Annotated in this window: 62 protein-coding genes and 2 tRNA genes; 22 read left to right on the top strand and 42 right to left on the bottom strand. The window is 31.5% G+C overall.

The window, feature by feature from the left end; translation table 11 throughout:
- Positions 1-73 precede the first annotated feature (73 nt).
- From ACI5KZ_RS09940 to ACI5KZ_RS09925, 4 genes are read left to right on the top strand one after another with little or no spacing between them, the layout of a single operon-like run.
- Entirely contained in the window at positions 74-1,417 is a 1,344-nt protein-coding gene (locus ACI5KZ_RS09940; protein ID WP_109308496.1) for an NAD(P)/FAD-dependent oxidoreductase, read from the top strand.
- 7 nt (positions 1,418-1,424) lie between these two features.
- Positions 1,425-3,005 (top strand): 4Fe-4S binding protein, encoded by a 1,581-nt coding sequence (locus ACI5KZ_RS09935; protein ID WP_406847554.1) that lies wholly within the window; start codon positions 1,425-1,427, stop codon positions 3,003-3,005.
- Between the two features lie 42 nt (positions 3,006-3,047).
- Positions 3,048-3,740 carry a glycosyltransferase family 2 protein gene (locus tag ACI5KZ_RS09930; RefSeq protein ID WP_109308494.1) on the top strand — a complete coding sequence of 231 codons (693 nt, stop codon included), beginning with the start codon at positions 3,048-3,050 and terminating at the stop codon, positions 3,738-3,740.
- Positions 3,737-5,227: a cellulose synthase family protein gene (locus tag ACI5KZ_RS09925; protein WP_406847553.1), complete on the top strand. Its 1,491-nt coding sequence runs from the start codon at positions 3,737-3,739 to the stop codon at positions 5,225-5,227. Before ACI5KZ_RS09930 ends, ACI5KZ_RS09925 begins: the two co-directional genes overlap by 4 nt.
- Here the strand turns inward: ACI5KZ_RS09925 and ACI5KZ_RS09920 are convergent.
- Together ACI5KZ_RS09920 and ACI5KZ_RS09915 are read right to left on the bottom strand one after the other, a co-directional pair.
- Positions 5,224-6,033 carry an amidohydrolase family protein gene (locus ACI5KZ_RS09920; RefSeq protein WP_109308492.1) on the bottom strand — a complete coding sequence of 270 codons (810 nt, stop codon included), beginning with the start codon at positions 6,031-6,033 and terminating at the stop codon, positions 5,224-5,226. The two genes, ACI5KZ_RS09925 and ACI5KZ_RS09920, sit on opposite strands and share 4 nt — an antisense overlap.
- Before the next feature lie 16 nt (positions 6,034-6,049).
- Positions 6,050-7,279: a serine hydrolase domain-containing protein gene (locus tag ACI5KZ_RS09915; protein ID WP_406847552.1), complete on the bottom strand. Its 1,230-nt coding sequence runs from the start codon at positions 7,277-7,279 to the stop codon at positions 6,050-6,052.
- 139 nt (positions 7,280-7,418) lie between these two features.
- Here ACI5KZ_RS09915 and ACI5KZ_RS09910 point away from each other — a divergent pair, with 139 nt between their 5' ends.
- Both ACI5KZ_RS09910 and ACI5KZ_RS09905 read left to right on the top strand, forming a co-directional pair.
- Entirely contained in the window at positions 7,419-8,765 is a 1,347-nt protein-coding gene (locus ACI5KZ_RS09910; RefSeq protein WP_109308490.1) for a mannosyltransferase, read from the top strand.
- Entirely contained in the window at positions 8,746-9,567 is an 822-nt protein-coding gene (locus ACI5KZ_RS09905) for an alpha/beta hydrolase (protein WP_109308489.1), read from the top strand. The genes ACI5KZ_RS09910 and ACI5KZ_RS09905 overlap by 20 nt, the downstream gene beginning before the upstream one ends.
- Here ACI5KZ_RS09905 and ACI5KZ_RS09900 read toward each other — a convergent pair.
- The 7 genes from ACI5KZ_RS09900 to ACI5KZ_RS09870 all read right to left on the bottom strand — a co-directional run bounded on the left by ACI5KZ_RS09900 (position 9,564) and on the right by ACI5KZ_RS09870 (position 14,191).
- Positions 9,564-9,776, bottom strand: coding sequence for a lipopolysaccharide assembly protein LapA domain-containing protein (locus ACI5KZ_RS09900; protein WP_109308488.1), 213 nt, complete (start codon positions 9,774-9,776; stop codon positions 9,564-9,566). The genes ACI5KZ_RS09905 and ACI5KZ_RS09900 overlap by 4 nt on opposite strands.
- A gap of 89 nt (positions 9,777-9,865) precedes the next feature.
- Complete coding sequence (locus tag ACI5KZ_RS09895) at positions 9,866-10,279, bottom strand: VOC family protein (RefSeq protein WP_109308487.1); 414 nt, start codon at positions 10,277-10,279, stop codon at positions 9,866-9,868.
- An 11-nt stretch (positions 10,280-10,290) separates the two neighbouring features.
- Positions 10,291-10,521, bottom strand: coding sequence for a hypothetical protein (locus tag ACI5KZ_RS09890; protein WP_109308486.1), 231 nt, complete (start codon positions 10,519-10,521; stop codon positions 10,291-10,293).
- Between the two features lie 12 nt (positions 10,522-10,533).
- On the bottom strand, positions 10,534-10,884 hold the full coding sequence (locus ACI5KZ_RS09885; protein WP_109308485.1) for a hypothetical protein: 351 nt from the start codon (positions 10,882-10,884) through the stop codon (positions 10,534-10,536).
- 11 nt (positions 10,885-10,895) lie between these two features.
- On the bottom strand, positions 10,896-11,870 hold the full coding sequence (locus tag ACI5KZ_RS09880; RefSeq protein WP_109308484.1) for a deoxyhypusine synthase family protein: 975 nt from the start codon (positions 11,868-11,870) through the stop codon (positions 10,896-10,898).
- Positions 11,860-12,801 carry an agmatinase gene (gene speB / locus ACI5KZ_RS09875; protein ID WP_109308483.1) on the bottom strand — a complete coding sequence of 314 codons (942 nt, stop codon included), beginning with the start codon at positions 12,799-12,801 and terminating at the stop codon, positions 11,860-11,862. Before speB ends, ACI5KZ_RS09880 begins: the two co-directional genes overlap by 11 nt.
- Positions 12,791-14,191: an arginine decarboxylase gene (locus ACI5KZ_RS09870; protein WP_109308482.1), complete on the bottom strand. Its 1,401-nt coding sequence runs from the start codon at positions 14,189-14,191 to the stop codon at positions 12,791-12,793. The genes speB and ACI5KZ_RS09870 overlap by 11 nt, the downstream gene beginning before the upstream one ends.
- Positions 14,192-14,811: 620 nt before the next feature.
- Between ACI5KZ_RS09870 and ACI5KZ_RS09865 the strand changes: the two genes are divergently transcribed.
- Positions 14,812-16,359 (top strand): ArnT family glycosyltransferase, encoded by a 1,548-nt coding sequence (locus tag ACI5KZ_RS09865; protein ID WP_406847551.1) that lies wholly within the window; start codon positions 14,812-14,814, stop codon positions 16,357-16,359.
- A 23-nt stretch (positions 16,360-16,382) separates the two neighbouring features.
- On the opposite strand, the gene ACI5KZ_RS09860 is transcribed toward ACI5KZ_RS09865, so the two are convergent.
- The 8 genes from ACI5KZ_RS09860 to ACI5KZ_RS09825 form a co-directional block, all read right to left on the bottom strand.
- Positions 16,383-17,258: a pseudouridine synthase gene (locus ACI5KZ_RS09860; protein ID WP_109308480.1), complete on the bottom strand. Its 876-nt coding sequence runs from the start codon at positions 17,256-17,258 to the stop codon at positions 16,383-16,385.
- A 65-nt stretch (positions 17,259-17,323) separates the two neighbouring features.
- Positions 17,324-18,226: a geranylgeranylglycerol-phosphate geranylgeranyltransferase gene (locus ACI5KZ_RS09855; RefSeq protein WP_109308479.1), complete on the bottom strand. Its 903-nt coding sequence runs from the start codon at positions 18,224-18,226 to the stop codon at positions 17,324-17,326.
- Between the two features lie 11 nt (positions 18,227-18,237).
- Positions 18,238-19,167, bottom strand: a complete 930-nt coding sequence (locus tag ACI5KZ_RS09850) for a mevalonate kinase (protein WP_406847550.1) — start codon at positions 19,165-19,167, stop codon at positions 18,238-18,240.
- 35 nt (positions 19,168-19,202) lie between these two features.
- Positions 19,203-20,288 carry a diphosphomevalonate/mevalonate 3,5-bisphosphate decarboxylase family protein gene (locus tag ACI5KZ_RS09845; protein ID WP_406847549.1) on the bottom strand — a complete coding sequence of 362 codons (1,086 nt, stop codon included), beginning with the start codon at positions 20,286-20,288 and terminating at the stop codon, positions 19,203-19,205.
- Between the two features lie 5 nt (positions 20,289-20,293).
- Positions 20,294-20,824: a DUF1697 domain-containing protein gene (locus ACI5KZ_RS09840; RefSeq protein WP_406847548.1), complete on the bottom strand. Its 531-nt coding sequence runs from the start codon at positions 20,822-20,824 to the stop codon at positions 20,294-20,296.
- Positions 20,821-22,050, bottom strand: a complete 1,230-nt coding sequence (locus ACI5KZ_RS09835; protein ID WP_406847547.1) for an NAD(P)/FAD-dependent oxidoreductase — start codon at positions 22,048-22,050, stop codon at positions 20,821-20,823. Before ACI5KZ_RS09835 ends, ACI5KZ_RS09840 begins: the two co-directional genes overlap by 4 nt.
- Positions 22,047-22,733 (bottom strand): glycerophosphodiester phosphodiesterase family protein, encoded by a 687-nt coding sequence (locus tag ACI5KZ_RS09830; RefSeq protein ID WP_109308475.1) that lies wholly within the window; start codon positions 22,731-22,733, stop codon positions 22,047-22,049. The genes ACI5KZ_RS09835 and ACI5KZ_RS09830 overlap by 4 nt, the downstream gene beginning before the upstream one ends.
- Entirely contained in the window at positions 22,730-23,596 is an 867-nt protein-coding gene (locus tag ACI5KZ_RS09825) for an acyl-CoA thioesterase II (protein ID WP_109308474.1), read from the bottom strand. Before ACI5KZ_RS09825 ends, ACI5KZ_RS09830 begins: the two co-directional genes overlap by 4 nt.
- A gap of 104 nt (positions 23,597-23,700) precedes the next feature.
- Between ACI5KZ_RS09825 and ACI5KZ_RS09820 the strand changes: the two genes are divergently transcribed.
- On the top strand, positions 23,701-24,510 hold the full coding sequence (locus ACI5KZ_RS09820; RefSeq protein ID WP_109308730.1) for a hypothetical protein: 810 nt from the start codon (positions 23,701-23,703) through the stop codon (positions 24,508-24,510).
- Between the two features lie 77 nt (positions 24,511-24,587).
- Here ACI5KZ_RS09820 and ACI5KZ_RS09815 read toward each other — a convergent pair whose 3' ends face one another.
- The 4 genes from ACI5KZ_RS09815 to msrB form a co-directional block, all read right to left on the bottom strand.
- The gene (locus ACI5KZ_RS09815; protein ID WP_109308473.1) at positions 24,588-25,805 is read right to left on the bottom strand and encodes a bifunctional alpha/beta hydrolase/OsmC family protein; all 1,218 of its coding nucleotides are present in this window, start codon (positions 25,803-25,805) and stop codon (positions 24,588-24,590) included.
- Positions 25,774-26,325, bottom strand: coding sequence for a peptide-methionine (S)-S-oxide reductase (locus ACI5KZ_RS09810; RefSeq protein WP_109308472.1), 552 nt, complete (start codon positions 26,323-26,325; stop codon positions 25,774-25,776). The genes ACI5KZ_RS09815 and ACI5KZ_RS09810 overlap by 32 nt, the downstream gene beginning before the upstream one ends.
- A 157-nt stretch (positions 26,326-26,482) precedes the next feature.
- A complete protein-coding gene (gene msrA / locus ACI5KZ_RS09805; protein ID WP_406847546.1) occupies positions 26,483-27,028 on the bottom strand; it encodes a peptide-methionine (S)-S-oxide reductase MsrA in 546 nt (181 codons plus the stop codon).
- Positions 27,018-27,476 carry a peptide-methionine (R)-S-oxide reductase MsrB gene (gene msrB / locus ACI5KZ_RS09800; protein WP_406847545.1) on the bottom strand — a complete coding sequence of 153 codons (459 nt, stop codon included), beginning with the start codon at positions 27,474-27,476 and terminating at the stop codon, positions 27,018-27,020. Before msrB ends, msrA begins: the two co-directional genes overlap by 11 nt.
- A 274-nt stretch (positions 27,477-27,750) precedes the next feature.
- On the opposite strand from msrB, the gene ACI5KZ_RS09795 reads away from it, so the two are divergent.
- Positions 27,751-29,334: a kelch repeat-containing protein gene (locus tag ACI5KZ_RS09795; RefSeq protein ID WP_406847544.1), complete on the top strand. Its 1,584-nt coding sequence runs from the start codon at positions 27,751-27,753 to the stop codon at positions 29,332-29,334.
- A 55-nt stretch (positions 29,335-29,389) separates the two neighbouring features.
- Here ACI5KZ_RS09795 and ACI5KZ_RS09790 read toward each other — a convergent pair.
- Positions 29,390-29,471, bottom strand: a tRNA-Leu gene (locus tag ACI5KZ_RS09790).
- 103 nt (positions 29,472-29,574) lie between these two features.
- Between ACI5KZ_RS09790 and ACI5KZ_RS09785 the strand changes: the two genes are divergently transcribed.
- Entirely contained in the window at positions 29,575-30,963 is a 1,389-nt protein-coding gene (locus ACI5KZ_RS09785; RefSeq protein ID WP_406847543.1) for a dipeptidase, read from the top strand.
- Between the two features lie 59 nt (positions 30,964-31,022).
- Here the strand turns inward: ACI5KZ_RS09785 and ACI5KZ_RS09780 are convergent, their stop codons facing one another.
- Complete coding sequence (locus tag ACI5KZ_RS09780) at positions 31,023-32,396, bottom strand: M28 family peptidase (protein ID WP_406847542.1); 1,374 nt, start codon at positions 32,394-32,396, stop codon at positions 31,023-31,025.
- Between the two features lie 122 nt (positions 32,397-32,518).
- On the opposite strand from ACI5KZ_RS09780, the gene ACI5KZ_RS09775 reads away from it, so the two are divergent.
- The 4 genes from ACI5KZ_RS09775 to ACI5KZ_RS09760 all read left to right on the top strand — a co-directional run bounded on the left by ACI5KZ_RS09775 (position 32,519) and on the right by ACI5KZ_RS09760 (position 36,057).
- On the top strand, positions 32,519-32,887 hold the full coding sequence (locus ACI5KZ_RS09775) for a BlaI/MecI/CopY family transcriptional regulator (RefSeq protein ID WP_109308466.1): 369 nt from the start codon (positions 32,519-32,521) through the stop codon (positions 32,885-32,887).
- Between the two features lie 2 nt (positions 32,888-32,889).
- Positions 32,890-34,338, top strand: coding sequence for a M56 family metallopeptidase (locus tag ACI5KZ_RS09770; protein ID WP_406847541.1), 1,449 nt, complete (start codon positions 32,890-32,892; stop codon positions 34,336-34,338).
- 111 nt (positions 34,339-34,449) lie between these two features.
- A complete protein-coding gene (locus ACI5KZ_RS09765) occupies positions 34,450-35,553 on the top strand; it encodes a DUF4407 domain-containing protein (protein WP_406847540.1) in 1,104 nt (367 codons plus the stop codon).
- Positions 35,554-35,616: 63 nt separating this feature from the next.
- Positions 35,617-36,057: a YybH family protein gene (locus tag ACI5KZ_RS09760; RefSeq protein WP_406847539.1), complete on the top strand. Its 441-nt coding sequence runs from the start codon at positions 35,617-35,619 to the stop codon at positions 36,055-36,057.
- On the opposite strand, the gene ACI5KZ_RS09755 is transcribed toward ACI5KZ_RS09760, so the two are convergent.
- The 9 genes from ACI5KZ_RS09755 to ACI5KZ_RS09715 form a co-directional block, all read right to left on the bottom strand.
- A complete protein-coding gene (locus tag ACI5KZ_RS09755; RefSeq protein WP_109308729.1) occupies positions 36,058-36,336 on the bottom strand; it encodes a hypothetical protein in 279 nt (92 codons plus the stop codon).
- 207 nt (positions 36,337-36,543) lie between these two features.
- Positions 36,544-37,122 (bottom strand): alkylphosphonate utilization protein, encoded by a 579-nt coding sequence (locus ACI5KZ_RS09750; RefSeq protein ID WP_109308463.1) that lies wholly within the window; start codon positions 37,120-37,122, stop codon positions 36,544-36,546.
- Positions 37,123-37,166: 44 nt separating this feature from the next.
- On the bottom strand, positions 37,167-37,529 hold the full coding sequence (locus ACI5KZ_RS09745) for an MmcQ/YjbR family DNA-binding protein (RefSeq protein ID WP_109308462.1): 363 nt from the start codon (positions 37,527-37,529) through the stop codon (positions 37,167-37,169).
- Positions 37,526-37,927 carry a GNAT family N-acetyltransferase gene (locus tag ACI5KZ_RS09740; protein ID WP_406847538.1) on the bottom strand — a complete coding sequence of 134 codons (402 nt, stop codon included), beginning with the start codon at positions 37,925-37,927 and terminating at the stop codon, positions 37,526-37,528. The genes ACI5KZ_RS09745 and ACI5KZ_RS09740 overlap by 4 nt, the downstream gene beginning before the upstream one ends.
- A gap of 4 nt (positions 37,928-37,931) precedes the next feature.
- Entirely contained in the window at positions 37,932-38,276 is a 345-nt protein-coding gene (locus ACI5KZ_RS09735; protein ID WP_406847537.1) for a DUF4260 domain-containing protein, read from the bottom strand.
- A complete protein-coding gene (locus ACI5KZ_RS09730; RefSeq protein WP_109308459.1) occupies positions 38,273-39,028 on the bottom strand; it encodes a cyclase family protein in 756 nt (251 codons plus the stop codon). The genes ACI5KZ_RS09735 and ACI5KZ_RS09730 overlap by 4 nt, the downstream gene beginning before the upstream one ends.
- 12 nt (positions 39,029-39,040) lie before the next feature.
- Positions 39,041-40,165 carry a radical SAM family heme chaperone HemW gene (gene hemW / locus ACI5KZ_RS09725; RefSeq protein ID WP_406847536.1) on the bottom strand — a complete coding sequence of 375 codons (1,125 nt, stop codon included), beginning with the start codon at positions 40,163-40,165 and terminating at the stop codon, positions 39,041-39,043.
- A gap of 27 nt (positions 40,166-40,192) precedes the next feature.
- Complete coding sequence (gene ruvC / locus ACI5KZ_RS09720) at positions 40,193-40,744, bottom strand: crossover junction endodeoxyribonuclease RuvC (protein WP_109308457.1); 552 nt, start codon at positions 40,742-40,744, stop codon at positions 40,193-40,195.
- On the bottom strand, positions 40,744-41,382 hold the full coding sequence (locus ACI5KZ_RS09715) for an outer membrane protein (RefSeq protein WP_406847535.1): 639 nt from the start codon (positions 41,380-41,382) through the stop codon (positions 40,744-40,746). Before ACI5KZ_RS09715 ends, ruvC begins: the two co-directional genes overlap by 1 nt.
- 47 nt (positions 41,383-41,429) lie before the next feature.
- Between ACI5KZ_RS09715 and ACI5KZ_RS09710 the strand changes: the two genes are divergently transcribed.
- The 4 genes from ACI5KZ_RS09710 to ACI5KZ_RS09695 are packed head-to-tail and all read left to right on the top strand — an operon-like array spanning position 41,430 to position 45,199.
- Positions 41,430-42,401, top strand: coding sequence for a lysylphosphatidylglycerol synthase domain-containing protein (locus ACI5KZ_RS09710; RefSeq protein WP_406847534.1), 972 nt, complete (start codon positions 41,430-41,432; stop codon positions 42,399-42,401).
- On the top strand, positions 42,398-43,522 hold the full coding sequence (locus ACI5KZ_RS09705) for a glycosyltransferase (protein ID WP_406847533.1): 1,125 nt from the start codon (positions 42,398-42,400) through the stop codon (positions 43,520-43,522). Before ACI5KZ_RS09710 ends, ACI5KZ_RS09705 begins: the two co-directional genes overlap by 4 nt.
- Positions 43,523-43,576: 54 nt before the next feature.
- Complete coding sequence (locus ACI5KZ_RS09700; protein WP_406847532.1) at positions 43,577-44,464, top strand: hypothetical protein; 888 nt, start codon at positions 43,577-43,579, stop codon at positions 44,462-44,464.
- Positions 44,465-44,467: 3 nt separating this feature from the next.
- Positions 44,468-45,199: a Bax inhibitor-1/YccA family protein gene (locus tag ACI5KZ_RS09695; protein WP_406847531.1), complete on the top strand. Its 732-nt coding sequence runs from the start codon at positions 44,468-44,470 to the stop codon at positions 45,197-45,199.
- Here the strand turns inward: ACI5KZ_RS09695 and ACI5KZ_RS09690 are convergent.
- The 4 genes from ACI5KZ_RS09690 to ACI5KZ_RS09675 form a co-directional block, all read right to left on the bottom strand.
- Positions 45,196-45,612 carry a hypothetical protein gene (locus ACI5KZ_RS09690; RefSeq protein ID WP_406847530.1) on the bottom strand — a complete coding sequence of 139 codons (417 nt, stop codon included), beginning with the start codon at positions 45,610-45,612 and terminating at the stop codon, positions 45,196-45,198. The two genes, ACI5KZ_RS09695 and ACI5KZ_RS09690, sit on opposite strands and share 4 nt — an antisense overlap.
- A 99-nt stretch (positions 45,613-45,711) precedes the next feature.
- Entirely contained in the window at positions 45,712-46,845 is a 1,134-nt protein-coding gene (locus tag ACI5KZ_RS09685) for a tetratricopeptide repeat protein (RefSeq protein ID WP_406847529.1), read from the bottom strand.
- A complete protein-coding gene (locus ACI5KZ_RS09680) occupies positions 46,838-48,259 on the bottom strand; it encodes a M56 family metallopeptidase (RefSeq protein ID WP_109308450.1) in 1,422 nt (473 codons plus the stop codon). The genes ACI5KZ_RS09685 and ACI5KZ_RS09680 overlap by 8 nt, the downstream gene beginning before the upstream one ends.
- Before the next feature lie 2 nt (positions 48,260-48,261).
- Positions 48,262-48,621: a BlaI/MecI/CopY family transcriptional regulator gene (locus tag ACI5KZ_RS09675; protein WP_109308449.1), complete on the bottom strand. Its 360-nt coding sequence runs from the start codon at positions 48,619-48,621 to the stop codon at positions 48,262-48,264.
- A gap of 191 nt (positions 48,622-48,812) precedes the next feature.
- On the opposite strand from ACI5KZ_RS09675, the gene ACI5KZ_RS09670 reads away from it, so the two are divergent.
- Positions 48,813-49,322, top strand: a complete 510-nt coding sequence (locus tag ACI5KZ_RS09670; RefSeq protein WP_109308448.1) for a DUF456 domain-containing protein — start codon at positions 48,813-48,815, stop codon at positions 49,320-49,322.
- Positions 49,323-49,580: 258 nt separating this feature from the next.
- Here the strand turns inward: ACI5KZ_RS09670 and ACI5KZ_RS09665 are convergent, their stop codons facing one another.
- From ACI5KZ_RS09665 to trxA, 6 genes are all read right to left on the bottom strand, one after another.
- Positions 49,581-50,255 carry a response regulator transcription factor gene (locus ACI5KZ_RS09665; protein ID WP_109308447.1) on the bottom strand — a complete coding sequence of 225 codons (675 nt, stop codon included), beginning with the start codon at positions 50,253-50,255 and terminating at the stop codon, positions 49,581-49,583.
- A 16-nt stretch (positions 50,256-50,271) separates the two neighbouring features.
- The gene (locus ACI5KZ_RS09660; protein WP_406847528.1) at positions 50,272-52,290 is read right to left on the bottom strand and encodes an ATP-binding protein; all 2,019 of its coding nucleotides are present in this window, start codon (positions 52,288-52,290) and stop codon (positions 50,272-50,274) included.
- A gap of 153 nt (positions 52,291-52,443) precedes the next feature.
- Positions 52,444-52,632, bottom strand: coding sequence for a hypothetical protein (locus ACI5KZ_RS09655; RefSeq protein ID WP_109308446.1), 189 nt, complete (start codon positions 52,630-52,632; stop codon positions 52,444-52,446).
- A gap of 587 nt (positions 52,633-53,219) precedes the next feature.
- A tRNA-Asp gene (locus tag ACI5KZ_RS09650) sits at positions 53,220-53,293 on the bottom strand.
- A gap of 84 nt (positions 53,294-53,377) precedes the next feature.
- Positions 53,378-54,304, bottom strand: coding sequence for a DUF58 domain-containing protein (locus ACI5KZ_RS09645; protein ID WP_406847527.1), 927 nt, complete (start codon positions 54,302-54,304; stop codon positions 53,378-53,380).
- A gap of 153 nt (positions 54,305-54,457) precedes the next feature.
- Positions 54,458-54,775 carry a thioredoxin gene (gene trxA / locus ACI5KZ_RS09640; RefSeq protein ID WP_109308444.1) on the bottom strand — a complete coding sequence of 106 codons (318 nt, stop codon included), beginning with the start codon at positions 54,773-54,775 and terminating at the stop codon, positions 54,458-54,460.
- A 266-nt stretch (positions 54,776-55,041) separates the two neighbouring features.
- On the opposite strand from trxA, the gene ACI5KZ_RS09635 reads away from it, so the two are divergent.
- The 3 genes from ACI5KZ_RS09635 to ACI5KZ_RS09625 all read left to right on the top strand — a co-directional run bounded on the left by ACI5KZ_RS09635 (position 55,042) and on the right by ACI5KZ_RS09625 (position 56,766).
- On the top strand, positions 55,042-55,473 hold the full coding sequence (locus ACI5KZ_RS09635; protein WP_406847526.1) for an SRPBCC domain-containing protein: 432 nt from the start codon (positions 55,042-55,044) through the stop codon (positions 55,471-55,473).
- Complete coding sequence (locus ACI5KZ_RS09630; RefSeq protein ID WP_406847525.1) at positions 55,463-55,789, top strand: ArsR/SmtB family transcription factor; 327 nt, start codon at positions 55,463-55,465, stop codon at positions 55,787-55,789. Before ACI5KZ_RS09635 ends, ACI5KZ_RS09630 begins: the two co-directional genes overlap by 11 nt.
- Before the next feature lie 143 nt (positions 55,790-55,932).
- Complete coding sequence (locus ACI5KZ_RS09625) at positions 55,933-56,766, top strand: sialate O-acetylesterase (RefSeq protein WP_406847524.1); 834 nt, start codon at positions 55,933-55,935, stop codon at positions 56,764-56,766.
- Positions 56,767-56,886: the final 120 nt, after the last annotated feature.

The raw sequence follows: 56,886 nt of genomic DNA, 5'->3' as shown, positions 1-56,886 counted from the left end.
TTTAAACAAACTGAAATTATTCGGTTAAGGTTTTAACATACCTTTCGACAAAACAAACAATTAAACCAAATTCATGGAGCATATTGTAATAATTGGAAACGGAATTTCTGGTGTGACTGCTGCCAGACATATTAGAAAACTTTCCGATAAAAAAATTACCATCGTTTCTGCAGAATCTGACTATTTCTTTTCTCGTACAGCATTAATGTATGTGTACATGGGACATATGAAATTTAAGCATACTCAACCTTATGAAAATTGGTTTTGGAAAAAAAATCGTATTGAACTAAAAAAAGGTTTTGTTAAAAAAATAGACTCTGAGAATAAGTTACTTCTTTTTGCTGAAGACGACTCTCTTTCTTACGACAAACTTATTATTGCTACAGGAAGCAAGCCTAACAAATTTGGATGGCCTGGGCAAGACTTAAAAGGCGTTCAAGGATTATACAGCAAACAAGATCTAGAAAATCTTGAGGTGTACGCTCCAAACAATCAAGTTTGTAAACATGCTGTTATTGTTGGTGGTGGTTTAATAGGCATTGAATTAGCAGAAATGCTTCATTCTCGACATATTCCAGTAACGTTTTTAGTACGCGAAACTAGTTTCTGGGATGGCGTTTTACCCAAAGAAGAAAGCGACATGATAAACAAAGAAATATTAAGAAATGGTATTGATTTGCGTTTATCTTCCAATTTAAAAGAAATTATTTCTGATGAAAACGGACAGGCTAAATCTATAATTATTGAAGAAACTGGAGAAGAAATTCCTTGTAATCTTGTTGGCTTAACTGCAGGTGTATCACCAAATATCGATATTACAAAAACTTCGACTATCGAAACTGGTAGAGGTATTAAAGTCAATCGTTTTTTAGAGACTAATATTCCTGATATTTATGCCATTGGCGATTGCGCCGAACAACATGAGGCCATTGGAAACCGGAATCCTATTGAAGCTGTCTGGTACACAGGACGCATGATGGGAGAAACTGTTGCTCAAACTATTTGTGGTAATAAAATGGCATATAATCCAGGTCACTGGTTTAATTCGGCAAAGTTTTTTGATATCGAATATCAAACCTATGGATGGGTTTGGGCCCAACCCAAAGAAAATGAAGCACGTTTTTATTGGGAACATAAAAGTGGTAAAAAATGCATCCATTTGAATTACGATAAAAACACCAAAGAGTTAATTGGGATCAATAATTTCGGAATACGCATGCGTCATGAATTTTTTGATAAAATGCTCAACGAAAAACAAACTGTCACTTATGTCTTAGAACACTTGGCAGATGCTAATTTTGATCCTGAATTTTACAAACTTCATGAAAAAGAGATTGTAGCAAAATTCAACCTAGAAAACAATACAAACATCCAATTAAGAAAGAAAAGTTGGAAGCGCATTTTCCAAACGTCATAATAGTCAAATGAAAAATATACAAAATTTAGGTCTCGGTTTATTTTTAATTGGTCTTACCATATTTACATCATTAATTTTTTTGGGAAAATACGAAGTAACACCTCAAGTTCTAGATGAAATTATTTCCAACAAAAGCATCAAAAGCGAACATTTAATTAATGATTTAAAGACAAATGTTGTTGGCAAGGAGTTTTCTAATCCGTTTTTATTTTCTTCAGAAATCACCTCAGCATTAGAAATTGCAAACGAAACTCACAAACAAAATAGTGAATGGGGAAAAGTGATTTGGGACAAACCTCATAGTTTTTCATACGAAATAGCCAAGAAATCAGGAACAGGCATTATTAAAGAACATAAAGGGCTTTTTTGGTGGCTAACCTTTGGGCTTGGTATCCTTGGAGCATTACTTTATATTATTCCAAATGTCATTACTTTAGGTCCTCCAGGTATAAAAAATAATGGAATTTGGCTTCATGCAGCCACCAACAGAGGTTGGATTGGCTGGTTTGCCTTTGTCTTTTTAGTTGGGTTTTATATATTGCTTTATTTTAGGCCAGATTACATTGTCAATTGGACATACATTGTAGATCCAATAAGTGAAAGTTTAAGTGGTAATTTGGCTAGCCAGTGGTTTTTATATGGCTTTCTATACTGTACAGTTATGACTGTGATGGCAGTGAGAATGTATATTAAATATCGTCATAATAAATATCAAATACTACGAACCACTTCTGTATTGTTTTTTCAAATAGTTTTCGCCTTTTTAATTCCTGAAATATTAGTGCGTTTTGAAAAGCCTTGGTACGATTTTAAAAATGCCTTTCCACTTGATTACGATTTCTTTTTTAGTTGGAATTTAGATCAACTTATAGCTAGTGGTGGTTTAGGCATATTTATTTTAGTTTGGGGAATTGTACTCACACTCGTTATTGTACCGGTTATGGTTTATTTCTTTGGGAAACGCTGGTATTGTTCTTGGGTTTGTGGTTGTGGAGGTTTGGCTGAAACATTAGGAGACCCTTACAGACAACTCTCAGACAAATCATTAATTGCTTGGAAGTTTGAACGTTGGATCGTTCATGGTGTTTTAGTCTTTGCATTGGTAATGACAGGTTTTACACTATACACCTATTTTCAAGGTGCCGAAGCTGTATTAGGTATAAAAACACAAACCATTCAAGACATATATGGCTTTTTAATTGGTGCTATTTTCGCTGGTGTTATTGGCACAGGCTTTTACCCTATTTTCGGAAATCGTGTTTGGTGCAGGTTTGGCTGCCCTTTAGCTGCATACTTAGGTATTGTGCAACGTTTCAAGTCACGTTTTAGAATTACTACCAATGGCGGACAATGTATTTCTTGTGGAAACTGCTCCACCTACTGTGAAATGGGAATTGATGTAAGAGCTTATGCGCAAAAAGGTGAAAACATTATTCGTTCTAGTTGTGTTGGTTGTGGTATTTGTGCAGCTGTTTGCCCTAGAGGGGTTCTAAAACTAGAAAATGGCCCAGAAGACGGGAGAATCAATCCTACTGAAATCCTTTTAGGTAATGATGTTGATTTATTGGATTTTTTAAAACAGAAATAACAATAAAACAATTGTATTTTTGCAAAGTCTTTTAAACACTCTATGAACCTAATAAAAGTTATTATTCCTGCTTTTAACGAAGCCGATTCCATTGCAAATGTTATAAATGACATTCCAGAAGTTGTTGATGAAATTATTGTTGTTAGCAATAATTCCACAGACAAAACAGAAGCAAATGCCAAACAAGCTGGAGCAACCGTATTAACAGAAACCAATAAAGGTTATGGTTATGCCTGCTTAAAAGGGATGGATTATGTTTCTAGGCAAGAAATAAAACCAGATATTATTGTGTTTCTTGATGGCGATTACAGCGATTATCCAGAAGAATTAACCAAAATTATTCAACCCATTGTAGAATACGATAATGATTTTGTAATTGGTGCACGTGTAAAACGACTTAGAGAAAGTGGCTCTATGACCAAACCTCAAATTTTTGGAAATTGGTTAGCTACATTTTTAATGAAACTCTTTTTTAAATCAACCTTTACAGATTTAGGCCCTTTTAGAGCAATTAAATATGAAAAGCTACTGGCTCTTAATATGGAAGACAAAACTTATGGATGGACAGTAGAAATGCAATTAAAAGTATTAAAACAAAAAATGACATATATTGAAATTCCTGTCAATTACAGAAACCGAATAGGAGTATCTAAAGTATCAGGTACTATAAATGGCGCTATTATGGCAGGTGTTAAGATATTAGGATGGATTTTTAAATACAGTTTTAAATCATGATTTTAATATATAGTATTATAGTTGTTTACTCGATAGCACTTGTGTTTATTTTTTTTTATGCTTTGTCACAACTTAACTTACTTTCAAACTACTTATCTGTTCAGAAAAACACCTCCAAAGAAGCTAAATATAACTTTTCAAATCCAGATGAAATTCCTTTAGTTACAATACAACTCCCGGTTTATAACGAAATGTATGTTATGGATCGTTTGCTGGAAAATATCTCGAAAATTGAGTACCCAAAAAGTAAATTGGAGATACAAGTTCTGGATGATTCTACAGATGAAAGCTTAGAAACAACCACAATACTCATAGATAAACTAAAAAAAACAGGCCTGGATATTGTTCATATTTGCAGAACAGATAGAACTGGTTTTAAAGCTGGAGCTCTCAAAGAAGGTTTAAAAGTTGCAAAAGGGGAATTTATAGCTATTTTTGATGCCGATTTCCTTCCGAAGAAAAACTGGTTAAAAAAAACCATCCCTTACTTTAAAAATGAAAAAATTGGTGTCGTGCAAACACGTTGGAGTCATTTAAACAGAGAGTATTCCATTTTAACAAGAATCCAAGCTTTTGCACTTGATGCGCATTTTACTTTAGAACAAGTAGGCAGGAATAGCAAAGGACATTTTATTAACTTTAATGGAACAGCTGGCGTATGGCGAAAAGCCTGTATCCTTGATGCTGGGAATTGGGAAGGAGATACACTTACAGAGGACTTAGATTTAAGCTATAGAGCACAACTAAAAAATTGGGAATTTAAATATCTTGAAGATGTAGAAACACCTGCCGAACTCCCTATGGTTATTAGTGCAGCAAGATCGCAACAGTTTAGATGGAATAAAGGTGGTGCCGAAAATTTCAAAAAAATGGCATGGAAAGTAATTTCCAATAAAGATATTTCAGCTAAAACAAAAGTTCATGGACTCTTACATTTATTAAACTCAACCATGTTTTTAAACGTTTTAATTGTAGCCATATTAAGTATTCCAATGTTGTATATTAAAAATGAATATGCGCATTTAAAACCGTATTTCTATGTGATGAGTTTCTTTGTAATCAGCTCCCTTATTTTCTTTGTTTGTTACTGGTTTATGTATAAGAAAATATATGGAAGCAGTCTTAAAGATTTTATACAATATATCGTTATGTTTTTTACATTTTTCTCCATTGCAATGGGTTTTTCATTACACAATTCTATGGCAGTTATAGAAGGACATATGGGAAAACGTAGCGACTTTGTAAGAACACCCAAATTTAATATTGGGGCTTTTAACGACCACTGGAAAAACAACAAATACCTCAATAAAAACATATCTATATATGTATATTTTGAAGGCTTACTAACCCTCTATTTTGGATTTGGAATGTATTTGGCTTTTGTAGTTGGAAATCAAGGGGGCGATTTTGGACTCTTCCCTTTTCACCTGATGTTGTTTCTTGGTTTTGGTTTTGTGTTCTTTAAATCTATTACTTCTAGAGTTTAAAATTTGGTAACATCAATTTTAAAAAGTTCTGCAGCATTTTTCCAAAGAATTAATTCCTTCTTTTCATCTGCGAGCTCTAATTGATCCATAAATTTTAAATAAGATTTCATATTAGAAATAGGCCAATCTGTGCCATATAATAAGTAGTTTGGATCTCCAGCATAAGTAATCATTTCTTCAATTTCTTTTTTCATATAACGTTCAAACTTTTCTGAAAAATCTCCCAGAACCAATCCTGAAATGTCGGCATAAACGTTTTTATTTTTATACACGACTTCCATACAATCTTTAATCCAAGGATTCCCTACGTGACAAATGACAATTTTTAAATTGGGATAATCCACTGCTAAATCGTCTATATGAAGTGGGTGCGAATATTTCACTTTCCCAGTTGGAGCATACGTGTCTCCTGAATGAAACATGACAGGCACATCATATTCGATAGCCATTTCATACCATACTTTTAATCTTATATCGTTTGGATAAAAAGGCTCATATCCAGGGTAAAATTTTAAACCTTTTATCAGGCCTTTCTCCAAATATTCGCTAATTTCAATAATGTCTCTATAATTATAATTAAGATAGCTAATACCTGAAACCACGCCTAGATTATCTCTCCCTTTAATAGCTTCAACCACTTGTTTTGTACTTGGTCTATGTTTGTTAACTTTATAAGAGGACAAGACTAAAGAATAATCTACCTTGTTTTCTAACATGGTATCTGTGAGCTGGTTTAAACAATCGTTAAGAGAGACTACGCGATCTTCGTGGTAATTGTTTATGTGTGTGTGCACATCAATAATCATATCTACTTTTTTTTATTTAATCAATAGTATTTTCTATATCTACCGATTGCTCAGCCGGTTTTAATGATGAAGCTATAGCTCTAAATAATTCAACATTCAGTAGATCGTTACTAGGCAAATAATCGTCGTCGTTATATTTAGGATTGGCAGACAGTTTAACAATCACTGTTTTGGTGGCAGGATTGATATAAATATACTGTCCGTAAACTCCCATGGCCATATATTCACCTTGTTCACTTTTAGGAATCCACCATTGATACCCATAACCAAAGCTTTCACCTGGCTGTACATGTGGAGCATCTGGTGTTGTAGACGCTTGAACCCAATTTTTAGGCACGATTTGTTCTCCTTTAAAAGCACCTTCATTTAAAAATAATGATCCTACTTTGGCATAATCTCTTAAAGTTAAGTTTAAACCACCAAGCACCATTTCCATTTTATCACCATCTAAAAGCCAATAACCATCAAATTCCATTCCTAACGGATTATATAATTTTTCTTGCATATAGTCTGTGATAGTTTTACCCGTAGCTCTTTTAAGAACCATTCCTAAAACATGGGTATTTATACTCACATAATGATTGACGGTTCCTGGTTCCAATTCGCGTTCTAGGGTTGTAGCAAATACATCTTGAGAAGTTCCCATGGCAAAACCTCTTCCCCAACGGTTAATATCGCTAAAAAAATCGCCATAATCTTCGTTAAATTCAACTCCTGTAGACATTTGAAGTACATCCTTTATTCTTACACCTTCATAGGCAGAGCCTTTTAATTCTGGTGTATATGTTTCAACAGGCTCCTCAATGCTTTTTATATGACCTTCTTCAACAGCAACTCCAATTAATGCAGATATAACCGATTTGGCCATAGACCAAGAAATATTTCTTGTAGTTTCGGTATTTCCTAAATAATAGTTTTCGTAAACCAAGCTATCGTTTTGAATCACAAGAAACCCTGTGGTCCATGAGTCTTCAAGAAATTTTTTGGTATTAAATTCTTTGTCTTCATATTGAAATTTTTCAGGTAATTTCATTGTATTTCCTTTTGGATAAGGGTGCTTGTTTAATGGTGCTTCTAAAATTGAAACTGGCCATACAGCATCAAACGATCTAAAATTATGCACAATTTGATCTTCATCAAATAGATGCATTGCTAGGTTTAGCCTTTTGTATTTTGGATAAAACCATATACTAATTATGACAAGTATACCTAAAAGTATTAATCCAATTTTTTTCCAAGTTTTCATAAGATAGAATAAGTCATTTTAAAACAGCTTGTAAGATAGTACCAAAAAAGGATTTCACTATAAAAAAACATCTATTTTATTTAATAAATAGGTTTCTACTTTTATAAATCTAAAATTTAAATATATCTATCTTTGGATGATGTTTATTAATACCACATTTTTAAAACTTTATAAAATCCCCATACTATTTTCAATATCTAGTATGCTATTCTATTTTAGTTTTGCTTATAATTTACAAAGAACAGACTCCATTAAGCTTATAACTTTGTATGTGGCGTTATTTTATTTGTTTTATAAACTGGTACAAACCAACAAAAGCAATTTAAAATTTCTAACAGCCATAGCTTTTATCTTTCGAGCTGTTTTTATTTTTGCTATCCCCAATCTGTCGCAAGATTTTTATCGTTTTATTTGGGATGGACGCATGATTCTTGAAGGCATGAATCCGTATCTATTTACTCCGGAATCTTTTATTTTAAAAGGAGAAATTCCAATAAATCAAGCTCAAGAATTATATAAAGGCATGGGTAGTTTGAGTGCAGGACACTATACCAATTACCCACCATTAAATCAATTGTGTTTTGTTCTTGCCAATCTATTTCCATGGCAATCTATTTTAAGTTCCGTAATTGGTCTCCGGCTTATAATTATTGCAGCCGATTTTGGAACTCTTTACTTTGGAAAAAAATTGCTTGAAAAATTACAGCTTCCTACTTATCATATTTTTTGGTATCTTTTAAATCCGTTTATTATTATAGAACTTACAGGCAATCTTCATTTTGAAGGTGTCATGATTTTCTTTCTAGTTTGGAGCATGTATTTGTTGTTCCTAAATAAATGGAAATTAGCAGCTGTTGCATTTGCCTGTTCTGTTTCCATTAAACTAATACCACTTATATTCCTACCGCTACTTTTCAATAAATTAGGTTGGAAAAAAAGTTTGTTATTTTATGTCCTTGTTGGAATGGTTACGGTGTTGTTTTTCATCCCTTTTTACTCGCAACAATTTATTACTAACTACTCTGAAACAGTCGGTTTATGGTTTCAAAATTTTGAATTTAATGCCAGTTTATATTATATAGCTAGAGAAATTGGATTTGTAATTTCTGGTTATAATCAAATTGCCATAATTGGAACATTTTCTGCCATCATGGTCTTTGTTTTTGTGATTTTACTTAGTTTTTTCAGAAAAAACAACACATTGCTACAGCTCATAACAGCTATGATTTTCGTTTTATCCTTTTATTATTTTACGGCAACAACTGTTCATCCATGGTACATTGCGACACTTTTAATTTTAAGCATTTTTACCAACTATAAATTCCCTATGGTTTGGAGCTTAGTAATCATTTTAAGCTATTTGGCATATAACAATGTAAACAACTCCGAAAATTTATGGATTATTGGTTTAGAATATATCATAGTTTATAGTGTATTTTTGTATGAAATTCTAAGAAAGAAACCTATTGAAAATAAATTTTCCTAAAATACTTCGACGCATAACAAGAATTGTGGTATCGCTTTTACTACTTTATATCCTTTCGTTAGTTTTTGTATATTTTAATCAAGAACGCTTTTTTTTCAACCCGAAATTATTAGCCAAAGATTACCAATATGAATTCAAAGAAAATTTTGAAGAGCTTAATATTCCGGTTGCAGAAAACACAAATCTGAATGCTGTATTATTTAAAACTGAAAACCCAAAAGGCGTTATTTTATACTTGCATGGCAATGCAGGAGCTATACACGACTGGGGGAAACGCGCTACGTTATATTTAGAAAATAATTATGATATTCTGTTTGTAGACTATAGAGGTTATGGGAAAAGTGATGGCACATATTGTAATACCAAAGAGTTGTTTAGCGACATGCAAAAGGTTTATAATTTTACCAAAACACGATATAACGAAGACAACATAGTTGTTTTAGGCTTTTCATTAGGTTCTGGTTTAGCAAGTTATTTAGCATCTAAAAACCATCCAAAAATGTTGATTCTTAATGCGCCTTATTATTCCTGGAAAACTTTAATTGCTGACGAAATTGCACCTCCAATTCCAGAATTCATTATTAAATACAACATCCCAACATATCAATTTTTAAAGAAAGTAACTTGTCCAATAAAAATATTTTATGGCACGCGAGATTTTTTAATTCACCCAGATACAAATGCCAAAAAACTGCAAGTCTTACAACCAAATAACATCACTATTTTCCCAATTGAAGATGCCGGACATAATGGATTACATATAACCAGACAATATTACCAAGATCTTAAAAAAGTACTTTAAACTTGATCTTTACCCTTTTTAATATTCCTTCTATAAGACAGAAGTACCCCAGATAGTAAACCTAGCAAAAAACAACCGAGAATGACTAATACTCTTGACATAGAAATATCGAAGGCAAGGAATTTAATGGTAACAACCTCAGTATTTTGTATGGTAAAAGTTACAATTAACAAGATAAGGATGATGGCAATTATGGTTTTAAAATTCATAACTTTAAGTCATTTTGCTTAAAAAAAGGTTGTTATTCTAAGTTGTTTTCAATTTGAAATTTTTACTAATTCAAACCAATAACTTTAGATTAGGCTTTAAAGACACTTTTTGAATCTGTAAAACATTTAAACTCCAGCATATAATCGTTTGGGTCTTTTATAAAAAAAGAGTTATGTTCTCCAGCTTTATTTTCTAAAAACGTAGTTTTTTCAACAACTTCTAAATCTAATTTTTTTAGTTTCGAATAGATGTCGTTCCATGTGTTCTGATCTACAATAACTCCAAAATGAAAAGAAGGCAAAATCTTACCTTCAAACACATAATTAGGACTATTAAAATGAAATTTTTCGGCTTTTATAAACGTTAATTGGTGTCCAAATAAATTTATATCTACCCAATTTTGGGTATGTCTGCCAAGGGTTGCGCCAATACTGTTTGTGTAAAATACTTTTGTTTCTTTTACACTTAAACATGGTAAAGACATGTGAAATGACGTGTTCATAAATTTACAATTTAAAGAGGTTTTAAACTTTCTACTCTGTAAATTACAAAATCTTCATCATTATTTTGAGAAACTTCAATAAAAGTTATTTTAAAAGATTTATTAATAAACGTTTCATCATTTTTTAAATCGAACTGCTTTAAAACTCTAGGATGAATTTCGTCGAAAATCAATTCTTCACCATTTTCAAACATGAAGGTGTAAAAACCATCGTTATAAGATAAAAATTCTGCTTCTCTCATCTCATAATAGTTTTAATCTTCATCTTCATCAACATCTTCATCGGCTACGTCTTCAACATCATCTAAATCATCATCATTATCTTCAAAATCCAAATCTTTTGCAGCAACTTCTTCAACAACATCTTCATCATCGTCATCATGATCATCTTCATCATGATCTTCCATAGCTTGAACCAATCTCACACCTACTTTAACTAAGTAGATGGTATCTTCAGTTTTCACTTCAACAGCTTCAACAATTTCGTTTTTAATATTTCTAAAAGAAATGATATCTTCATCATCATAACCATCAGGAAATTTTTCAACAAGAAGATCTAAAATATCTTCATTTAATTTTTGGTAGTCTACTATTACTCTTTTCATTTTAAAATAGGTTACATGTCTAATAAATAAGCAAATATTAATGGTGCAACAATGGTTGCGTCGCTTTCAATTATAAATTTAGGCGTATCGATATCTAGTTTCCCCCATGTTATTTTTTCGTTTGGGACTGCGCCCGAATAAGATCCATAACTGGTTGTAGAATCACTAATTTGACAAAAGTAGCTCCAGAATGGTGTTTCTGGTCTTTCCATATCTTGATACAGCATTGGTACTACACAAATTGGAAAATCTCCTGCAATACCTCCTCCTATTTGGAAGAAACCTATACCATTTTCTGAATTCTCTGTATACCAATCGGCTAGAAACGTCATGTATTCAATTCCAGATTTCATCGTGCTCGCTTTTAATTCTCCTTTAAGAACATAGCTTGCAAAAATATTCCCCATAGTACTGTCTTCCCAACCTGGACAAATAATTGGTAAATTTTTCTCTGCTGCTGCATACATCCATGAATCTTTTAAATCTATTTCATAGTATTCTTCAAGCACTCCAGAAAGCAATAATTTGTACATATATTCATGTGGCAAATAACGTTCTCCTTTAGCTTCAGCATCTTTCCATATTTTTACAATGTGTTTTTGCAAGCGTCTAAAAGCTTCTTCTTCTGGAATACAGGTATCTGTAACTCTATTAAGTCCTTTTTCTAATAAAGCCCACTCGTCTTGAGGCGTTAAATCTCTATAGTTTGGCACCCTTTTGTAATGTGAATGAGCAACCAAATTCATGATATCTTCTTCTAAATTCGCTCCAGTACAAGAGATGATTTGTACTTTATCTTGACGTATCATTTCTGCAAAAATCTTTCCAAGTTCAGCTGTACTCATAGCTCCTGCAAGAGAGACTAACATTTTAGCTCCTGAATTTAATTGCTCTTCATATCCTTTTGCTGCATCGACTAAAGCTGCTGCATTAAAATGTAAATAATATTTTTCTATAAAATTTGAAATAGCTCCTTTAGTACTCATCGTCTTCATTAAATTTTGAATTATTATTTTTATTTATGTTTGTATTATCGAAAGAGTTATCATAATCATCCTCCACACTTTCATTTTGAAATTTATAACTTAACATCTTATAATACAATTTTGCAGCTAAGAAATCTGAAGATTTTTCAGTTTCATTAGGGCATAACTCTACAATATCGAATCCAACAACGTTTTTTTCTGTAAAAATTTGTTTTAAAAACTCTAAGGTCTCGTACCATAAAAGCCCACCAGGTTCTGGCGTTCCCGTACTTGGCATGATGGAAGGATCAAACGCATCAAGATCAATAGTAATAAACACATTCTCCGTCATTTGATCAATAGCAGAATCTATCCAAGTATCATCCACAGCCATATCATGTGCAAAATAGGTTTTTTCTGTATCCATAACGGTTGTTTCCATAACATCCATAGATCGAATTCCAATTTGAAGCAGGTTTGTATTCTGGCTTGCCTCGTATAATGCGCATGCATGATTACATTTTGAACCATGGTACTCTTCTCGTAAATCGGCATGTGCATCAAGTTGTACAACGGTTAGATTGTCGAAACACTCGTTAAAAGCTCTAATAGTTCCAATAGAAACAGAGTGCTCCCCACCAAAGGCAGTTACAAATTTATTTCTTTTTATATATTTTTTAGTGGCTTGATGAACCGCATCAACCATGGCTTCTGGTGAAGAATTTTCTGTTATAGCATCGGCTAAATATACACCTTGCTGATATACTTCTGTACCAGTTTCAATATCGTAAAGCTCCATGTTTTCCGAAGCATTTAAAAAAGCTTCCGGACCTTTATCGGCTCCTTTTTGCCAAGTACTTGTTCCATCGTAAGGTACAGGTATTAAAACAATTTTTGAACTGTCTAATTTTGAATATTCTTCTGCTATTCCAGCATACGTTTTATTGTCCATCGTAACCTAAAATTTTAAGTAAGTCTTCACTTTTTTGTTGTTCACTAAATAAGTTTGTATTGATGTTTCCATCTTTATCCTTGTCTATTAAAATATGTTTTGGTGAAGGGATTAAGCAGTGTTGCAGCCCCCCAAATCCACCAATGGTTTCTTGGTACGCTCCTGTGTTAAAGAAGCCAAGGTATAAAGGTTTTTCTTTGTTGTATTTTGGTAAATAAATAGCGTTCATGTGTTGCTCGCTATTGTAGTAATCGTCGCTGTCGCAAGTTAAACCACCTAAGAGTACGCGTTCATAACTTTCGTGCCATCTATTAATTGGCAACATAATAAAACGTTTATTAATTGCCCAGGTATCTGGCAATGTTGTTATGAAAGACGAATTAATCATGTTCCATTTTTCACGATCGTTTTGTTGTTTTTGGTAAAGTACTTCGTAAATAGCTCCACCACTTTCCCCTACGGTAAAACTACCAAATTCGGTAAATATATTTGGTACAGGAACTTCTTCTTGCTCACAAAATAATTTAATTTGATTGATAATTTCATCAACCATATATTCATAATCAAAATCGAAAGCTAAAGAATTTTTAATTGGAAAGCCGCCTCCAATATTTAAACTATCTAAAGAAGGGCATATTTGTTTTAAGCTTGTATAAACCTTTAAACATTTAGAGAGTTCATTCCAATAATAAGCTGTATCTCGAATTCCTGTATTGATAAAGAAATGAAGCATTTTAAGCTTTACCTTTTTATTATCTTTAATCTGTCTGTTATAAAAAGGAACAATGTTTTTATAACCAATTCCTAAACGAGACGTGTAAAATTCAAATTTAGGCTCTTCTTCTGAAGCTATACGAATTCCAATATTGTATTTTCCTTTAATTTCTTGTGAGAGCAGGTCTATTTCTTCATAATTATCAATAATTGGAATACAATTCTTTTGTCCATTATTAATTAACCTGGCGATATTAGTTACATATTGGGCACGTTTAAAACCGTTACTAATAACATAAGTGTCATCTGTAATTTTTCCTTCAGCTTTTAAATTTTCAACAATATCAATATCGAAAGCTGAAGACGTTTCTATATGAATATCGTTTTTTAAAGCTTCGTTTAGCACATGTTTAAAGTGAGAGCTTTTTGTACAATAGCAATAGTGATACTTCCCTTTATATTTATGATTTTTGATAGCTTTTGAAAACCATTGTTTAGCACGACCAATATTATTAGATATTTGTGGCAAATATGTAAATTTCAATGGTGTTCCATACTGTTCTATCAATTCCATTAGATTGACATCGTGAAACTCAAGTGTTTTATTTTCTAATTTAAATTCATCCTGTGGAAAATCAAAAGTTTGATTAACCAAGTCTATATATTTTGTATTCATTTAATGCTTTTAAAATGTAAATATTTTATTCTATTTGAAACTTAAAGTTTAAAAGTAAACAATAATGATTACATATCAAATTTGTATTTGAGGATGAGTTGTAGGTATGAACCCAAACAAATGTTGGCTCATTAAAATGTAGTAAACGGAAGTTAGCTCTAAAATTCGGTTACTTAATCTGTAAGCAGCTTTTGAATATGACTTCCTAATTTTCAAAAGCCCGAACATAAAAACATCGTTCAATTTGTTCAGCTAATTCGAGTACAAATGAAATACTTTTTTTTATAAAACTAACTTTTTTTATATATTTTTTTTGGATATTAATTACGTCTTTCAACACCTTAAAATTGTGACATAAATATCAGATTTCACTTATTAGAATCACGCGAAATTAATCACCTTGATTTACGATGAGTATATATTAGAACTGCATAAATATATTGAGGAGAATTTTTATAAACTTTATACCAAGTAGGTTAAATAAAGTTAATTATTAAAAAGAAAAGTCATGAGCTAAAAATTTCGATTAATAACTTTAAATTTAAGGGCAAATTAAACGCATATAAATCCAATTAACACCATTCTAAACTTGTTTGTCTCAATAGTAATCTATTTCGCAAATGAGAAACTTACAAAAAGTAAACCGAATGAATAGGCAGTCCAAATTGATCGTATTATTTTTTTGTGTTATTAAATTAACTTTACATGTATTAGCAGACTGTCATTCAGGGTTTCAGGGAGATGAGTTATTGCATATTGAAACTGGCAAGCATCTTGCTTTTGGCTTTATGGAATTTCCGCCATTAATTGCTCTCTTAGCTTTTATCCAAAATATATTTCAATCTAATTCCGTATATATTCATCATCTTTTTTCTCATTTCGCCTCTATTCTTATCCTTATTTATACCGCTAAAACAACATTTGAATTGGGAGGAAAAAGCAAAGCTATATTTTTAGTGCTCTTGGCTATTATTATTGCACCAGGTTTTGGACGTTCTCAACAACTATTTCAGCCTGTGGTTTTTAGTCAGTTATTTTGGGTTTTAGGGTTCTACCAGCTCTTACGATTTGTAAAATATCTTGACAAAAAATCCTTATGGAACCTTACCCTCTTTTGCATTCTAGGTTTTTTAACCAAATACGACAGCTTCTTTTTTCTTTTTGGACTTACTACCTTAGTTCTCTTTAAAAGCACTAGAAAAGCTTTAATAAAACATAAATTTTGGATGAATGTTTTTGTGTTTCTTTTATGTATTACACCAAACATTATTTGGCAATACCTGAATGATTTCCCTTTATTACAAATGGTCAACAGACTTTACGAAACCCAACTAGATAAAATTAGCAGAGTTGAAAACCTGATTAATTTACTAATTGCCATAAACCCAATGACATCGTTATTATTGGTAATTCCTGCTATTTTATTCCTTCTAAATTCCAAGAGAACAAGCGTAGTTCATATTGTATCCATTGGAATTGGATTGTCTGCTTTATTACTCTTATACAAAAATGGGAAAGGCTACTATTTCTATCCTATTATTTTGACACTTATTCCATTTGGAGCTGTCTTTTGGGAACAACTCTTTCTTAAAAGTAAAAAGTGGATCATATATCCTATTTCAGTACTAATGCTTTTTGGTGCTATTCTTATTCCTTTTGGCATGCCTGTTTATAGTTTTAATAGATATCTTGAAAAGGTTTATCCTTTTGAAAAAAAGGATGTAGAAGGAGGTGAATTTGGAGTAAAATATGATGAATACTACACACAAGAAAAATGGAAAAACACCATGAATGAATTAGCAAAAGTGTATGATAGTCTTCCAAAGTTAGAGAAACAAGATTGTTTAATTTGGGGTAAACATTATAGCCAAGCTGGAGCTGTAAATTTGTTTGGAGAATTATATCATCTTCCAAAGGCATTCTCTTATCACGGAAGTTTTTACAGTTGGTCGCCTAATGGCAATATGCCTCATACAGTTATAGCATTGAGTTATCAGGTTGGTGATTTTTTCACAGACTACTTTGAAGAGGTAACTTTAGTCAAAGCAATTTACAATCCATATGCAGACAACGAAGAAGTGCTTTATCAGAAAATTTACATCTGTAAAAAACCTAAACAAAACTTCGAGACTATGAAACTTTTGTTTGAGAAAAGAATATTTGAATAATGAAGGGTTGAACCTGTAAAAAATTATAGCATTTTCAAGGTGTTTACCTCTTGCTCTGTTAAATGTTTCCAATGTCCTCTAGGAATATCTTTTTTAGTAAGATGACCAATTGCAACACAGTCTAGGCTAATAATATCGTATTTAAGCTCATCGAAAATAGTTCTTAATATTGTATTTCCAGTGTTTTTTATTTTAAGGCCAATCTCTTTTTTAGAAGCTCCATCAATATAGCTTATTTCTTCTACAGCAATCAATTTTCCATCGACTTTAAAACCTTCTCTTATTTTTTTAAGGTCTTCAATCTTTAAATTTTTATCTAATTCTACTTGAAACAAACGTGGAACACCATTTTTAGAATTGGTGAATTTTTTTACAATTGTTTCATCATTAGTAAATAACAAAAGTCCTTTAGAGTTTCTTCCTAAACGTCCAATAGGTTTAATTCTTGAGGTTGTTGCATTAGCTACTAAATCCATAACCGTTCTGCCTTTTCCTTCGGCAGTAGTTGTTGCAAAACCTTTGGGTTTGTTAAGTAATACATATGCTTTCTTTTCTGGGTTGATACGCTGACCATCATAACGAACCTCATCTTCTAGTTTTACTTTGTAACCCATTTCAGTTACTATTTGTCCGTTTACAGACACTAATCCTATAGCAATATGAGCGTCTGCCTCTCTACGTGAACAGATACCAGAATTAGCAATATATTTGTTTAAACGAATCTCATCTGGATGAGATGTGGTCTTGGATTGCGCTTTTTTCTTTATAGGCGAATTTCCTCGAGCATAACTTTTACTTTGTGGTGAACTACTACCACGACTCGATTGGTTAGCTCTTTCTTTTTGCTGCCCTCTTCCTGAAGATTTCCCTTTACTACTGCTACCTTGATGTCTGCTCATGATTCCTAATTTTTTTGCAAAGATACAGAAAGACCAATTGCTTTCAAGCAACTAAATAATAATTATTAAATTCTATTAAGCAGTAAATGAATATTTATTAGCATAATACTAAAAACACCAGCTACAATTATAAATTTCAAGATATTATGTAAAATTAAGTAATGTGTTTTAGATTTTGAAGCCCAAAGTAAAACCATGAAAATAAGTAATAAAAAAACACTTAAATAAAAGAAGTATACCATTTGACCAACATGAAAATGACACACCAAAAAATAGGTTGGAACAGCTGTTAACAGAGCTAAAGTAGTAAGCATTATTTTCGATACATTTTCACCGTAAACAACAGGAATAGTATGATAATTTAAAACCAAATCACCTCTTATGTTCTCTAGGTCTTTTGTCAATTCCCTCATAGAAATAATTAAAAACAAAAAAGCTGCATGAACAAAAATGACATGCTCGTAGTTTTTGTAATACATAAAAATGGCGAAAAAAGGTGTAATGGTTAATATGGCAGATGTTAAATTACCAATAAATGGCATTTTCTTTAATTTATGCGAATAAAACCAAATACAAAAAATATATAACGAAAAGAAAATAACAGCTCGAAAAGACACATAACTTGACATAACAACTGCCATAAAATTCAATACAAAATACAACGACAGCTTGGTGTTCTGACTTACTAATCGATCTAATTTGGATTTATTAGGTCGGTTTATTAGATCCTTTTCAGAGTCGTAAAAGTTATTAATAATATAACCTCCAGCAATGGTTGCTGAAGATGCTAAAACTAACATTAAAAGATTGACATCTAAAACAACTTCCCGTAAAGGTAAATCGTGAGCAAGAATGTAAACAGACGTTAAATATTGTGCTATTACAACAATAAGAATGTTGTAACCTCTAACCACAGAAAACATACTAAAAAACTTTAGTAAAATGTGTTTGTGTTTTCGAGAAAGCATCGTTTGAAAATTTAGAAGTTATAAACAACTTCTAAGTTATAATCTTTAAGAGATTTTTTAGCTTTGTCTATATCTTCGGTAAAGCCTAAAATATATCCACCACCACCAGAACCACAAAGTTTTAAGTAGTATTCGTTAGTTTCTATACCTTTCTTCCAAAGTTCATGAAACTGTTGTGGAATCATAGGTTTAAAATGATTTAATACCACTTTTGAAAGCTTCTTAGTGTTTCCGAATAAAGATTTAATATCTCCTTTCAAGAAATCGTCCACACATGCATCTGTATGCTTTATAAATTGTGTTTTAAGCATTTTTCTAAAACCTTCCTGTTTCATGTTTTCCATAAAAATACTTACCATGGGTGCCGTTTCTCCAATAATTCCACTATCCAATAAAAATACCGCATTTTTACCATTGGTGTTTTGAGAAGGAATACCTGTTGCTTCAATATTGTCTTTAGAATTGATAAGAATTGGAATACTTAAATAACTATTTAAGGGATCTAGTCCTGAAGATTTACCATGAAAAAAAGATTCCATTGCTGAGAAAACAGCTTTTAATTTTAATAATTTCTCTCTAGTTAAATTCTCTAAAACCGTAATTTTATCGAACGCGTATTTATCATAAATAGCTGCAACCAATGCACCACTACTTCCTACACCATATCCTTGAGGAATTGATGAATCGAAATACATTCCTGCATCTACATCTAGTTGAAATTTTTCAAAATCGAATGTTACTAAATTCGCGTCAATTGTATGAAGGTATTCCTCAAAGCGCTTTAAGCTTTCATTAGATTTCAATGCTGTTTCAGACGCATCATTATCCATCTTTAAAGCACCATTATAAAAATTATAAGGAATCGACAATCCTTTAGAATCTTTAATAATTCCATACTCACCAAAGAGTAAGATTTTTGAGTAAAACAGAGGTCCTTTCATGTATTTATAGAGCAATTACTTAACAAATATACGTATTATTCTTTTATTTGGTTTGCACCAAAGCCAATTTGATCGCAAATATATTGTTCGTTCTGACAATATACAACTAGTTCATTCTTAATGAATTCTAGTATCACTTTGGCTTCATTCTTTGGATATAGTATATGTACGTTTGCTCCAGCATCTAGTGTAAAACCTATATGCAACCCTGTATTTTTTCTAAAATTCCAGATTTTATTGATAATCTCAAGTGTATTTGGTTTCATTAAAATAAAATACGGCATACTTGTCATCATCATGGCATGCAGTGTTAAAGCTTCACTTTCAACTAAAGCAATAAATTGATCTAAATCTCCAGATTCTAGAATGGGTTTTAATTTTTCCAAGTTTTCGTGTGCCTGTTTAAACCTGTTTTCAGCATAAGGATGCTCATACATTAAATTGTGCCCAACAGTGCTACTTACTTGCTTTTCACCTTTATCAACTAATAAAATAGTGTCTTGATATTCCTTAAAGATCTCGTGAACTTGATAAGGATATTTTACACCAAACAAATCACTGCTTCCATTAACTGCCTTTGTTTCTCCCCAAACAATCAAATCGCCTTCAATACTTCTACAAGCAGATCCAGATCCTAATCGTGCTAAAAATGAAGCTTTCTGGTAGAAGTACAAGTCTGTTATTTCTGGATTATTCAGTTTCTCTAAACTCAATAGACATAATGCCATGGCGCTCATGCCTGAAGCAGAAGAAGCAATACCTGAACTATGTGGAAAAGTATTTGAGGTTTCAATTTTAAAATGAAAATCCTTTAAAAAAGGCAAATACGCTTCAACTCTTTCAAAAAAGGTTTTAATTTTTGGCTTAAAATCGTCCTTTTTCTCTCCATCTAAAAATACTTCAAATGAAAAATCATTACCGGACTCTTTTTTTGAATAACTCAACGTTGTAATAGTTTTACAATTATTCAACGTAAGGCTAATGGATGGGTTTTCAGGAATTTGATGTTTCTTTTTTCCCCAATATTTTACCAATGCAATATTACTAGGCGATTCCCAAGTTACTTGCCCTTTTTCTTTTGAAATTTTATATTCTTTCGGAATAAAGTGTTGTTCTGTCATAGTCATTATTCAGAAGACAAAGATAATAACTTTACCATTGTATTATAGTTTCTAGCTGTTGCAAATGTCTTTAGCTTTCTCTCGAAAAAATTTGCATTAAATTTTGCTTGACCCATCCCTTTCTTACAATAAAAATAAATGCAATTGTTGATGATTTCGTACTCTTCCCCTTCATACACTTTTTCTGAAGCAACTGATACCAACTCTTCTAAAGGCGTATCGTGCAACATCAGAAAATAACTAGCTTTCTTTTTTTCTTCTAAAAATGGGTTATCATTAAAAATTTGTTCCAATTCTTGCCTTGTTTTTGCTAGAACAGATACTTCGAATCCAAAATGAGCCATAATTGCTGTTTGAATATTATTTTCAATCATTTTTGATTTTTCTGAAGACTTCAAAATAACATTCCCACTTTGAATGTAAGTTTTCACATTCTCGAAACCAGATTTTGTAAGTAATTCACGTAACTCTGCCATGGGAACTTTTTTATGTCCACCAACGTTAATTCCTTTTATAAGTACAATATGAGTGTTCATCCTGAAATTGATTTAGCCACAATAAAAGCTCCTGTCCATGCATTCTGAAAATTAAAACCTCCAGTAATGGCATCCACATTAATAACTTCGCCAGCAAAATATAAGTTTTTATGAAGTTTACTTTCAAAGGTTTTAAAATTAATTTCTTTTAAATCTAAGCCTCCAGCAGTAACAAACTCTTCTTTAAAGGTGCTTTTTCCATCTACTTTAAAAATAGCTTGTGTTAGTTGTTTCGCAAAATCTTCTAATTGCTGTTTGTTTAAATCTGCCCAACGACTATCTTGGTCCAAACTTGACGCCAAAACTAATTTGTGCCATAGACGTTTTGGCAAATCGAATTGAGTAGATTTAAAAACTGTTTTCTTTGCTAATTGCTGTTTTAGTTCTTTTAATTGTTCCATACAATCTTCAAAAGATTGCTTGATAAAATTAATTTCAATTTCAAATTTATAATGGCGTTCAGCCAATTCAATGGCTCCAAATGCAGAGAGTTTTAAAATGGCTGGAGCACTCATACCAACATGTGTAATTAATAAAGGCCCTTCGCTCCACAAATCGGTTCCAAGAACCTTCACCTCAACATTTAAAGCGACTACTCCAGGAATATCTTTTATACGTTCGTCTTTTATATTAAACGTAAATAGCGATGGAACAGGTTGTGAGATTGCATGGCCTAAACCTTCCAGTAATTTCCAAATTTTTGGGTTGCTTCCTGTGGCTATTACTAATTTTTCTGATGAAAACTCGTCTTGATTTGTGCTGATTTCAAAATTTAAACCTCTCGACTGTGTTCGAGGTGACACAAAAATGTTTTTTACTGATTGATTATATAAAACTTCTACATGGTGTTTTTTTGCTTCGTCAAGGAAGCAGTCAATAATTGTTTGAGACGAATTTGACACAGGAAACATTCTACCATCCTCTTCAATTTTCAATTCAACACCACGCTTTTCAAACCATTCGATGGTATCTCCTGTCATAAATTGATGAAAAGGACCCAATAATTCTTTTTCACCACGTGGATAATTTAGCACTAATTCTTGTGGAATGAATTCGGCATGCGTAACGTTACAACGTCCACCACCAGAAACTTTCACCTTTTGTAAACCCTCTTTACCTCGTTCTAAAATAGCGACTTTTAGTGTGGGGTTTTGTTCGGCAATATTAATAGCTGCAAAAAAACCTGCTGCTCCACCTCCAATTATTATAACATCTTTTTTAATCATAATCTATCTGGAACATCTGAGATTATTCCGTCTACTTGATAACTTTTCATTCTATTAATAGTTTGCTTATCATTAACCGTCCAAGTGTACACTTTATAGCCTTTTACTTGAGCTAGTTTTACATTTTCTGAAGTCAACAACGCAAAATTTGGATGAATAGCTTGAGCATTTATAGTTTTCGCAAACTCAATAGCTTCTGCAACATTGGCTTTGGTTAAAACACCTAAGGGAATATTTTTATCTAATTGAAACACATCTTCCAATTCGTGATGCTGAAAACTTGAGATAATAAAGTTGTTATAGCTCCAGTCTCTCTTTTTAATATACTTCGAAATAACATCACAAGTTTTTGATGCTGTATGTTTTCCTTTTAATTCAATATTTAAAAGACATTTTTTATCTATAATATCTAAAACTTCTTCTAAAGTTGGAATTGAAAATTGCTCATTTACCTTCAGTTTCTTTAATTCTTGTAATGACATTTTACTAATTTCTCCAGTTCCATTAGTCATTCTATCTAAAGTAAAATCATGAAAAACTACTAATTCTCCAGAAGCACAGACATGCACATCTATTTCTATGCCATCTACACCAAAATTTAATGCTTTTTGAATGGATTCTATTGTGTTTTCTGCAACATACCCCTTAGCTCCTCGATGTCCTATTTTTAGTATTGTACTCATTGATCTTTAGGTCTCATTAACCCTTCTTGGGCTACTGAAGCAACTAGTATTCCTTCTCTTGTATAAATATTCCCTCTAGCAAATCCTCTAGCATTCGATGCATTGGGTGATTCCATAGAAAACAATAACCAATCGTCCAGATCAAAATCTCTAAAATACCACATAGAATGGTCTAAACTTGCTGTTTGCGTATTTCCCCAATGTGCTACACTAGCATGAGGATTTAGTGCAGAAACCAAGATATTATAATCTGAAATATATGTTAATATTTGTTGCTTAGTTGCTAAATCCAGAGCACTTACATCTCCTTTTAATTTAAACCAGACATTACTGTATGGAGGTAAATCTTTTCTATCTAATGGATTTACAGTCTCAGTTGGTTTAAATTCTACTGGACGTTCAATTTCCAGAAATGATTTCACATGTTTAGGTAGAAAATCTCCAAATTGATTGTAAATGTCTGTCCAACTTAATAGTTCTTCTGGTTTTTTAACCTTTTTTTCCAAGGGGATTTGATGACTATATCCCGTCTCTTTTTTATGAAATGACGCTGATAAAATAAAAATAGTAGTTTCGTTTTGTTGTGCAGTAACTCTACGAACAGAAAAACTTCCACCATCTCTTACTATACTAACATGATAAGTAATAGGCAACTCTAATTTTCCAGCTTCAAGAAAATATGAGTGCATGGAATGTAATACTCTTTGATTAGTAATCGTTCTGCTAGCTGCATTAATTGCTTGAGCCAAAACCTGGCCACCAAACACATTTGGGCTACCAACTGGTTTGCTTGTACCTACATATTCGGTCTGGGTTATTTTTTCTAATACTAATAAGTCTAATAGGTTAGTAACTGATGTCATAAAATAAAATTCTAAGCTTTAATTTATCAAAACTATTAAAATCATTTTTGGGTTTGTATATTTTTTATAATTAGTTTTGAAAGATGCCTTATTTCGATAAAAACATGAAGCTTCAACCTTTAAGCCTAATAACATTAATACTACTATTAATATCCTGTAAATCTGATCATTTAAATATTATTGGAAGTTTTCCTTTGTCTTTAACAGAAGTTTCTGCTGCTGAAAAAACGCCTTTTTCAACTCTTATTTGGGTTATTGAAGATTCAAGAAACAAAAACACGTTATTTGGTGTAAACGAATCTGGAGAAGTTGTTAAAGAATTGCATATTACTAACGCAGTAAATAATGACTGGGAAGATTTAACTAGTGATTCTTTTGGAAATATTTACATTGGAGATTTTGGGAACAATAAAAAAAAGCAAAAAACTTATACAATTTATAAAGTAAAAAAGCCAAATAAAAACACCCATAACACCACTGCTGAAAAAATTACATTTCAACTTCCAGACAAAATGAAACCTGAAAACTTTGAGGCTTTTTTTATTTACAACCATCATTTTTACATTTTCAATAAAGCAAATAAAAAGGGGAAAATGTTTAAAGTTTTAAATGAAATTGGAGGACAAGAAGCTGAACTAGTTACAGAATTTAACCTAAAAGGAAAGAAGAATAAAATTACATCGGCCGATATAAGCGAAGATGGTAAAACCATCATATTATTAAACAACGATAAATTATGGAAAATATCGAACTTTAAAAAAGATGATTTTTTTAATGGAACCATAGAATCTATTGACTTTAACCATCTAACTCAAAAAGAAGGCGTTTGTTTTAAAGACAAGCAAACGGTTTATATTACCGATGAACGCATTGGGTTTATTGGAGGACAAATTTATACATTAAATATTGAATAATTATTGTACAACAATGCCATTACAGTTGTTTAACTAAATTCCTACTTAATTTAGTTTCAAGTCTTTTTAAAAGCTATCTATACTAATTCTGTGTCTATAATAACTTCTTTCTGCAACGTTTTATGAACGGGACATTTTGATGCAATTTCTTTTAAACGTTGTTTTTGTGAATCGTCTAAATTTCCTACAAATTTTAATCGTTTTTGAAGATGATCCATTCGTGTTGGTTTTTCAATATCTAGCATCAAATCATCACTATGCTTTTTAGAATATGTAATGTATGCATACACTTCTTGTAAATCCCATTTTTTACGTTCAGCATAAAGTTTTAATGTCATTACTGTACAAGCCGCTAATCCAGCGCTTAAGTAATCGTAGGGAGAAGGCCCAAAATCATCACCACCAACACTCTCTGGTTCATCAGCAATAAAATTATGCTTTTTAGTTTGAATAGACGTTGTAAAATTGTCTTCTAGCAGGTTTAAATGCCCAACTAATTGTTCACCTTCTGTACTTAGCATGTCGTTATCTTTAGGTTCAAAATAACGTTGCACCCAAGCCCCAATCATATTTCCTGCATATTTACTGTCACGCCCTTTAGACAGTAAATGATCTGCTTGATCCAAGCTTACAAAACTTTTTGGATGATGTGCATTATGATATAGTTTATGAGCATTCTCGATACCAACAACAGTATCAAAAGGAGCATGCATAATTAGTAAAGGTTTTCGTAAGTTTTTAGTAATTTCTGGCAAATTGGTTTTACCAAAATCTTCAACAAATTCTTGGTTAATTTTAAACGGTCTGCCACCAATATTAATTTCAACTTCTCCTTTTTCCTTAACCTCATCAATACCATGAGAAAACAAATGTGTAACATGATCAACCGTTGCTGGAGCTCCAATGGTGGCTATAGCTTTTATGTTATCTAATTTAGATGCAGCAACAATAACTGCTGCACCACCAAGCGAATGACCTATTAGTAAACTAGGTGCCTGATAGTTGTTTTCTAAATAATTGCTAACTGCTATTAAATCTGCAACATTAGCTGAGAAATAACTCTCTGCAAATTCGCCTTCGCTTCTACCTAAACCAGTAAAATCAAATCGAACGACTCCAAAACCATGATTTGTTAATGCACGACTAATATTTTTAACGGCGCTTAAGGTACTTGAACAGGTAAAACAATGAGCAAATACGGCATAATAATTAGGTTTTTGATTGGCAGGCAATTCTAAATAGGCTTGTAATTTATGACCTTTATTATTCTGAATATTGAGTTTCGTGCTTTTCATATGTTTCTAATTGAATTAATTTATCTTGTTTGGTATAAGTAGAAAATTGCTTTAGCAACAAGTTTAATTTTGGGTTAATAAAGGTTTTACAAAATGGCTTTTCTGGGTTCTTTTGATAATAATTCTGTATGGCTTCTCGAGATGCTTTGAATTCTGAAAAAGGAAAAACCTGTGTTATTAATCTTTGATCAAAATCTTCCTGAAAACTTTCAATATGCTTTATGGCTTCGCGTTGTTGGGTTTTAGAAAACGTATAAATTGCCGAACGGTATTTATTTCGCATACTGTGATTTGAAGTACTTTTATGAGTATACAAATGAATTTCCACAAGTGTTTTAAAAGAGATTTCTTCCGAGTTAAAATGCACAATCACAGCTTCTGAAAAACTACTATTCGCATCAATTGAAGCCACATAACCTTGCTCTACGTTTTTAACCCCTTTTAAAAATTGAAATACAGCCTCCGTACACCAATGACAACCACCTCCTAATGCTATTTTTGAAAATTCTTTCTTAATCATTTTTCAATTTCTTAAACAGTTTCCATATTAGAAACTAAAGCTTAGTAGTATATTACTACATTAATATGTTTTTAACCCTGAATTAAATGACTCATAATAGCGTTTTAAGCGACTTTATTTTTAAAACTGATGAAAGTGTTATGTTACAATTGCCCTTTCAAATTGATTTCAATTTATCAGCATGTAACTCACGAAGTTTTGCTAATTTAGGAGTAATAACAAAGCTACAATATCCTTGTTCTCGGTTATTTTTATAATAATTTTGATGTGCTTCTTCTGCTTTATAAAAAACTCCTAATTTACTTATTTCGGTCACAATTTTATTTTCATAATAAACAGCCATTTCTTTAATAACAACTTCTGCAACTTCTTGTTGCTCTTTGTTATGATAAAAAACAACCGAACGATATTGAGTCCCTCTATCTGCACCTTGACGGTTTAAGGACGTTGGATCGTGAGTTGTCATGAAGATAATTAAAATATCTTCATAAGTAATTATGCTTGCATCAAAAGTTACTTGAACAACTTCGGCATGACCAGTTAATCCAGAACAAATTTCTCTATATGTTGGTCTTCCTGGAACATTTCCACCGGTATAACCAGAAACAACTTTTTCAACACCTTTTACTTCTAGAAAAACAGCTTCTGTACACCAGAAACAACCACCTCCAAGTGTAGCTTGTTGCATTTTTTTAAGTGTCATTTGTATTCCTTTCTAACACTATTGATTCCGAATTGACGCAATATCTTAAACCACTTGGTTCTGGACCGTCCGGAAATACATGTCCTAAATGCCCATCGCATGTATTACACATCACTTCTACACGAACCATTCCTAAAGTCCCATCTTTCTCATACTTAATAGCGTTGTCTTTAATGGGTTGAGTAAAACTAGGCCAACCTGAACCTGATCCAAATTTAATTGACGAATCGAACAATGGTGAATCGCAACAAACACAGTTGTACTGACCTTCATCATATGAGCTACATAGAGCTCCGCTATGTGGTCTTTCTGTACCCTTTTGTCTAGTAATTCTAAATTGTTCTGGAGTTAATTGCGCTCGCCATTCTGATTCTGGTTTTTCAATACGTCTGTCAGGTTTTAGATTCCCTCTCACACTGAAATTAATAACGTCTTTCCAAGTTAGCATAAGTAATGTCCTTTCTTTTATTTAATTATATTATTATGCCTTTCAAGCTTCATATTAAGTCGACAAGCAATTCAATTCCTTACATCACGTAAATATTAATCTTTTAACAACACATAAATTATACTAATTTAATAATTCCACTCTGACATTGACCATTGATAATCGAATAAAAAAGTAACTTTAACGAATTAATTCACCAATTTTTCTATTTCTTTTTAAAAATGAATATCTTTTCAGTTAGCTATTATTCAAAATCAATTACTCATATCGCTTTATGAAAAATTTCAAGAGTTTAATTACTAAGAAACTCTCCCTTAATTTGTTTCTCTTTTTGTCCTTCATTCCGTTTGGAAACTCCGTATTGAGTCAGACTTGGACAAATAAGAATGAAAATGAAAATTATACTGCAAGACATGAATGTAGTTTTATACAGGTTGGTGATAAATTTTTACTTTTAGGAGGTAGAGAATCTCAAGTTGTAGACATTTATGATTACGCAAATAATACTTGGACTCAAGGGGCTTCATCTCCAATTTTATTACACCATTTTCAGGCTGTTGAATATGGAGGTTTAGTATGGGCTATAGGTGCTTTAATAGATAATAACGACCCAAGTGAAGCACCTGCTGAATATGTTTATATGTATAATTCAGCAAGTGATCAATGGATTCAAGGAGTTGAAATCCCCTCCACAAGAAGACGTGGCGCTGGTGGCTTAGTCATGTATAACAATAAGTTTTATTTTGTTGGTGGAAATGAAGGTGGGCACAATGGTAACTATCAATCTTGGTTTGACGAATACGACCCATTGACAGGAACATGGACTCAATTAACAGATGCACCACATCAAAGAGATCATTTTCAGGCAGCATTGTACAACGATGAATTATACCTTATAGGAGGAAGACAATCTGGTGGACCTGGTGGTTCAAGATTACCGACCGTTCCAGAAATAGATATTTTCAATTTTACAACTCAAACATGGAGCACTTTAGACGCTTCAAAAAATCTCCCTACACCAAGGTCAGCTGCAGCTGTTACAATTTATAATGATGAAATTTATGTTATCGCTGGAGAGATTGTTAATGCTTTTGATATTGTTGAAGCTTACAGCCCAATTACTAATTCGTGGACTACTAAAAACCCAATCAACAATTTAAGAGATGGGACTCAGGCTATTACTTCTGGAAACGGCATTTTTATTACGGCTGGAGCTGGTGGAAGTGGACCTTTAAAGGATATGGAATATTACAACCTAGATGCTCCAACTGGTAGTCCAAATATAGCAAGTACCTTTTCTGCCGATGAATATGTAAAATCTTTTATTTATTCTGAAACTGATGGAACTGTTGTTTTACAAATTACACTTTCTAATAACTTAGGAACAACTGGTACTTTTATAGACTCTATTGAGTTAACTGGAGCTAATTACAGTCTGTCACAAACCTATAATGATATCTTTTTAGGCGCAAATTCAGATTTAGTTTTCGAAGTAACTCTAAGCAACACAACGCTTCCTGAAAACAACGGTTTAGTAACTGTTACATACAATAATAGTAATTCGTTTAATATTTCACTAGAAGGAGATTTAGATAGCACTTTAAATATCAATTCGGTTGAAAACAGTTTAGACAATATTAAATTATATCCAAACCCAACAAAAACATCTTTCTCAATAAATAAAGCATTAAACAAAGTACAGGTTTTCGATATTACTGGAAAACTAATGACAGAGTTTATTGGTAATTTCAATAAAGGAACGAACTATGATGTTTCCAACCTACCACAAAGTATGTATTTTGTTACAGTTGAAAATAAAATAGGGCAAAAGCAGACAAACAAATTAATCAAACTTTAAAACAAAAGGAATAAAAAAAGCTTCAACATCATGTTGAAGCTTTTTGCTTATTCTGTGCGGGTGGGGAGACTCGAACTCCCACACCTCGCGGCACCAGATCCTAAGTCTGGCGTGTCTACCAATTCCACCACACCCGCAATAAGGAGTGCAAATATAAAAATTTGTTTTAATATACAATCGTATCTTTTAATAAAAAGTTCTTTGTGATTTTGTATTTTTGATAAAAATCAAAATATTCTTATGGAAAATATAACAACTTACGTCAAAGAACATAAAGATCGTTTCTTAAACGAGCTTATCGATTTACTTAAAATTCCATCTATTAGTGCCGATTCAGCATATAAAAAAGATGTTTTACAAACAGCTGAAGTTGTAAAAAAAAGATTAGAAGAAGCTGGATGCGACCATGTTGAAATTTGTGAAACAGATGGATATCCAATTGTTTATGGCGAAAAAATAATTGACAAAAATTTACCAACTATTTTAGTTTATGGGCATTACGATGTACAACCACCAGATCCATTAAATCTATGGAACTCACCTCCTTTTGAACCTGTTATTAAAAACACAGATTTACACCCGGAAGGAGCTATTTTTGCTCGTGGAGCTTGCGATGATAAAGGACAAATGTACATGCATGTAAAGGCTATGGAATTTATGACTAAAACAAACCAGTTGCCTTGTAATGTCAAATTTATGATTGAAGGAGAAGAAGAAGTTGGCAGTTCCAATCTAGCAGTTTTTGTTAAAAACAATCAGGAGAAATTAAAAAACGACGTGATTTTAATTTCAGACACGGGCATGATTGCTAAAGATGTGCCATCGATTACTACAGGATTGCGTGGCTTGAGTTATGTGGAAGTTGAAGTAACTGGTCCGAATAGAGATTTACACTCTGGATTATATGGTGGAGCCGTAGCAAACCCAATCAATGTTTTGACAAAAATGATTGCTTCGCTACACGATGAGAACAATCATATCACCATTCCAGGTTTTTATGATAAAGTAGAAGAACTTTCAAAAGAAGAACGTGCAGAAATGGCCAAAGCACCTTTTTCGCTTGAAGCTTATAAAAAATCGTTAGATATTGAAGCCGTATATGGAGAAGCAGGATACTCTACCAATGAACGAAACTCCATTCGTCCAACCTTAGATGTTAATGGAATTTGGGGAGGATATACTGGAGAAGGCGCTAAAACTGTTATAGCTAGCAAAGCATTTGCGAAAATATCTATGAGATTAGTACCTCATCAAGAATGGGAAGAAATCACCCAGTTATTTAAAACCCATTTTGAGAGTATTGCTCCTAAAGGCGTTACAGTACTAGTAAAACCTCACCATGGAGGGCAAGGTTATGTCACTCCTATTGATAGTATTGGTTACCAAGCAGCAAGTAAAGCTTATTTCGATTCTTTTGGAAAAACACCTATTCCACAACGTAGTGGTGGAAGTATCCCTATTGTTTCCTTATTCGAACAAGAATTAAAAAGTAAAACGATTCTAATGGGATTCGGCTTAGATAGTGATGCAATTCATTCGCCTAATGAGCATTTTGGTTTATTTAATTATTTTAAAGGAATTGAAACAATTCCGTTATTTTATAAATATTTTACTGAGTTAAGCAAATAATCAAATTAAAAAAAATCCGTTCAAAATCTGAACGGATTTTTTATATGTTATAAATAATCTTATTCTTTAATAACTTTAAATGTGCTAGATTTTTGATTTGCTTTTATTTTTAAATAATAGATGCCTGAATCAAAAGAAGACACATCCATTTTTGACTTCTTCTTATTTGAAGTCGTTTCCAATACTAATTGTCCAGAAACATTATATAAATAAATAAAAATGGGAGTTTTTAATGAAGATTCTATTGTTAAAGTGGCTGTTACAGGGTTTGGTGAGATTTTAAAATAATCTGAAACAGACTCTTCAATAGAGAGTGTTGCAATTGAAATACAATCGCTCATTTCTGTACAAGAACCCATAGTAACTTTAACGGCATAATCACCATTAATAATAGGATAAAAAGTTTGATTTGTTTCTCCAGGTATTGGAGTGTTAGTCTCACAATTAATCCACTGATAACTAGCAGCGTTTTGGTTTGCTGTCAACATTGTAGTTGAAGAGCTAACCGTATTATCAACTGAAAACAACCCACCTTTAGTAACCATATAAGCTGCTACAAATTTTGTTAACTCATGAAAGTATGGTAGATCTAAAGTACTTAATCTATCGGCAGAAGAATGATAATAAATAGATTCGTCATCTGTTTCCCATGATTCACCAACCAAAACAGCAGGAAAACCCTTGTTCCAAAATGATGCATGATCACTTGCAGTTGTACCTGGGTTAACCACTCTTGGATCCAAGTTAAAAGTATAATCATCCAAAATAGTAAGCAAATTGTCTTTAATAACTAAAGACCCATGTAAGTCTCTCACATCAATATCAAAAACATTATCTCCAGATTCACCAGGTTCATCACCATCATAACCTATCATATCCATATTAATAACACCTTGAATATTTAGATTGTTTGATTGGGCATTGTTTGCATAATAATTAGAACCTCTTAGCCCAATTTCTTCTTCATCCCAAAGTGCATATACAATTGTGTTATCTAAGCATTGTGTAGATAGAATTCTAGCAATTTCTAGTACGGCAGCAGCTCCAGTGGCATTATCATCTGCGCAATAATCAGCAACAGCGTCATAATGTGCGCACACTAAATAAATGTTATCTGGATTTGTTTTACCTACTTGTGTTGCAATAATGTTTTTACCATAAGTATTAAAGTCTTGTTCTACAACCGTTAGATTATCTAATAATTGAAGCTTTTCTTTTAAATATTGAGCTGCCAAATCGTTATTAACATGTTGCCTATTGATAATAGTTACTTCATTTCCGTTGACAATAGTAGTTTGTTCACCACTAAACTCACTAACGGTTAATTCCAATCTATTAACATCTACCATATCAATTAATTCTTGAACAGATTGTCCAATTACTGAAAAAGAAATCAAAAACACACTTAACGAACTGATAATCAGTTTTTTCATATTAATATTACATCTTATTTATATGCGCAAATATATGTTATTATAAAAAATAATCATCAAAATATTTTGATTTATAAATTTTTACTCTACATTTGTAGAATATATTCTAAACTCGTAGAACAATGCAAAGCTTATCTAAAACTGAAGAAGATTTAATGAACCACTTATGGAAGCTAGAAAAAGCATTTATGAAAGACCTTCTAGAAGCATATCCTAACCCAAAACCTGCTACCACAACAGTAGCTACGTTATTAAAAAGAATGACAGACAAAGGTTTTATAGACTATAAACTATATGGTAAATCTAGAGAGTATTTTCCACTGGTAAAAAAGAAAGATTATTTTTCCAAGCATGTTAATGGGTTGATAAAGAACTTTTTTAATGATAGTGCTTCTCAATTTGCATCTTTTTTTACAAAAGAAACCAACCTTACTAAAGAAGAACTAGAAGATCTAAAGAATCTCATTGACAACGAAATTAAAAACAAATAACCATGATAGGTATTCTTATAAAATCCACTGCTTGTCTTGCAATTTTTTTGCTTTTCTATAAATTGTTTTTAGAGAAGGAAAACATGCATGTTTTTAAACGGTTTTACTTATTGACATCAATATTGATTTCCATTATTATTCCTTTTATCACTTTCACACAATTTGTTGATATTCCCGTTAAACTCAATGATTTAGTAATAAATAAGACAACAAATCCAATAACAATCCAAGAAGAATCTGTCAATTATCTTCATTTAATTCTATGGAGCATCTATGTTGTAGGAGTTTTAATTTTTAGTCTAAAATTCATATTCAATTTATATAATATATCGAAAAAAATAAAACGAAATCCGAATTTGAAAACTCAAAAATCAATTCATGTTTTATTAGAAGAACTGATAGTGCCACACACCTTTTTAAGCTACATATTTCTAAATAAAACACATTTTGAAACACAGCAAATCCCAGAAGAAGTATTGATTCATGAAGAAGCACATGTTATCCAGAAACATTCGTTAGACATTTTATTTATTGAATTATTTCAAATTGTATTCTGGTTTAATCCGCTTATATATTTACACAAAAAAGCCATTAAATTAAATCATGAGTTTTTAGCAGACCTAGAAGTGATAGAGAAAGGTGTAACACTTTCAAAATATCAACAAATTTTATTGGCATTCTCATCTAATGCTTTAGAACCACAATTGGCAACAGCCATGAATTATTCATCCATCAAAAAACGATTTACAGTTATGAAAACACAAACATCAAAAACAGGTATTTGGTTGAGAAGCATTGTACTTCTTCCAATACTAGCAGTTTTAACTTACAGCTTTAGTACTAAGAAAGTTATTCAGAAAGAGACAGAACCTTATAGTGAAATTGTTAATGAAACACAACAAAAAGCAAGTTTAGAAGAACTTGCAGAATATAACAAATTGGCTAAATACTATAACTCACAACCTGAAAATAAACGTTTAGTTAAATTTAATGATTTAGAGCGAATGGAATATATTTTTAAGAAAATGAGTGAAGAACAAAAAGCTAATTCAGAACCATTCCCAAAATGTCCACCTCCACCTCCAAATGCTCCAGAATTGAAAATGGCTGACTTACCTCCACCTCCTCCAATTCCTACTGATGCTACACCTGAGGAAAAAGTAAAATATCAAAAGACTATAGATAAATACTATGAGATGCGTTCAAATATGGTTAAGAAAGGTGAAGAATCAAACATTCCTCCACCACCTCCTCCTCCAAAATCCCCTTTAGATTTTGTTATTGATATGGCTAAAAAAGAGGCTACTTTCTATTTTGAGGGTAAACAAATATCTTCAGATCAAGCTATAAACATTTTAAAAGAAGATAAGTCTATGAATATTTCAGCTAAAAACTCGTCTTCCAAGAACCCAAAAGTTTACTTAAGCAAAGAACCAATAACAATAGATTAATAGTATCATTCAATAGAATTGATATTAAAGCCTCGAAATTTCGAGGCTTTTTTTGTAACAAATCATTAAGAATTGCGTTCTAATAGTTTATCAATCAAAATCAATCACATCATGCTAAAGAAATTCTTCATCCTTTGTTCTGGATCAGATTCAGATATTTTAGATACCTGTTCCAATGGCGAACAAAACAAATATGCAGGTATTGGAGCCACTGTATTTTTTACTGCTGTTATGGCATTTATAGCTTCCAGTTATGCACTTTATACTGTTTTCGATAATCCTTTTATTGCTATAAGTTTCGGTCTTATTTGGGGTTTGCTCATTTTTAATTTAGATCGTTATATTGTTTCAACTATAAAAAAACGCAATCAGTTTTTAGATGAATTTATTCAAGCATTCCCAAGACTAATTCTAGCTGTAATTATTGCCATAGTCATTTCTAAACCTTTAGAATTGAAAATTTTTGAGAAAGAAATCAATCAAGTTCTATTAGAACAAAAAAACGACTTAACCTTAGCAAATAAGGCGCAAATTGCAAAACAATTTGATCCAACCATTTCAAATATTAAAAATGAAATTACTGTATTAGAACAACAAATCATTACAAAAGAAACTGAAGTAAATGCACTTTACAACACATTTATTTCTGAAGCCGAAGGCACAGCTGGAACCAAATTATTAGGAAAAGGTCCCGTTTATCAAGAAAAAAGAGATAAACATGATGCCTCATTAGCTGAGTTAGAACAATTAAAAAAAGACACTAAATCTAAAATTGCAAGTCTTGAAACTCAAATTGCAAATTTAGGAACCAATTTTAATTCTAAAATTGAAACAACCCAACCAATTATAGATAGTTTTGATGGTTTGATGGCTCGAGTAAATGCCTTAAACTCATTGCCTTGGCTACCTTCATTCTTTATTTTTCTGTTATTCTTAGCTATTGAAACATCTCCCATTTTTGCAAAAATACTTTCTCCAAAAAGTGAATACGATTTTAAAATAGAAGATGCTGAAAGCGCTTTAAACACTTGGGTTGAGCGCAATGTAAAAGAAAGAAACACCATATTACAAACAGATATAACGCTTAATAATAAGATTTATAATGATATAGCCGACGAAGAAGAACTCTATAACTACAAACGCAAAAAAGCAAGAGAACTCATGCAATTACAAGCAGACGCCTTTTTTAGAAAGCAACAAAAAGTTATTAAATAATTTGTTCTGCATAAACATTTTCAATTTTCTAACTATATTTAAGCTTACAATAAATATATAACTATGAAACCCATCTATTTACTGCTTGTATTTCTCGTGTTTTCTTGTAATTCTAAACTAGAAAATCCTACTAGTCCCGATGAGGATAAAACGGCCATTTTAAAAGTAATGAGTACTCAAGAAAAAGCATGGAACAATCATGACTTAGAAGGATTCATGCAAGGTTACTGGAAAAGTGACTCATTAAAATTTTATGGTGGAAATGGTCTCACTTTAGGGTGGAAAAACACCTTAGCCAACTACAAAAAAGGCTATCCAACAAAGGCTCAAAGTGGCACTTTAAAATTTGTAATTAACGACGTATCTCAAATAGAAGCCAATAATTATTGGGTCATGGGAGAATACCATTTAACTAGAGATGTAGGTAATGCCAATGGCGTATTTATTATAATCTTTAAAAAAATTGATGGCGAATGGAAAATAATAGCAGATATGTCTTGCTAATTATGCTGCATCATTAGATTTAAAATGATCGTATAAATCTTTACAACCAAAACCAATTATAGATAATTGCTTATTTAAGGTAAGTGATTCATTATGTAATTTTGCTAAAGCATTTACACCATCTTTATCGATACTTTGAAGTCCCTCGATACTAATTGTTACAGACTGAAGTTTTTCAAAAACATCTTGAAATTCTTTTTGAAATATTCCAACTGAATGTCTGTTTAAAATACCTGTAACTTTAAAAAAATTATTGTAATGTGTAATTGTAAGGTTCATAATAACATAAATTAAATTAGTCAATCTGGTTATGCTATTAATCAGGTTCGATGGTGTAAATATATATTGAATAACGATTTACAAATAAAAAAATCGATAAAAACCCTAAGAATTAGATAAATGAAAAATTGGTGTTTTTTTACTCGACTAACTACCTAAATTTAATCCATTAGATTTTAATTAACTGTAAATCAACACAATTGCAGTTTATGTTTTCTTAACATACTTGGTAATAATAACAATATTCTGACCATCTACTCTACCTTCAATATATTCGGCATTTTCATGATCTAATCGAATATTTCGTACTGCCGTTCCTTGCTTTGCAACCATGCTTGAACCCTTTACTTTTAAATCTTTTATCAATACCACTGAGTCGCCATTATCTAATATAACACCATTTGAGTCTCTGTGAATTATTTTATTAGCCTCATCTTCATGTTCTCCAGTAGCTCTTGCCAATGCTAAAGCTTCTTCGTCTAAATACATCATATCTAGTAAGTCTTTTGGCCAACCTTCGTTACGCAGTCTTTGTAACATCCTCCATGACAGAATTTGTACTGCTACATGCTCATTCCACATGCTATCGTTTAAACAGCGCCAATGATTGATATCCATATCTACATTCTCTTCAATTTGATCTAAACAATCTTTGCAAACCAATACACTATTATCTACATTTTCATTTAAAGAAGGTGGTAAAGTATATTGTGTTAAACCATTGGTTGAAGTGCATAATTCGCAAGTATTCTGGCTTCTCTCTTGTAATGTTTGTAAAACGCTCATGAAGATTAAAATTTAAGATTTATTGATTGTGCAAACATACTATTTTATTGAAGAGAATCTCGCATTTTTTTAGTCATGCCATTTACAACCATATTATACGAATGATCTATAAGTTCGCAGATTAATTTTGTAGACAGTCCTCCTTCGTGAATATAAAGTGTGTTCCAATGTTTTTTACTCATGTGGTAACCAGCCCGAATACTGCTGTATTCTGCTCGAAGTTCTTCGGCATAATCAGGATCGCATTTTAAATTGATGGCTTGTTCTCCAGCTTCCCATTTTTTGAGTCCAATTAAAGCGTACATCTTACCTAGCACTTTAAATACTAAAGTATCTTCATCAAAAGGAAAATCTTCTGTAACGCCTTTTTTATTTAAGCAATAATTGTGAAGTTGTTCTATATTCATTTTAGTATTCTTTCCATAACTTTTTCTGAATGCTTTAAGTTGGAATAACCAAACTGTTTGTATAACTCATGTGCATCACTAGTTTTAAGCAACCAAACCTTACAAGACTGCAATTCTGGTTCTTTATTTATAGCATCCATTAATTTCTTAGCATACCCTTTTCCTCGATATTCAGGCAAAATAAACACATCCATGACATAAGCAAAAACCGTATAATCTGTTACTACTCTTGCAAAACCAACTTGTTTATCTTTTAGATAACCGCCAAAACAGAAACTATAATCAATCGTTTTTTTTACCTCATTTAGTGTTCGACCTTTTGCCCAATAGGCTGTTGTTAAAAACTGATGAATCATTTCCAACTGTAACCTGTTTTTATCTGTCGAAATTTCTATCAAAATATTATAATTTACCTAAATGGGTGTGTTTAAAACCATCCGTAAATTTCATTCCGTAACCAAATACCCTATCCATAGAAGCATGTGTAAATAATATGATTCCTATTAATTGGAGCATCTCATTTTGAAAATAAACTCCTAACAAATAGACGCCTATTGCAACGCCTTTATGATGAAATACATTATAAGTAAAAGCACCAATTTTTGAATTAATAAGGTATCCTAACATACTAACATCTGGCAGAAGAATAAGCACCAAAAACCACCACCAAGCAAAATCAAGTTGATTAAACGCGAGAACGCCAAAAACAAACATTAATACCTCCTCTAGTTTTAAGCTGTTTCTCATGGCTTTTCCATTATTTTATATAAAACAGGCTTACTAGGTGTGGCATCATTTTCAAAGGGGGCAATTTGTAAATTTAAAAAGTACGTGCCATCTAAAACGGTATTAGGCACAAAAATAAACTCTGTAATGGTTGCATCCATTCTCATTCTTCCAGCAGTATTCCAAAAGGCGTTGTGAGCTTTCAATTGCCCATCGTCCTGTTCTTTATCTACACTAGGCAAGTCTATTAGCAAGTGTTTCACACCCTTTTCGCGTAAATAAATAGCTGCTTCAGACAATAAAAATGCAGGGTTAGTGTGAGAATATTGATGCGATAATTTTTCGTTGGTATTAGGAATGGTTCTTATAACTACGGCATCTCGTTTTTTGTTTCCTAAAGCAAACTGAAGTTGTTTTTTTGAAATCACAAAGTCATCCCCTTTATTTTCCGGAGCAACTGTAATGACTTCAGCTAAAAAGAAAAACTGCTTTAAATTCTGATTAATTGAATGTACTTTTTTTGTAATATGCCCAACGCACTCTGTATGTGTACCATGTGCATGAGGGTTAAACCAAATATTATTAAAATTAAAATCGGCACCTTCTGCCACACTTGCTATCCATTCGCCATCACTAACAGGCTCTATTTTTGGTTGCTCAAGATACCAGGCATTAACATTACTTTTTGATGCCCTTAATGGAATAGAAATATCCAAAGGTTTCGTTAAATCTATTTGAAGTTTTTTTGAATTGTATTTTATGGTTGCAATCATCTTCAAATATAATCAAATCATAAATAATTCTGAAGCAATTCCATCGCTTAAAAATTTCCCTTTTTTAGTGATTAACAATTTGTCTTGATCTATATACAACAATTGCTGATTTATATATTTCTGTGCTTGTTCTAAAAGATACTTTTTATACTCGACACTAAAATCCTGTTCAATCTTTTCTAATGAAACTCCCCAAATGGTTCTTAAACCTGTCATGACATATTCGTTATACTGTTCTTGAATGGTTAAGGTTTCTTGGATACTAGGCAAGTTGTTTTCATTAATCCTCTTAATGTACTTGGTATTGTTAGATACATTCCAACTTCGTGTTTTCCCATGAAATGAATGTGCTGAAGGTCCTATTCCAATATAAGGTTTACCTTGCCAGTAACTGGTGTTATGCTTCGAGAAGTAATTTGGTTTTCCAAAATTTGAAATTTCATAATGCACAAAACCCTGTTTATTGGTTTCTGAAATTAAATGACTAAAATGGTTTTCTGCTAACGCATCATCCATTGGTGGATACTTCCCGTTTTTAATAAACATATCCAAAGCTGTTTTTGGTTCTACGGTTAAAGCATAACTAGAAATATGATTCACGCCAAAACCGAATGCTATTTGCAAATTTTTATGCCATTTTTCCAAGTTCATGTTTGGAATGCCGTAGATTAAATCGATAGTAATATTATCGAAATAGCGTGTTACTTCCGACAAACATTCTTTTGCTTCTGCTGAAGAATGTGCTCGATTCATAGACTTTAAATCGTCTTCAAAAAAAGATTGAATACCAATACTCAATCGATTAATGGGACTTATAGAAAGCTCTATGATGCGATTATTTGTTAAATCGTCTGGATTTGCTTCTAAAGTAATTTCAGGAAATGAAATTACTTTGTAATGTTTATAGACTTCATCAATTAAAAATTGTAATTCTTGATGGGTTAACAAGGAAGGTGTTCCTCCTCCAAAATAGATGGTTTCAACCGTTTGATTTTTAAATTCGTTTTTTCGTAAAAATAATTCTTTTGCTAAAGCCTGAATTAACTCGTCTTTTTTCTTTAATGACGTAGAAAAATGAAAGTCGCAATAAAAGCAAGCTTGCTTACAAAATGGGATGTGAATATAAATTCCAGCCATATATTTTTTACAATTTTCAACAAACAGTTATTTGATTCTATCTTCATTTTGCTTTACAAAAGCACTCCATCCAGAATAGCTTTTTCCAATCTCAATTCTACCTTCGTTGTAAAAATGACAAACAGCAGCTGCCAAGCCATCCATAGAATCTAAATTTTTAGGCAATGTTTTTATACCTAATAAACTTTGGAGCATTTTAGCAACCTGTTCTTTACTGGCATTTCCGCTTCCAGTAATAGCCATTTTTATCTTTTTTGGCGAATACTCTGTAATGGGTACTTCTCTACTCAAGCCTGCTGCCATAGCAACGCCTTGAGCCCTACCTAACTTGAGCATACTTTGTACATTCTTGCCAAAGAATGGGGCTTCTATAGCAATTTCATCTGGATGATGAGTTTCAATAAGCTCTATAGTACGCTCAAAAATAAGTTTGAGTTTTAAATAATGATCGTCGTATTTTTTTAAATCCAATTCGTTTAACTGTATAAACTGCATGTTTTTTCCAACCACTTTTATAAGACCGAACCCCATAATGGTTGTTCCTGGATCAATACCTAATATTATTTTTTCTTTGCTCATTAATCGCAATAATAGCAACCACTTAGAGAATAAGATACTCCTATTGTTGCTGTTAATAAATTTCCGTTAAAGGATCCAAAACCCTCAGTCACTGGATCGAAATCACTACCAAAACCATAGATATATGAAGTATCTAAATAAACCGTTAACACATCGGTAATACTGTAATGGAACTCAATACCAGCCATGACATTTAAAAAAGATGTTTTGTTTTCACCATAAACCCCTAAAGGTTTTATCATGCTAAACCCTGGGCCTGTATGTGCAACCACTCCAAAACCAAGTGGCAGAAAGGTCATTATTGGTGTCGGGTCGTAAACTAATTGGGCATTTATTCTTGTATAATTGGTTTTAAATTCTGTCGAATTGTCTGAGCTTGAAAATCGGTTATAACCAAAATCCAGTTTTGCTCCAAACTGTCTTTTAAACATGTGTTGAATTCCTAAATTTACGGTCGGGAAATTAATAGGTTTTGCTTCAAATCCTGATACAAAACCATTAGAACTTGGACTATTAACCCCAATAGCAATCTGAGCTTTCCATTTGCTAGTTTCAGCTTGACTAAAACCAAATAAAGAGATCAACAAAAAAATAATTGAGAACGAAGTTTGCTTGAAGCTTATAAAAAATGTGTTCATAAAACTATAATGTTTAATTTGCGGCAAATAAATTTGATATTCGAAAAATGCTTAGAGCCTTACCATACAAAACTAATCAATTCTTATTTGTACTTCTAAAAATAAGCTTAGTAGTTGGTGCATTTTATTTTATCAATCAAAAACTCACGAATAACAATCAATTAGATTTTGAAGTTTTTAGTGAGTTTTTGACAAAAAATAGAGTGTTTTCATTAAAAAACATCATATTTTTACTTCTTTTAAGTAGTTTTAATTGGTTTTTAGAAATATTGAAATGGCAAAATTTGGTCTCGATTTTTAAAATCATTAGCTTCAAAGAGGCTCTTAAACAAAGTTTAGGATCTTTAACAGCTTCATTATTGACACCAAACAGAATTGGAGAATATGGCGCCAAGGCTATTTTTTTTACTTCAAAATTTAGAAATAAAATTGTCTTGTTGAATTTGCTTGGCAATAGCATGCAAATGCTAACAACTATATTATTAGGAGTTTTTGGATTGTATTTTTTTATTAGCAAATACCCAGCCGATATTAATTATCAAAAATCTCTTAAATTTTTAGTCATTTTATTATTTATATCAAGTGCTTCATTTTTTGTGTTAAAGAAAAAAGAAGTAACTATTAAAGGAGTTTCTATTGAAAAAGTATTACGCTTTTTTAAGCACATTCCATTAAAGCATTATGTCTTTTGTTTCACTTTATCTATCTTTAGATATCTAGTTTTTTCGTTCCAATTTTACTTTTTATTACATTTATTTGGTGTTGAAGTAGATTATAAAAATGCAATGATAGTTATTGCTTCTATGTATTTATTAGCATCTATAGTTCCTTCTATTTTTATTTTCGATGTGGTTATAAAAGGAAGTGTAGCTGTTTATTTATTTTCTATTGTAGGCGTCAATGAACTCACAACCTTGAGCATTGTTACGTGTATGTGGTTGCTCAATTTTGTATTTCCAAGTCTTCTTGGTAGTGTATTTGTTTTAAAATTCAAACTTCCAAAAAGTGTCGAGTCATGATAATAATCATTCTTTGTATCACTTTTTTATATCTCCTTTTAATAGGAAGTTTTATATACGGTTTTAATAAAGTCAAAATTTTTCAATTTGAAGAAACATCATTAAAAACAAACTTTTCTATAATAATTCCATTCCGAAATGAAGCTGAAAATCTTCCCGAATTATTAGGTTCCATCTCAAAATTGAAATACCCAATTTCATCTTTTGAAATTGTTTTTGTTAATGATTACTCTGAAGATATGTCAGTTCAAATTATTAAAAACCATTTTGAAAAAACTGAAATAGACTTCAAAATTATTCAAAATATAAGAAGATCAAATTCTCCAAAAAAAGATGCTATTTCAGCAGCTATTGATCTTGCTAAAAACGATTGGATAATCACTACAGATGCTGACTGTTTATTACCTAAACTATGGCTAAATTGTTTTAACGATTATATCAATAAATCTCAAGCAAACATGGTTTCTGGTCCAGTGACTTATTACAATCTCAAAACTTTTTTAGATAGATTCCAAGCCTTCGATTTTTTGAGTTTAATTGGAGCCACTATTGGTGGTTTTGGAATACAATTCCCTTTTATGTGCAATGGTGCCAATTTGGCTTACAAAAAAAACTTCTTTAAAACCTTGAATGGATTTGAAGGCAATAGAGATATTGCAAGTGGAGACGATGTATTTCTATTACAGAAAGCCATAGAAAATTACAAAGACTCTGTATTGTTTTTAAAAGCTAAGGAAGCCATTGTTTTAACAAAACCACAACCAAACATTGCAAGCTTAAAATCGCAACGCATTCGATGGGCATCTAAAACAACACACTACAAAAACAACTTTGGAAGATTAACTGGACTTATTGTACTTTTAATGAATGCAGGCTTAATGAGTTTATTACTTTTCGTAATTACCGATTATTTGGACGCCATATTTTTATTCATTGTTTTTTTACTAAAAATTACAATTGATTTGATATTACTCATTAAAACAGCATCATTTTTTAATCAGAAAAACATATTCGGCAGTTATATTTTAAGTGCTTTTATTTATCCTTTTTTCAGTACATCCATTGCTGTATTCTCCATTTTTTCAAACTATAAATGGAAAGACAGAGCCTATAGAAAATAGTGTAAAAATCATTTATTTTTGTTAGATTTACAGGAACTGAAAATCCTAAATCTAATGAAAAAGCTCTTTTTTATTTTGTGCCTATTACTGCCTTTGGCAACCCTTAAAGCTCAAGATACTTATACCATTAATGGTGAAACACTTCAGTTGAAAACCGAAGTAGAAGGTAATTTAGATTTACTTTGGAATATTTTTGATGGACAATACAGATATTTTGTTAGAACTGAAGATGGTTCAATTCAAGAACTTAAAAACACAAAAAATCCAGACACTAAAAAATACCAAGAAGAATATAAAACAACTTTAAATGCTTTAACTCAGGAGTATGGATTATCTGCTGAAAAAGTCAATTTAACACTTGCTAGCTTAAAAGAATACATTAACATGTACGATTCTACAAGCGATTTGAGTTTTAATTATGAACCTAGAGCGAGAGTACAATCTCGTCTAGGAGTTTTTGGAGGCCTAACCAATCAGCCCTTTGTTAATAACCTAAACAATGCTTCTGTTCCGTTTTTTGGAGCTGAATTTGAAATTTATAGCGACTCTAGCTTTAATCGTCATGCTGGGTACTTTAATATAATGACAGCTCTGGATGCAGATGACTTTGAATACTCATCAACACAATTAGGTTTAGGCTATAGATTTCGTTTTATCAACAAAAGTAATTTTAGCATTTATGGAAATATAACTTTTATAACTTATACCTTTTACAACGAAACCGTAAGATACGAAGACCCTCTAAATCCTGGTACTTTTATAACTAGTGACAACTCTGATTCTAACTTAGAAGCACCTTTTATTTTTGGATTAGGAAGCGATATTAAAGTAACAAAGAATGGCTATATAACCCTTGCTTACAACAATTTGTTTGCCTTATTTATTGAAAATCAAGGAAATTTCCCAATAGATTTTGCTGTTGGTTTTAAATTTAACTTGTAATACATGCGCATAGACAAAACTTCTAATCCTGCTTTTAACGGTTATTTTTGGGATACTGATAAAAGTGCTTCAGAAAAAATGAGCGTTCGGGGCATCATTTTAAAATCACTGTTTTCCATCTTAATAATTGCAAGCATAGTCGTGTATGTTTGGAATTTATACGTTTCTGGAACAGATATTAAATGGTTTGTAACTGGAGGAATGATTTCTGCCATTGTAATAAGTATTGTTATTTCAGTTAGAAAAGAATGGGCTAAATTTTTAGTTCCACTTTATGCCATTGCAAAAGGTTTCTTTCTTGGTGGCATAAGTAGCTACGCACATGCCAAATTTCCTAATTTGCCTTTTCAAGCTATTGGCGTTACGATTGTTACTTTTTTTGTGATGCTTATTCTCTATCAAACCCAAATTATTGTAGTTACAAAAAAACTACGAAGTGTTATCATTACAGCTTGTGCTAGCATATTTGTTATCTATTTAATATCATGGGTTTTAAGCTTTTTTGGAATTAAATCTTTTATTAGAGGAACCTCTTGGGTAGCCATTATTTTTAATGTATTAGCGGCCATTTTTGCTTCATTGGCTTTACTTTTAGATTTCGACTATATAGAAAGACACAAAAACAAATCTCCAAAAGACAAAGAATGGCTAGCTACTTGGGGACTTTTAGTAACCCTTGTTTGGTTGTATGTAGAGATATTAAGACTGATGAAGAAATTGGCTATTAGGTTTTAATTCACCTGAATAATAACAGGCAAAGTAAACGCTGTTTTTACCTGTTGTCCACGCTTGATAGCTGGATAAATTTCAGGCAAAGAATCTAGGCTATTTCTTAGAAGTTCATCTATATTTGGAATTTCATGACGAGTAATAGAATCTACCTCAGCCTCTATTAATGATAATTTTCCTTTTTCAGAAATTTGAAATTTGATATATATGGTATCATCAATATTTTGTGAAACAACAATGGTGTCTCTCTGAATTCTATTGGTAATAATGGCTGTTAAGGTGTTTTGAAAACAGGATTTCTTTTCTGCTTTTGAATCATCATCGTTACAAGATGCAAAAGAGGGATAATTGTCCACTTCGCTCCAATTAAATGTTTTTAACTCTTCATTTAAAATAGCGTCCGACGTTGTTTTCTTCACATCAAAATAATTGCAAGAAACAAGCAACAAAAAACCAAGAAAAAGGCACAAATGTTTCATACACAGATTTGAAACCGAAAAGTACAATATTTTTAGATTTTAATCGGTTTTCATAAACTTTTCTTGTTTCAAAACAGATAATTGCGCTGCAGCTACAGCATTAAGAATGCTATCAGGAAATTCTTTTATAAATATTTCATACAAATTTATTTTTGTATCAAAATCCTCATAATACGCGTTTTGTGATTGAAGCAGATAAAATGCGGCTGTGTCGTTTTTCGAGTTTTCTTGTCGTGCTTTATTTAATACTTGAATAGCTTCAGCGTAGTTTTTCTGATAATTAAGCACTCTTCCTAATTGCATATATTGTTTATCTAAAGGAACATCTTCAATTTCTAATGCTTTTACATAATAAACTTCTGCCTTTTTATAATCTTTGTTTTTCTCGTAAAGCCGTCCTTGATTAAATAGGTTTTTTGTATTATTTGGTTCATATTTTAGTGCTAACAGTCCTTGTTCTATAGCTTGTGGAAGTCTATAAGTTTTTGCGTAACATATACTTAATTTTTCATGTATAAACTGTGACGACTCTCGCAATTCTACTAATTTATTAAACCAAATAATCGCTTCATGATAGTCCTGTTTCCAAAAATAATTTTGAGCTTTTAAACTCATCAACTCCAAGTTAAATTCGTTTGATTTTAAGCCAATGTCTACTAGTTTTTCAACCTCATTAAACTCTCTTTTTTGCAACTTATATTTTGCGACTTTATAAATAGCTTTTTGATGCAAACGGTCTAGTTGGAATGCTGTTATATACGCCTCAAGAGCTGAAGAATCATTCTGTTTTTCTAATAGTGTGCCATATTCGAAATGATAATTTGGATTCAAGGAATCTAAAGAAATTAACTCTTCAAATTCTAAAGAAGCTGTCTGATAATTGTTAGTTTTTGATAATAATTTAGCATATTCATACTTAAGTAAGGCGTTGTTTGGATTTGCTTTGATACTTGCTCGATAATTTAAAAGCGCTTCGTTGTAATTTCCAATGGCCATGTATGATTTGGCTATTTTTTCATAAACTTGAGAAGGATTTTCGTAAATTTTATATTGTTCAATGGCTTTGGAATAGTATCCATTGACATACAAACTATCTGCAAGCATTAAAACCGAAGTTTGGGCTTCGGTTTTAAAAAAAGATATTATGATAAATAAGACAAGATATTTACTCATTAATTTCAAACTTAATAGGCAAGTAATAAGGTACATTTACAGCTTTGCCGTCTTGCATTCCCGGTGTCATTTTTGGTAACATTTTTATTACTCGAAGGGCTTCCATTTCTAATTGTTCGTGTGGGGCTCTAGCTTTGGCATCTGTTATGTTTCCGTTCTTATCAATTTTGAAAAACACCGAAATTTTTTGTAACCCTTTTAAACCAAGTTCTTCACCAAGTTTACTATTAAAATTAGCACCTACATGTTTAGATATGCTTTGTGCAAAGCACTTTCTTGAATCTTCAGCATTTTCACATCCTGGGAAAACAGGAACATGCTCGATAACTCCAAAAGGTATTTCAGCGCGATCTACCACGTCCTGGAAAAAAGGTTCGTTTAATCCGTTTTCAGATACGAGCATCAATAATGTTTTTAACGCTTTTTCTTCTTCAGTAGTCATTTCACCATTAGCAGCTATCGACTCCTTTAACGTGGCAATGTTTTCTAATATGGATGAGTCATTTTTTGATAAACTGGTGGTTGTAACTTCATTTTCTTGCGTTGTATCACTACACGACGAATAAATTAACATCCCAAATACCATGGGAATTAATAGGGCATACCTTAATAATTGAACTTGTTTTGATTTTGATTTTTGTAACATAACGATTCGTTTTTTGATTAATGATTCTTTAAAAAATGGATTGATAAATGAGACCTGCTCAGCATGAAAAACTTGCGATAACAGGTTTTGATAATATTGTGCTTTATTGTGTTTTACGGCTTCGGCATCTGCAAGAAATTCGTGAACCACAGAAATTCTATTTTGGTACATATAAATAAATGGATTGAACCAAAATATCACACGAAGGATTTCGAAAAATAACATATCGAAACTGTGTTTTTGTTTTACATGAACCAATTCATGCATTAAAATGGTTTCTCGTTCTTCGTTTGCCAATTGCTTCCCAATAAAAATGTAGTTGAAAAATGAAAAAGCATCCCGACTGTTTTTTAAACTCACGATTTGCAAATTAGATTCCTGTTGTTTTGGATTACCATATATTAATTGGATAATTTTAATCAGTTTATACGCAAAAATCGAAAAAGCAATGGCTGAGCCCAGATAAAACAGGTACATCCAAGACCATGAAAAACTAGATGCCTGGTTGACGCCTTCAATAAAAACTTCGTCTAAAACAATTGGGTTCTGTTTCCCAATAATAACGTCTGGCAGTGTGATAATAAATTGTTGTGGTACAATATTTTTAAACATTTCAATTTTAATAAACGGCAAGACAAATGATAAGATTGCTGTTATTAAAAGATAGGCTCTGTTCCAATTAAAGAAGGTTTCTTTTTTTAAGAATACATCGTAAACTATTAAAAAGAAAAGCTGAAATGCAATTGCCTGAATAATATAGTGTGCCATGATTACTCCTTTTTATTAATGTCTTTTAAAACTGATTCCAACTCGTTTAAGCTAATGTCGTTTTTCTTTACAAAAAAAGACACCATACTTTTAAACGATCCTTGAAAGTAATTATCCACCAAAGTGTTTAAACTTTGATTGCTATAATCCTGTTTTTTAACCAAAGGGAAATAAACATGCCCTTTTCCTTGTTTTTCGTAATCTACAAAGCCTTTACTTTCTAAAATTCGAACAATAGTTGAAACGGTATTGTAAGCTGGTTTTGGCGTTGGTAAAAGCTCTATAATTTGTTTGACATTGGCTTTTTCAAGCTGCCATAACACGTGCATGATTTCCTCTTCGGCTTTGGTAAGTTGTTTCATAATATATTTTCTTAAAACACTGATTTTTTTTAGAGACTCTTCAACAAACTCAGAGTAACATTTTAACTTTTAAAACTGAAACTAAACACTTAGTTGAATACAAATATAACTAAATATTTAGTTTGAACTAATTTTTTAGTTTAAAATTTTGTAACAATCATTTCATATCTTCGTCTTATAAAGAAAAATCTATGGATATTTTATTAACACTTATGGGTTTCCTATTTATGATTGTTGGCATAATAGGAAGCTTCTTACCTGTTTTACCAGGACCTCCTTTAAGTTGGGTTGGCTTGTTATTACTTTATTTAACTGATGCTATTCCAAACAACTGGTTGTTTCTAGGTATTACACTAGCCATTGCGTTATTAGTTTTTACGTTAGACTATTTAATTCCTGCTTTAGGGACTAAAAAGTTTGGAGGTAGTAAATATGGTGTTATTGGTACAACACTTGGGTTATTAGTTTCTATTCTTTTTCCTGTTTTAGGTGTTTTTGGAATTATTGTTTGGCCTTTTGTAGGTGCTTATATTGGAGAATTATTAAATAAAACCGACTCTAAAACAGCAGTAAAAGCAGCCTTCGGATCGTTTCTTGGTTTTTTAACAGGAACATTTATCAAGTTTATAGTTGCAATAATATACTTTGGTTTTTTTATTATGAAAGTATGGGAATATAAAAGTGAAATCTTCACTTTCTAAAAAGAAGAAACCTCATGACTTTTATTAAGAAATAAAAATCACGAGGTTAGTGTAAATGCTATTATCAACGAAATATCTTTTGAGGGATTAATTAATTGCTGTTGATACTTCAAATATAAATGGAACTTTTAAACTTTTGTTACGGTAAAACCACAAATTAATTACGGAAAAACCGTAATACTCAATGAATACAAAGGTTTATAAGGTTTTTAGATAGCTATAAAATTTTAATTTTAACACTTTTTGTTGGTATAGGCTTTATACAAAGCCTTTTTTTCTAGCTTTTTCAAGCAAAGTTTCGTCACTTCCATCTTCAATCATAAATATTTCTTTTAGGTGCTTTTTTCTTTTTTCTATAGCACTCATAGATAAATCGATATGATCTGTTAAGCTTTTTGTTTTAACTCCTTGAGATAATAAATGAAGAATTTTTCTATTTACCTCATCTACTATAATATCATTAGAAATGGTTTTTCTAATAATACTATTTACAGTTCCACTATAGAATGGTGGATTATTAATAACCGCCTGAAAGGCACTTGCTAATTCTTTAGAAGTTAAATCGCTTTTAATTAAAAAGCCTTCTGGATTAATAGTTTTTACAATGTTATGGACACGATACGTTTCATTAAACATTGTTAGAATTACAATTTTTGCTTTTGGCATAATGCTTCTAGCATACATAGCTAGGTCTTCACCAGAAGTATATTTTCCATCGCTTGAAGGAGGTAAACTAATATCCATAAATAGGATATCATAAGGATTTTCTTGAGCGACTGCTTGATCCATAAACCTTATAGATTCATCGCAACTATTAGCTATACTAATTAATAAGTTTTGAGATTCTTTTTTTGTAGCAATTAATGTATTTTGATACCCTTCAATAATCATAGGATGATCGTCTGTCATTAATATGCGTATGGTTTCTTGCATGAGGTTTTTTTAGGTTTTAGATAGGGGCTTTAATTATTATTTCTGTTCCAGTATTAATAGTTGATTTGATGTCTAGTTCTCCATGAATTTCTTTTACTCTAGAATTTATATTTTTTAATCCAATTCCTTTTCTAGCTTTATTGACATCGAAACCAGTACCATTGTCTGAAATAGATAAGCAAATTACATTATTTTTTTGGTTAAAGCTAATATGTATTTCTTCTGCATTAGCATGCTTATATATATTTTGAAGTGATTCTTGGATAATTCGGTAATAATGAATTTTTGTTTTATTAGATATACTATCCCAATCAATTTTATCATCGTTTCTTAAAACATATTTTAACTTATAGGCTTTAGTTTGTGTCTCTAAAAGAGATTTTATAATACTAATGTAGTTGGTTCCAGACACAAAATCGGTGTTCAGTTCATGAGATACTTTTCGAATGTCTTGCTCTATCTCTTTTAAATCTTCTAAATATTTTTCTCTAGTTTCAATAGCCTCTGGTTTTGTACTCATATTCAAGCTATCTAAACTCAATCTTATTCCAAACAAACGACCTAAAATGCCATCGTGTATTTCTTCTGATATTCGCTTTTTTTCAGCAACTCTTGCTTCATCTATTTTATCTTGCTGAGATAACATTAAGTTATAAATCTCTTCGTTTGTTTCTTGTTGTTGCTGGTTAAATTTTAATTCCTTGTTTTTAGTTCTTTGACTAACTATAATATATAATAATAACAAGGTTAGTATTAAACCAATAGATAAAATTAACAACCAAAGCCTTTCTTTTGCAATTTGTTTGCTTCGTTCTACAATTTGATCTGTTTCAAATTCTATTCTTGCAAATTTATTTCTAATAGCACGTTCATTATTTAGTAAGCTATCGCTTAAATTCACATACTCTGTTAAATACGTTTTTGCCTTAACATCGTCTTCAATTTTAGATTTTAGCATGAGAGATCGTAAAATCACATCGTTTGTTTTGTTTTCTTTGCTAAGATTGTAAGCTCTATTTGCAAAAAAAAGCGCAGAATCTTTATTGTTTAAATCGTTATAAAACTCTGATGCATTTAAACTAACAGACATAATACTATATGGATCTTGTAGACTGTCGCTCATTTTATATGCTTCATCAAACATACTGGCTATTTCATTTGATTTATATTTATTGGATAAATGTTTAACAAAAGCATAATCGGCTAAAATAAGGGCATAATTTTTAGGTTCAAAAAGGAGAATTTCTTTGTTTTGAAATAGATCTTCGTATATTTTTAAAGCTTTATCATACTGTTTTAATTCTTTATAAATTAAAGCAATGTTGCTATTAGAATATAATGTGTAAATGAAATTATCTTCAATCTTGTCGCTATAAGTAAGTGCTTTATGGTGGTATTCAATAGCTTTATCATATAATTCCAATTCATCTGAAGCAATGGCAATTAAATTGTGTAATGACCATAAGTAATCTAAAGTTCCTTCAGTTTCAGGAAGGCTTTGAAATAATCTAATAGAAGCTACGGCATTTTGTTCACAACCAATATAATCGCGTTGATTAAATTGAATATCTGACATTTCAAACAACGTAAAAGCCTCATTTTCTACATCATGAATCTTGTTAAATGCTTTAGAGGCTTTATAATAATAATAATAAGAGCTATCTATTTGGGCTTTTTGTCCATGATACCAGCCTAAAACATTGGTTATATTAGCGATAGCAATAGAATCTTGCAACTTGTTTGCAAGTTTTAAATTTTCATGGTTCAAGCTATATAAAGAATTAGCATCTCTTTCTCTAAGATAGAGTGTTGATAGTAAACGTTTACTTTTTAAAATAGTAGAATCTTGATTGGTTGCTTCAGATAGTTTAATAGCATATTTGGCATATTGAATTCTATCTTTAGTATTTAAAGATTTTTCTGCTAAATCTCTGTAATAGTATATACTATCTAATTGCCTATTAAAAGACGTGTTTTGCGCATTTAATGGTAGGAAAAAAAATAATATGAATATGAAGATTATTTTTTTATACAATACAATTTTATTTCAAAGTCATTCAAATTTATAATTTTTTATGACATGAGAGTAATGTATTGAATATAATGAATAAAAAAAACATAATAAATATGCATACACACCCTTTATATTGCTATGAGGTGTGTATATGCATAAATTATAAAATATTTTTTATCCTTGAGAAGGAACTCCTCTTCCTTTCTTAACATGTCTATTAACTTCAAAGTTATATTCAAAGTTATCTGTACTTGAAACAGTTTGCTTTTTTGTTGGGTTAGTAACTACAGTATCTTTAAGGTTAACGCCAGATACGGTTACACAAAATAATGCTACTAATAGTGTAATAGTTAGGGATTTCATAAATTCTCAATTTATAGTTATACAATTAAATTAATGTTTAACAAGCCTTGCATTTTGCAAAACCTTAATTGAGGGATTAATGGATAATTAATTTTTTAAAATATGCGCATAAACTAATTACTAACATATTTTAACAACATGAGGGAATAAGACTTAACTAGTCTTGAATGGAATAATTAACCTTTTTAAGTTGAATAAATCGATTTAGGGACTTAAGAAGGATTGCTAATATAGAATAATCTCATCTCTTAACTAATAAATAATCGATAAAATACATAATTACATCGATAAAATGCACAAATGTTGCTTTTCATTTAAGAATTTCTATTCATTATTAATAAAATTTTGAAAAAATCAACTTGGTTACTGGCTGAAAAAGATGCTAATACAAATCTTATAACACTCAAAAAGAAACCAAAACCAGTCTAAAACAAAAAAGCATCCCAATTTTCAACAAAGAAAAAAGGAAAGCTTTCCATTGGTTTAACTACTTAAACCTTTGATAGACTACTACATCTATCAAAACAACACAACTAAATTTTATTGCTAAAAAAAGCTCCAATCTCTCGGAGCTTTAGCAATTTTAGCGGTCTGGACGGGACTCGAACCCGCGACCTTCGCCGTGACAGGGCGACATTCTAACCAACTGAACTACCAGACCGTTGCTTTATTGCGAGGGCAAATATACATTGCTTATTTAATATGTCAAATGTTTTTTTAGTTTTTTTTGAAAAAATTACTTTTATTAAAATCTTTGACGCTCTATCATGTAGGTGGTCAATATATTATCGAAATTTTTATTAGTATCTGCTTCAACATACTTTATTTTATATTGACCACATTTTAATCTAATTGCATTAAAATAATCATTAACTGCTGTTTTATAAGAGTCTTTTATGTTTTCTGCATATAAATTAATATGCTCACCAGTTTCAACATCAACATAGCGTTTTGGAGTGTTATCAAAATCGAATAACAGCTCTTTTTCTTTATCAAATACATGAAATAAAACCACTTCATGTTTATTATGTTTTAAATGCCTTAAAGCATCAAACAGTTTGTCTTGATCCACATCTGTTTGCAACATATCAGTAAATAAAAAGACTAACGAACGTCTTTTTATTTTCTCAGCAATTTGGTGCAAATAGGTATAGGTTTTTGTCTGTTTTTGTTCTGGCTTGGAAATAACTAACTCGCTTAATTGATGCAATAACATATGATGATGTCTTTCGCTGCCTTTCTCTGGTGTATAAAAACTATACGAATCACTATAAACACTTAATCCTACTGCATCTCTTTGTTTCTTTAATATATGCATTAAAGATGCAGAAGCTAATGCTGTAAATGCTATTTTATTTAAATTATCTATAGAAAAAGATTTCATTTCAGGAAAATGCATCGAGCTACTATTGTCGATAATTAAATGACATCTTAAATTGGTTTCTTCGTCGTAACGTTTTGTATAAAGTCTATCTGTTTTAGCAAAAAGTTTCCAATCTATATGCTTGGTACTCTCTCCTTGATTATAGATTTTATGTTCGGCAAATTCTGCAGAAAATCCATGAAAGGGACTTTTATGCATCCCAGAAATAAATCCCTCAACAACCTGTTTGGCTAGTAAATCTAGGTTTTTAAACCCTCCTGTTTTATTAAGTTCTTTTTGTAAATCCATTAGTTTTTGTCGCAAGAGTCACTTTTCACACTTCAACTGTGCTCAGCACAAGTTGGGAAGCATTCAACATTTCTATTAATACATATCAATCTTCTAAACTAAAAAAGGTTTGCCGTTAAAGCAAACCTTTTATCTTTTCTTTTAGTAAGTATCTTATAAAAGTGAATCGATAGCATCTGTATAGGCACTTTTTTGTGCTACACCTACTTGTCTTCCTACTACTTCTCCATTTTGAAATACTAAAACGGTTGGAATATTACGAACACCGTATTTGGCAGCAAATTCTTGATTTGCATCAACATCTACTTTTCCTACAACAGCTTTACCATCATATTCTGTACTAATTTCGTCAATAATTGGCCCAACCATTCTACATGGTCCACACCAAGCTGCCCAAAAATCTACCATAACTGGCTTGTCACTCTTTAATACTGTTTCTTCAAACGTTGCATCTGTTATCTCTAATGCCATAATTTATAATTTAATAGGTTCTACTTCTGTTTATTATGCAATATTAGTCAAAAATTTTGCCAAAGCTTACACCCTGACAATTTGTTTTATTTATCCTTAGATTACTTGAAGCTATACTGACAATATTGGCATCTTAATCTAAAAAGAAACAGGCGTAATAATTATATGCAACCCAAAAGTTGCGTATAGTTATTTTTTATGCTATTTTAGCAATCAACAAGTTGCATGCCTGCCTGATGATTGGTAAGTTAATAAATCCAAATATTATGAAAGATGTCATTATTAAAGAAAAAATATTTAATCATTCCATAGACATAGTATGGAATGCCATTTCTAAAAAAGAAGAAATTTCTAAATGGTTCATTAAAACAGATTTTAAAGCAGAAAAAGGATATCAATATAGGTTTTCATCTGAATCTAACAAAAAAGACTGTACAGATATTACTGGAACAGTTGTTGAAGCATTCCCATATACATTAATTTACACCTGGTTGGTAGCAGGTACAAATATAGAAACTACGATAACCTGGAAATTAGAATCTGTTACTGAAGGCACTAAATTATATTTAGAACATTCAGGAATTTCCAAGTACAAAGGAGATACTGCTATAACAATGTTTGAAAGTTTTAATGGTGGCTGGAACGGTTGTATCAATCAATTAGAAAATTACTTAAAGCTAAACATGAATGCAGGATAGAAGCACGATACTTTTTAAAGCCATTGCAGATCCTACTAGGCGAGATATATTTCATGCCTTAGTGATTGCTACATCTGCATTAACTATTTCGCAAATTTCAAATCAATTTGAGATGAGCAGACAAGGAGTTACTAAACACATTAAAACTTTGGAGGAAGCTGGTTTAGTTTATATAGACGGAATAGGTAGAGAACGTTTTTGCAATGCCAATATAAAACCTCTTAAGGAACTTCATAAATGGTTTAGTTTTTACGAGCAATTCTGGGACGATAAATTGGACAATTTAGGAGACTACTTAGATTCTAGAAATACTTAATTTCTTTTTTTAAGTTTTTTGATTAAAAACCAGATTTTATGCACAATACATGTATTTCATCGATGTTTTTGTTGTTTTTATCGATTTTTTGTTTATGTTTGCATTAGTCAAAAATATAATCGCCCCGATTTAACCAGCTTATTATGAAAAAAAAATTCTCAATAATACAAATTGTATTCATTTTTTGTTTTTTATTTTTCCAAACATTCCTTGTCGCACAAAAAGATATTTACTTAGTCATAGGTCAATCTAATGCTGCTGGTAGAGCTACCATTGAAGCAGAAGACATGGTCACACTTACTGGTGTAGATCTTTATAACGGTACAGCTTGGGAAAGTGCCGTAAATACGGCTGCCGCTGACGGTGGATTAAACAGATATTCTACCATTCAAAACCCTTCGCAAGACCAAGGTTTAAATTTCGCTTATACTTTTGGTCGCATGTTAAACGAAGTTACTGGTGATCAAATTGGATTAGTAGTTAATGCCAGAGGAGGAACTAGTATTAATTCATGGGCTAAAGGTCATACAGATGACTATTACGGAGAAGCCATTAATGAAATTACCGCAGCATTAGCATTAGGCGGCTCAACACTTAAAGGTGTTTTATGGCACCAAGGGGAATCTGACAGAAATGATGCAGGTTATATAGCTAAATTAACAACATTAATAAGCGACTTAAGAACTGACTTAGGAATAGCAACATTACCTGTTATTGTTGGTCAATTAAGTATGCAAAGAACAGATAACGGAACTTTCAATTCCAACATTGAAGCATTTGCAGTAAGCAATACAGATTATGCTGCAACAGATGGTTTACAAACTTTAGATAGAACACATTTTAATTCAAATGCGCAACGCGTTTTAGGTTATCGTTATGCCGCAAAAGTTTTAGAAATGGTGTATGGCTATACCTATATTCAAAATGAAATAATGTACGTAACGGAGGATGGCTATGTTCGTAGTGGAACAAATTGACCCGTCCTAAAATAAGGCTACATAATTTTAAACATTATGTATAGAAATGACAAAGTGATCAGACGGTATTCAGAACCTTTTAAACTGAAAATTTTAGCCGAACTTACAACCGGAAAACAC

The organism is Xanthomarina sp. GH4-25, assembly GCF_045363175.1.
In the GTDB taxonomy this organism is placed as follows: domain Bacteria; phylum Bacteroidota; class Bacteroidia; order Flavobacteriales; family Flavobacteriaceae; genus Xanthomarina.
This window is presented reverse-complemented; position numbering and strand designations above follow the sequence as displayed.

Bases quoted from the DNA above. Each gene is read 5' to 3' on its own strand.
- ACI5KZ_RS09940 (WP_109308496.1), top strand. From the start codon at position 74: ATGGAGCATATTGTAATAATTGGAAACGGAATTTCTGGTGTGACTGCT.
- ACI5KZ_RS09935 (WP_406847554.1), top strand. From the start codon at position 1,425: ATGAAAAATATACAAAATTTAGGTCTCGGTTTATTTTTAATTGGTCTT.
- ACI5KZ_RS09930 (WP_109308494.1), top strand. From the start codon at position 3,048: ATGAACCTAATAAAAGTTATTATTCCTGCTTTTAACGAAGCCGATTCC.
- ACI5KZ_RS09925 (WP_406847553.1), top strand. From the start codon at position 3,737: ATGATTTTAATATATAGTATTATAGTTGTTTACTCGATAGCACTTGTG.
- ACI5KZ_RS09920 (WP_109308492.1), bottom strand. From the start codon at position 6,033: ATGATTATTGATGTGCACACACACATAAACAATTACCACGAAGATCGC.
- ACI5KZ_RS09915 (WP_406847552.1), bottom strand. From the start codon at position 7,279: ATGAAAACTTGGAAAAAAATTGGATTAATACTTTTAGGTATACTTGTC.
- ACI5KZ_RS09910 (WP_109308490.1), top strand. From the start codon at position 7,419: ATGTTTATTAATACCACATTTTTAAAACTTTATAAAATCCCCATACTA.
- ACI5KZ_RS09900 (WP_109308488.1), bottom strand. From the start codon at position 9,776: ATGAATTTTAAAACCATAATTGCCATCATCCTTATCTTGTTAATTGTA.
- ACI5KZ_RS09895 (WP_109308487.1), bottom strand. From the start codon at position 10,279: ATGAACACGTCATTTCACATGTCTTTACCATGTTTAAGTGTAAAAGAA.
- ACI5KZ_RS09890 (WP_109308486.1), bottom strand. From the start codon at position 10,521: ATGAGAGAAGCAGAATTTTTATCTTATAACGATGGTTTTTACACCTTC.
- ACI5KZ_RS09885 (WP_109308485.1), bottom strand. From the start codon at position 10,884: ATGAAAAGAGTAATAGTAGACTACCAAAAATTAAATGAAGATATTTTA.
- ACI5KZ_RS09880 (WP_109308484.1), bottom strand. From the start codon at position 11,870: ATGAGTACTAAAGGAGCTATTTCAAATTTTATAGAAAAATATTATTTA.
- speB (WP_109308483.1), bottom strand. From the start codon at position 12,801: ATGGACAATAAAACGTATGCTGGAATAGCAGAAGAATATTCAAAATTA.
- ACI5KZ_RS09870 (WP_109308482.1), bottom strand. From the start codon at position 14,191: ATGAATACAAAATATATAGACTTGGTTAATCAAACTTTTGATTTTCCA.
- ACI5KZ_RS09865 (WP_406847551.1), top strand. From the start codon at position 14,812: ATGAGAAACTTACAAAAAGTAAACCGAATGAATAGGCAGTCCAAATTG.
- ACI5KZ_RS09860 (WP_109308480.1), bottom strand. From the start codon at position 17,258: ATGAGCAGACATCAAGGTAGCAGTAGTAAAGGGAAATCTTCAGGAAGA.
- ACI5KZ_RS09855 (WP_109308479.1), bottom strand. From the start codon at position 18,226: ATGCTTTCTCGAAAACACAAACACATTTTACTAAAGTTTTTTAGTATG.
- ACI5KZ_RS09850 (WP_406847550.1), bottom strand. From the start codon at position 19,167: ATGAAAGGACCTCTGTTTTACTCAAAAATCTTACTCTTTGGTGAGTAT.
- ACI5KZ_RS09845 (WP_406847549.1), bottom strand. From the start codon at position 20,288: ATGACAGAACAACACTTTATTCCGAAAGAATATAAAATTTCAAAAGAA.
- ACI5KZ_RS09840 (WP_406847548.1), bottom strand. From the start codon at position 20,824: ATGAACACTCATATTGTACTTATAAAAGGAATTAACGTTGGTGGACAT.
- ACI5KZ_RS09835 (WP_406847547.1), bottom strand. From the start codon at position 22,050: ATGATTAAAAAAGATGTTATAATAATTGGAGGTGGAGCAGCAGGTTTT.
- ACI5KZ_RS09830 (WP_109308475.1), bottom strand. From the start codon at position 22,733: ATGAGTACAATACTAAAAATAGGACATCGAGGAGCTAAGGGGTATGTT.
- ACI5KZ_RS09825 (WP_109308474.1), bottom strand. From the start codon at position 23,596: ATGACATCAGTTACTAACCTATTAGACTTATTAGTATTAGAAAAAATA.
- ACI5KZ_RS09820 (WP_109308730.1), top strand. From the start codon at position 23,701: ATGAAGCTTCAACCTTTAAGCCTAATAACATTAATACTACTATTAATA.
- ACI5KZ_RS09815 (WP_109308473.1), bottom strand. From the start codon at position 25,805: ATGAAAAGCACGAAACTCAATATTCAGAATAATAAAGGTCATAAATTA.
- ACI5KZ_RS09810 (WP_109308472.1), bottom strand. From the start codon at position 26,325: ATGATTAAGAAAGAATTTTCAAAAATAGCATTAGGAGGTGGTTGTCAT.
- msrA (WP_406847546.1), bottom strand. From the start codon at position 27,028: ATGACACTTAAAAAAATGCAACAAGCTACACTTGGAGGTGGTTGTTTC.
- msrB (WP_406847545.1), bottom strand. From the start codon at position 27,476: ATGCTAACTTGGAAAGACGTTATTAATTTCAGTGTGAGAGGGAATCTA.
- ACI5KZ_RS09795 (WP_406847544.1), top strand. From the start codon at position 27,751: ATGAAAAATTTCAAGAGTTTAATTACTAAGAAACTCTCCCTTAATTTG.
- ACI5KZ_RS09785 (WP_406847543.1), top strand. From the start codon at position 29,575: ATGGAAAATATAACAACTTACGTCAAAGAACATAAAGATCGTTTCTTA.
- ACI5KZ_RS09780 (WP_406847542.1), bottom strand. From the start codon at position 32,396: ATGAAAAAACTGATTATCAGTTCGTTAAGTGTGTTTTTGATTTCTTTT.
- ACI5KZ_RS09775 (WP_109308466.1), top strand. From the start codon at position 32,519: ATGCAAAGCTTATCTAAAACTGAAGAAGATTTAATGAACCACTTATGG.
- ACI5KZ_RS09770 (WP_406847541.1), top strand. From the start codon at position 32,890: ATGATAGGTATTCTTATAAAATCCACTGCTTGTCTTGCAATTTTTTTG.
- ACI5KZ_RS09765 (WP_406847540.1), top strand. From the start codon at position 34,450: ATGCTAAAGAAATTCTTCATCCTTTGTTCTGGATCAGATTCAGATATT.
- ACI5KZ_RS09760 (WP_406847539.1), top strand. From the start codon at position 35,617: ATGAAACCCATCTATTTACTGCTTGTATTTCTCGTGTTTTCTTGTAAT.
- ACI5KZ_RS09755 (WP_109308729.1), bottom strand. From the start codon at position 36,336: ATGAACCTTACAATTACACATTACAATAATTTTTTTAAAGTTACAGGT.
- ACI5KZ_RS09750 (WP_109308463.1), bottom strand. From the start codon at position 37,122: ATGAGCGTTTTACAAACATTACAAGAGAGAAGCCAGAATACTTGCGAA.
- ACI5KZ_RS09745 (WP_109308462.1), bottom strand. From the start codon at position 37,529: ATGAATATAGAACAACTTCACAATTATTGCTTAAATAAAAAAGGCGTT.
- ACI5KZ_RS09735 (WP_406847537.1), bottom strand. From the start codon at position 38,276: ATGAGAAACAGCTTAAAACTAGAGGAGGTATTAATGTTTGTTTTTGGC.
- ACI5KZ_RS09730 (WP_109308459.1), bottom strand. From the start codon at position 39,028: ATGATTGCAACCATAAAATACAATTCAAAAAAACTTCAAATAGATTTA.
- hemW (WP_406847536.1), bottom strand. From the start codon at position 40,165: ATGGCTGGAATTTATATTCACATCCCATTTTGTAAGCAAGCTTGCTTT.
- ruvC (WP_109308457.1), bottom strand. From the start codon at position 40,744: ATGAGCAAAGAAAAAATAATATTAGGTATTGATCCAGGAACAACCATT.
- ACI5KZ_RS09715 (WP_406847535.1), bottom strand. From the start codon at position 41,382: ATGAACACATTTTTTATAAGCTTCAAGCAAACTTCGTTCTCAATTATT.
- ACI5KZ_RS09710 (WP_406847534.1), top strand. From the start codon at position 41,430: ATGCTTAGAGCCTTACCATACAAAACTAATCAATTCTTATTTGTACTT.
- ACI5KZ_RS09705 (WP_406847533.1), top strand. From the start codon at position 42,398: ATGATAATAATCATTCTTTGTATCACTTTTTTATATCTCCTTTTAATA.
- ACI5KZ_RS09700 (WP_406847532.1), top strand. From the start codon at position 43,577: ATGAAAAAGCTCTTTTTTATTTTGTGCCTATTACTGCCTTTGGCAACC.
- ACI5KZ_RS09695 (WP_406847531.1), top strand. From the start codon at position 44,468: ATGCGCATAGACAAAACTTCTAATCCTGCTTTTAACGGTTATTTTTGG.
- ACI5KZ_RS09685 (WP_406847529.1), bottom strand. From the start codon at position 46,845: ATGAGTAAATATCTTGTCTTATTTATCATAATATCTTTTTTTAAAACC.
- ACI5KZ_RS09680 (WP_109308450.1), bottom strand. From the start codon at position 48,259: ATGGCACACTATATTATTCAGGCAATTGCATTTCAGCTTTTCTTTTTA.
- ACI5KZ_RS09675 (WP_109308449.1), bottom strand. From the start codon at position 48,621: ATGAAACAACTTACCAAAGCCGAAGAGGAAATCATGCACGTGTTATGG.
- ACI5KZ_RS09670 (WP_109308448.1), top strand. From the start codon at position 48,813: ATGGATATTTTATTAACACTTATGGGTTTCCTATTTATGATTGTTGGC.
- ACI5KZ_RS09665 (WP_109308447.1), bottom strand. From the start codon at position 50,255: ATGCAAGAAACCATACGCATATTAATGACAGACGATCATCCTATGATT.
- ACI5KZ_RS09655 (WP_109308446.1), bottom strand. From the start codon at position 52,632: ATGAAATCCCTAACTATTACACTATTAGTAGCATTATTTTGTGTAACC.
- ACI5KZ_RS09645 (WP_406847527.1), bottom strand. From the start codon at position 54,304: ATGGATTTACAAAAAGAACTTAATAAAACAGGAGGGTTTAAAAACCTA.
- trxA (WP_109308444.1), bottom strand. From the start codon at position 54,775: ATGGCATTAGAGATAACAGATGCAACGTTTGAAGAAACAGTATTAAAG.
- ACI5KZ_RS09635 (WP_406847526.1), top strand. From the start codon at position 55,042: ATGAAAGATGTCATTATTAAAGAAAAAATATTTAATCATTCCATAGAC.
- ACI5KZ_RS09630 (WP_406847525.1), top strand. From the start codon at position 55,463: ATGCAGGATAGAAGCACGATACTTTTTAAAGCCATTGCAGATCCTACT.
- ACI5KZ_RS09625 (WP_406847524.1), top strand. From the start codon at position 55,933: ATGAAAAAAAAATTCTCAATAATACAAATTGTATTCATTTTTTGTTTT.